The sequence below is a fragment of the Arenimonas sp. genome, assembly GCF_041913985.1.
GTDB lineage: Bacteria > Pseudomonadota > Gammaproteobacteria > Xanthomonadales > Xanthomonadaceae > Arenimonas.
Genome location: NZ_JAYSEG010000005.1, coordinates 13858 through 67377 on the forward strand (window position 1 = coordinate 13858; position 53520 = coordinate 67377).

Annotated in this window: 52 protein-coding genes and 1 pseudogene (1 of these 53 only partly in view); 29 read left to right on the plus strand and 24 right to left on the minus strand. The window is 69.6% G+C overall.

Going from position 1 to position 53520, the window contains the following annotated elements; translation table 11 throughout:
• Positions 1–87: 87 nt before the first annotated feature.
• The 5 genes from ACE3Q2_RS02670 to ACE3Q2_RS02690 form a co-directional block, all read right to left on the minus strand.
• Complete coding sequence (locus ACE3Q2_RS02670) at positions 88–1695, minus strand: carboxyl transferase domain-containing protein (RefSeq protein ID WP_374472562.1); 1608 nt, start codon at positions 1693–1695, stop codon at positions 88–90.
• Between the two features lie 90 nt (positions 1696–1785).
• The gene (locus ACE3Q2_RS02675) at positions 1786–2163 is read right to left on the minus strand and encodes a hypothetical protein (protein WP_231696021.1); all 378 of its coding nucleotides are present in this window, start codon (positions 2161–2163) and stop codon (positions 1786–1788) included.
• Positions 2164–2306: 143 nt separating this feature from the next.
• Positions 2307–3482 carry an acetyl-CoA C-acyltransferase gene (locus ACE3Q2_RS02680; protein WP_374472564.1) on the minus strand — a complete coding sequence of 392 codons (1176 nt, stop codon included), beginning with the start codon at positions 3480–3482 and terminating at the stop codon, positions 2307–2309.
• A gap of 86 nt (positions 3483–3568) precedes the next feature.
• Positions 3569–4726 (minus strand): isovaleryl-CoA dehydrogenase, encoded by a 1158-nt coding sequence (locus ACE3Q2_RS02685; RefSeq protein WP_374472566.1) that lies wholly within the window; start codon positions 4724–4726, stop codon positions 3569–3571.
• 108 nt (positions 4727–4834) lie between these two features.
• On the minus strand, positions 4835–5935 hold the full coding sequence (locus ACE3Q2_RS02690) for a Glu/Leu/Phe/Val dehydrogenase dimerization domain-containing protein (RefSeq protein ID WP_374472568.1): 1101 nt from the start codon (positions 5933–5935) through the stop codon (positions 4835–4837).
• 409 nt (positions 5936–6344) lie between these two features.
• On the opposite strand from ACE3Q2_RS02690, the gene ACE3Q2_RS02695 reads away from it, so the two are divergent.
• The 6 genes from ACE3Q2_RS02695 to ACE3Q2_RS02720 all read left to right on the plus strand — a co-directional run bounded on the left by ACE3Q2_RS02695 (position 6345) and on the right by ACE3Q2_RS02720 (position 15552).
• A complete protein-coding gene (locus ACE3Q2_RS02695; RefSeq protein WP_374472570.1) occupies positions 6345–6995 on the plus strand; it encodes a hypothetical protein in 651 nt (216 codons plus the stop codon).
• A 1-nt stretch (position 6996) separates the two neighbouring features.
• Positions 6997–8553, plus strand: coding sequence for a sulfotransferase (locus tag ACE3Q2_RS02700; RefSeq protein WP_374472572.1), 1557 nt, complete (start codon positions 6997–6999; stop codon positions 8551–8553).
• 17 nt (positions 8554–8570) lie between these two features.
• Positions 8571–9230 carry a tetratricopeptide repeat protein gene (locus ACE3Q2_RS02705; RefSeq protein WP_374472574.1) on the plus strand — a complete coding sequence of 220 codons (660 nt, stop codon included), beginning with the start codon at positions 8571–8573 and terminating at the stop codon, positions 9228–9230.
• A gap of 91 nt (positions 9231–9321) precedes the next feature.
• Positions 9322–13029 carry a methylmalonyl-CoA mutase family protein gene (locus ACE3Q2_RS02710; RefSeq protein WP_374472576.1) on the plus strand — a complete coding sequence of 1236 codons (3708 nt, stop codon included), beginning with the start codon at positions 9322–9324 and terminating at the stop codon, positions 13027–13029.
• A gap of 35 nt (positions 13030–13064) precedes the next feature.
• Positions 13065–14633 carry a DUF262 domain-containing protein gene (locus ACE3Q2_RS02715; protein ID WP_374472578.1) on the plus strand — a complete coding sequence of 523 codons (1569 nt, stop codon included), beginning with the start codon at positions 13065–13067 and terminating at the stop codon, positions 14631–14633.
• Positions 14634–14670: 37 nt separating this feature from the next.
• On the plus strand, positions 14671–15552 hold the full coding sequence (locus tag ACE3Q2_RS02720; RefSeq protein ID WP_374472580.1) for a hypothetical protein: 882 nt from the start codon (positions 14671–14673) through the stop codon (positions 15550–15552).
• Between the two features lie 357 nt (positions 15553–15909).
• Here ACE3Q2_RS02720 and ACE3Q2_RS02725 read toward each other — a convergent pair whose 3' ends face one another.
• The 6 genes from ACE3Q2_RS02725 to ACE3Q2_RS02750 form a co-directional block, all read right to left on the minus strand.
• Positions 15910–17553 carry a tetratricopeptide repeat protein gene (locus ACE3Q2_RS02725; RefSeq protein WP_374472582.1) on the minus strand — a complete coding sequence of 548 codons (1644 nt, stop codon included), beginning with the start codon at positions 17551–17553 and terminating at the stop codon, positions 15910–15912.
• Between the two features lie 46 nt (positions 17554–17599).
• Positions 17600–17848 carry a hypothetical protein gene (locus tag ACE3Q2_RS02730; protein WP_231696032.1) on the minus strand — a complete coding sequence of 83 codons (249 nt, stop codon included), beginning with the start codon at positions 17846–17848 and terminating at the stop codon, positions 17600–17602.
• Positions 17845–19155, minus strand: a complete 1311-nt coding sequence (locus tag ACE3Q2_RS02735; RefSeq protein ID WP_374472585.1) for a TFIIB-type zinc ribbon-containing protein — start codon at positions 19153–19155, stop codon at positions 17845–17847. Before ACE3Q2_RS02735 ends, ACE3Q2_RS02730 begins: the two co-directional genes overlap by 4 nt.
• Before the next feature lie 15 nt (positions 19156–19170).
• Entirely contained in the window at positions 19171–20322 is a 1152-nt protein-coding gene (locus tag ACE3Q2_RS02740) for an SPFH domain-containing protein (RefSeq protein ID WP_374472587.1), read from the minus strand.
• 193 nt (positions 20323–20515) lie between these two features.
• Positions 20516–20833, minus strand: coding sequence for a hypothetical protein (locus ACE3Q2_RS02745; protein ID WP_374472589.1), 318 nt, complete (start codon positions 20831–20833; stop codon positions 20516–20518).
• A 26-nt stretch (positions 20834–20859) separates the two neighbouring features.
• The gene (locus ACE3Q2_RS02750; protein ID WP_374472591.1) at positions 20860–21831 is read right to left on the minus strand and encodes a GlxA family transcriptional regulator; all 972 of its coding nucleotides are present in this window, start codon (positions 21829–21831) and stop codon (positions 20860–20862) included.
• Between the two features lie 179 nt (positions 21832–22010).
• On the opposite strand from ACE3Q2_RS02750, the gene ACE3Q2_RS02755 reads away from it, so the two are divergent.
• From ACE3Q2_RS02755 to ACE3Q2_RS02770, 4 genes are read left to right on the plus strand one after another with little or no spacing between them, the layout of a single operon-like run.
• A complete protein-coding gene (locus ACE3Q2_RS02755) occupies positions 22011–22343 on the plus strand; it encodes a type II toxin-antitoxin system RelE/ParE family toxin (RefSeq protein ID WP_374472593.1) in 333 nt (110 codons plus the stop codon).
• Positions 22344–22348: 5 nt separating this feature from the next.
• The gene (locus tag ACE3Q2_RS02760; RefSeq protein WP_374472693.1) at positions 22349–22627 is read left to right on the plus strand and encodes a helix-turn-helix domain-containing protein; all 279 of its coding nucleotides are present in this window, start codon (positions 22349–22351) and stop codon (positions 22625–22627) included.
• Positions 22628–22684: 57 nt separating this feature from the next.
• Complete coding sequence (gene trmY, locus ACE3Q2_RS02765) at positions 22685–23278, plus strand: tRNA (pseudouridine(54)-N(1))-methyltransferase TrmY (protein ID WP_231696039.1); 594 nt, start codon at positions 22685–22687, stop codon at positions 23276–23278.
• Complete coding sequence (locus tag ACE3Q2_RS02770) at positions 23275–24126, plus strand: alpha/beta fold hydrolase (protein ID WP_374472595.1); 852 nt, start codon at positions 23275–23277, stop codon at positions 24124–24126. The genes trmY and ACE3Q2_RS02770 overlap by 4 nt, the downstream gene beginning before the upstream one ends.
• A 15-nt stretch (positions 24127–24141) precedes the next feature.
• On the opposite strand, the gene ACE3Q2_RS02775 is transcribed toward ACE3Q2_RS02770, so the two are convergent.
• Positions 24142–25059, minus strand: a complete 918-nt coding sequence (locus ACE3Q2_RS02775; RefSeq protein WP_374472598.1) for a LysR family transcriptional regulator — start codon at positions 25057–25059, stop codon at positions 24142–24144.
• 95 nt (positions 25060–25154) lie between these two features.
• Between ACE3Q2_RS02775 and ACE3Q2_RS02780 the strand changes: the two genes are divergently transcribed.
• The 3 genes from ACE3Q2_RS02780 to ACE3Q2_RS02790 all read left to right on the plus strand — a co-directional run bounded on the left by ACE3Q2_RS02780 (position 25155) and on the right by ACE3Q2_RS02790 (position 27911).
• Positions 25155–25754 carry a short chain dehydrogenase gene (locus ACE3Q2_RS02780; RefSeq protein WP_231696042.1) on the plus strand — a complete coding sequence of 200 codons (600 nt, stop codon included), beginning with the start codon at positions 25155–25157 and terminating at the stop codon, positions 25752–25754.
• Positions 25755–25981: 227 nt separating this feature from the next.
• Entirely contained in the window at positions 25982–27028 is a 1047-nt protein-coding gene (locus ACE3Q2_RS02785) for a Fic family protein (protein WP_374472600.1), read from the plus strand.
• A gap of 91 nt (positions 27029–27119) precedes the next feature.
• Positions 27120–27911, plus strand: coding sequence for a cytochrome c (locus tag ACE3Q2_RS02790; RefSeq protein WP_374472602.1), 792 nt, complete (start codon positions 27120–27122; stop codon positions 27909–27911).
• A gap of 9 nt (positions 27912–27920) precedes the next feature.
• Here the strand turns inward: ACE3Q2_RS02790 and ACE3Q2_RS02795 are convergent, their stop codons facing one another.
• The 3 genes from ACE3Q2_RS02795 to ACE3Q2_RS02805 form a co-directional block, all read right to left on the minus strand.
• Entirely contained in the window at positions 27921–28727 is an 807-nt protein-coding gene (locus ACE3Q2_RS02795) for a restriction endonuclease (RefSeq protein WP_231696045.1), read from the minus strand.
• 6 nt (positions 28728–28733) lie between these two features.
• Positions 28734–30755, minus strand: a complete 2022-nt coding sequence (locus tag ACE3Q2_RS02800) for a GGDEF domain-containing protein (RefSeq protein WP_231696046.1) — start codon at positions 30753–30755, stop codon at positions 28734–28736.
• A 74-nt stretch (positions 30756–30829) separates the two neighbouring features.
• Positions 30830–31186: a DUF1428 domain-containing protein gene (locus tag ACE3Q2_RS02805; RefSeq protein ID WP_231696047.1), complete on the minus strand. Its 357-nt coding sequence runs from the start codon at positions 31184–31186 to the stop codon at positions 30830–30832.
• A 201-nt stretch (positions 31187–31387) separates the two neighbouring features.
• Here ACE3Q2_RS02805 and ACE3Q2_RS02810 point away from each other — a divergent pair, with 201 nt between their 5' ends.
• The 7 genes from ACE3Q2_RS02810 to ACE3Q2_RS02840 all read left to right on the plus strand — a co-directional run bounded on the left by ACE3Q2_RS02810 (position 31388) and on the right by ACE3Q2_RS02840 (position 38001).
• Complete coding sequence (locus tag ACE3Q2_RS02810; protein ID WP_374472606.1) at positions 31388–31882, plus strand: CIA30 family protein; 495 nt, start codon at positions 31388–31390, stop codon at positions 31880–31882.
• A gap of 21 nt (positions 31883–31903) precedes the next feature.
• On the plus strand, positions 31904–32833 hold the full coding sequence (locus ACE3Q2_RS02815; protein ID WP_231696049.1) for a M14 family metallocarboxypeptidase: 930 nt from the start codon (positions 31904–31906) through the stop codon (positions 32831–32833).
• A gap of 117 nt (positions 32834–32950) precedes the next feature.
• The gene (locus ACE3Q2_RS02820; protein WP_374472608.1) at positions 32951–34225 is read left to right on the plus strand and encodes a PA2928 family protein; all 1275 of its coding nucleotides are present in this window, start codon (positions 32951–32953) and stop codon (positions 34223–34225) included.
• Positions 34222–34893: a lysoplasmalogenase gene (locus ACE3Q2_RS02825; RefSeq protein ID WP_231696051.1), complete on the plus strand. Its 672-nt coding sequence runs from the start codon at positions 34222–34224 to the stop codon at positions 34891–34893. Before ACE3Q2_RS02820 ends, ACE3Q2_RS02825 begins: the two co-directional genes overlap by 4 nt.
• A complete protein-coding gene (locus ACE3Q2_RS02830; protein WP_374472611.1) occupies positions 34890–35969 on the plus strand; it encodes a DUF1615 domain-containing protein in 1080 nt (359 codons plus the stop codon). Before ACE3Q2_RS02825 ends, ACE3Q2_RS02830 begins: the two co-directional genes overlap by 4 nt.
• A gap of 78 nt (positions 35970–36047) precedes the next feature.
• On the plus strand, positions 36048–37190 hold the full coding sequence (locus ACE3Q2_RS02835) for an NAD-dependent epimerase/dehydratase family protein (RefSeq protein WP_374472613.1): 1143 nt from the start codon (positions 36048–36050) through the stop codon (positions 37188–37190).
• A gap of 73 nt (positions 37191–37263) precedes the next feature.
• Positions 37264–38001 (plus strand): hypothetical protein, encoded by a 738-nt coding sequence (locus ACE3Q2_RS02840; protein WP_374472615.1) that lies wholly within the window; start codon positions 37264–37266, stop codon positions 37999–38001.
• A 40-nt stretch (positions 38002–38041) separates the two neighbouring features.
• On the opposite strand, the gene ACE3Q2_RS02845 is transcribed toward ACE3Q2_RS02840, so the two are convergent.
• Positions 38042–38647 carry a DUF1579 domain-containing protein gene (locus ACE3Q2_RS02845; protein ID WP_231696055.1) on the minus strand — a complete coding sequence of 202 codons (606 nt, stop codon included), beginning with the start codon at positions 38645–38647 and terminating at the stop codon, positions 38042–38044.
• Positions 38648–38766: 119 nt separating this feature from the next.
• Here ACE3Q2_RS02845 and ACE3Q2_RS02850 point away from each other — a divergent pair, with 119 nt between their 5' ends.
• From ACE3Q2_RS02850 to ACE3Q2_RS02860, 3 genes are all read left to right on the plus strand, one after another.
• A complete protein-coding gene (locus tag ACE3Q2_RS02850; protein ID WP_231696056.1) occupies positions 38767–39498 on the plus strand; it encodes a hypothetical protein in 732 nt (243 codons plus the stop codon).
• Between the two features lie 266 nt (positions 39499–39764).
• Positions 39765–40718, plus strand: coding sequence for an alpha/beta fold hydrolase (locus ACE3Q2_RS02855; RefSeq protein WP_374472620.1), 954 nt, complete (start codon positions 39765–39767; stop codon positions 40716–40718).
• Between the two features lie 113 nt (positions 40719–40831).
• On the plus strand, positions 40832–41071 hold the full coding sequence (locus ACE3Q2_RS02860; RefSeq protein ID WP_231696058.1) for a hypothetical protein: 240 nt from the start codon (positions 40832–40834) through the stop codon (positions 41069–41071).
• A gap of 15 nt (positions 41072–41086) precedes the next feature.
• Here ACE3Q2_RS02860 and ACE3Q2_RS02865 read toward each other — a convergent pair whose 3' ends face one another.
• Entirely contained in the window at positions 41087–41938 is an 852-nt protein-coding gene (locus ACE3Q2_RS02865) for an arylamine N-acetyltransferase (RefSeq protein WP_231696059.1), read from the minus strand.
• Positions 41935–42447: a MarR family transcriptional regulator gene (locus ACE3Q2_RS02870; RefSeq protein ID WP_231696060.1), complete on the minus strand. Its 513-nt coding sequence runs from the start codon at positions 42445–42447 to the stop codon at positions 41935–41937. The genes ACE3Q2_RS02865 and ACE3Q2_RS02870 overlap by 4 nt, the downstream gene beginning before the upstream one ends.
• A 184-nt stretch (positions 42448–42631) precedes the next feature.
• Here ACE3Q2_RS02870 and ACE3Q2_RS02875 point away from each other — a divergent pair, with 184 nt between their 5' ends.
• A complete protein-coding gene (locus ACE3Q2_RS02875) occupies positions 42632–42973 on the plus strand; it encodes a zinc ribbon domain-containing protein YjdM (protein ID WP_374472623.1) in 342 nt (113 codons plus the stop codon).
• Here ACE3Q2_RS02875 and ACE3Q2_RS02880 read toward each other — a convergent pair.
• Positions 42960–45170, minus strand: coding sequence for a putative bifunctional diguanylate cyclase/phosphodiesterase (locus ACE3Q2_RS02880; RefSeq protein ID WP_374472625.1), 2211 nt, complete (start codon positions 45168–45170; stop codon positions 42960–42962). The genes ACE3Q2_RS02875 and ACE3Q2_RS02880 overlap by 14 nt on opposite strands.
• Positions 45171–45291: 121 nt before the next feature.
• Between ACE3Q2_RS02880 and ACE3Q2_RS02885 the strand changes: the two genes are divergently transcribed.
• Positions 45292–45558: a DksA/TraR family C4-type zinc finger protein gene (locus ACE3Q2_RS02885; protein ID WP_231696063.1), complete on the plus strand. Its 267-nt coding sequence runs from the start codon at positions 45292–45294 to the stop codon at positions 45556–45558.
• Between the two features lie 7 nt (positions 45559–45565).
• On the opposite strand, the gene ACE3Q2_RS02890 is transcribed toward ACE3Q2_RS02885, so the two are convergent.
• From ACE3Q2_RS02890 to ACE3Q2_RS02905, 4 genes and pseudogenes are all read right to left on the minus strand, one after another.
• On the minus strand, positions 45566–47251 hold the full coding sequence (locus ACE3Q2_RS02890) for a Zn-dependent hydrolase (RefSeq protein WP_374472630.1): 1686 nt from the start codon (positions 47249–47251) through the stop codon (positions 45566–45568).
• 33 nt (positions 47252–47284) lie between these two features.
• Positions 47285–48313, minus strand: coding sequence for a diguanylate cyclase (locus ACE3Q2_RS02895; protein WP_231696065.1), 1029 nt, complete (start codon positions 48311–48313; stop codon positions 47285–47287).
• A 65-nt stretch (positions 48314–48378) separates the two neighbouring features.
• Complete coding sequence (locus ACE3Q2_RS02900; protein WP_374472699.1) at positions 48379–48621, minus strand: hypothetical protein; 243 nt, start codon at positions 48619–48621, stop codon at positions 48379–48381.
• A 60-nt stretch (positions 48622–48681) separates the two neighbouring features.
• Positions 48682–49029 (minus strand): annotated as a pseudogene (locus ACE3Q2_RS02905) (histone H1-like repetitive region-containing protein); the annotation flags it as partial.
• 124 nt (positions 49030–49153) lie between these two features.
• Between ACE3Q2_RS02905 and ACE3Q2_RS02910 the strand changes: the two are divergent.
• Together ACE3Q2_RS02910 and ACE3Q2_RS02915 are read left to right on the plus strand one after the other, a co-directional pair.
• Positions 49154–49708 (plus strand): DUF4124 domain-containing protein, encoded by a 555-nt coding sequence (locus tag ACE3Q2_RS02910; RefSeq protein ID WP_374472632.1) that lies wholly within the window; start codon positions 49154–49156, stop codon positions 49706–49708.
• Positions 49699–50547 carry a transporter substrate-binding domain-containing protein gene (locus tag ACE3Q2_RS02915; protein WP_374472635.1) on the plus strand — a complete coding sequence of 283 codons (849 nt, stop codon included), beginning with the start codon at positions 49699–49701 and terminating at the stop codon, positions 50545–50547. Before ACE3Q2_RS02910 ends, ACE3Q2_RS02915 begins: the two co-directional genes overlap by 10 nt.
• A 1-nt stretch (position 50548) precedes the next feature.
• On the opposite strand, the gene ACE3Q2_RS02920 is transcribed toward ACE3Q2_RS02915, so the two are convergent.
• Entirely contained in the window at positions 50549–51637 is a 1089-nt protein-coding gene (locus tag ACE3Q2_RS02920) for a diguanylate cyclase (RefSeq protein ID WP_374472637.1), read from the minus strand.
• 85 nt (positions 51638–51722) lie between these two features.
• Between ACE3Q2_RS02920 and ACE3Q2_RS02925 the strand changes: the two genes are divergently transcribed.
• Positions 51723–52310 (plus strand): hypothetical protein, encoded by a 588-nt coding sequence (locus tag ACE3Q2_RS02925; RefSeq protein ID WP_374472639.1) that lies wholly within the window; start codon positions 51723–51725, stop codon positions 52308–52310.
• An 87-nt stretch (positions 52311–52397) separates the two neighbouring features.
• A protein-coding gene (locus ACE3Q2_RS02930; RefSeq protein ID WP_374472641.1) for a response regulator crosses the window boundary here: on the plus strand, positions 52398–53520 show its 5' portion. 80 nt of this gene lie beyond the right edge of the window; the window shows 1123 of its 1203 coding nt (coding positions 1–1123); it begins with the start codon at positions 52398–52400; its stop codon lies off the right edge, out of view.

Here is a 53520-nt window from a genome sequence, read left to right on the forward strand (position 1 = left end):
GGTTCACTTATGCGGGCGTGATGGATCGCCCTGCGCGCCACACCCGGGCCGCATAAGTGAACCTGACCCCCTTCTTAGACCCCCTTCTTACATCCGGAAGACGCCGAAGCGGTCTTTTTCGATGGGGGCGTTGAGGCTGGCCGAGAGCGCCAGGCCGAGCACGCGGCGGGTGTCGGCGGGGTCGATGATGCCGTCGTCCCAGAGGCGGGCGGTGGCGTAGTAGGGGTGGCCCTGGCGCTCGTACTGCTCACGGATGGGCGCCTTGAAGGCTTCCTCTTCCTCGGCGCTCCAGGCCTTGCCCGCGGCTTCCAGGCCGTCGCGCTTCACGGTGGCCAGCACGCTGGCGGCCTGCTCGCCGCCCATCACGGAAATGCGCGCGTTCGGCCAGGTCCACAGGAAGCGGGCGCCGTAGGCGCGGCCGCACATGGCGTAGTTGCCGGCGCCGAACGAGCCGCCGATGACCACGGTGAACTTCGGCACGTGGCTGCAGGCCACCGCGGTGACCATCTTGGCGCCGTCCTTGGCGATGCCGGCGTTTTCGTACTTCTTGCCCACCATGAAGCCGGTGATGTTCTGCAGGAACACCAGCGGGATGTCGCGCTGGTTGCACAGCTCGATGAAGTGCGCGCCCTTGAGCGCGCTCTCGGCGAACAGGATGCCGTTGTTGGCGACGATGCCCACCGGGTAGCCGTGGATGTGCGCGAAGCCGCAGACCAGGGTCTTGCCGTAGCGCGCCTTGAATTCCTGGAACTCACTGCCGTCCACCACGCGGGCGATGACCTCGCGGATGTCGAAGGGCCGGCGGGTGTCGCGCGGGATGACGCCGTAGAGCTCCTCGGCCGGGTACAGCGGCTCGCGCGGCGGCTGCACGGCCACCGGCAGCGGCTTGCGGCGGTTGAGGTGTTTGACGATGTCGCGGGCGATCTGCAGCGCGTGGCGGTCGTTTTCGGCGTAGTGGTCGGCCACGCCGCTCACCGAGGTGTGCACGTCGGCGCCGCCCAGGGATTCGGCGTCCACCACCTCGCCGGTGGCGGCCTTCACCAGCGGCGGGCCGCCCAGGAAGATGGTGCCCTGTTCGCGCACGATGATCGATTCGTCGCACATGGCCGGCACGTAGGCGCCGCCGGCGGTGCAGCTGCCCATCACCACGGCGATCTGCGGGATGTTCTTCGCGCTCAGCCGGGCCTGGTTGTAGAAGATGCGGCCGAAGTGCTCCTTGTCGGGGAAGACCTCGTCCTGCAGCGGCAGGAAGGCGCCGCCGGAGTCGACCAGGTACAGGCAGGGCAGGTGGTTTTCCAGCGCCACTTCCTGCGCGCGCAGGTGCTTCTTCACCGTCATGGGGAAGTAGGTGCCGCCCTTGACGGTGGCGTCGTTGGCGACCACCACCACTTCGGTGCCGTGCACGCGGCCGATGCCGGTGATGATGCCGGCGGCGGGCGCGGCGTCGTCGTACATGCCGCCCGCGGCCAGGGCCGAGAGTTCGAGGAAGGGCGAGCCCGGGTCGAGCAGGGCGGCGATGCGCTCGCGCGGCAGCAGCTTGCCGCGTTCGGTGTGCTTGGCGCGGGCCTTTTCGCCGCCGCCGAGCGCGGCGCGCGCCAGCTGCGCCTCGAAGTCGGCCACGGCGGCGCGCAGCTGCGCGGCGTTGCCCTGGAATTCGGGGTCGCGGGGGTCGATGTGGCTGGTGAGCGTGCTCATGCGGGTCCGTCCGAGCGGGAACCCGACGAGTTTAAAAGAAAACGGGCGCGACTCGCGTCGCGCCCGTTCGCTGGGTACCGCAGGCGGGGATTACTCGCCGTCGGTGGTCTCTTCGGCGGCGTCGGTGGCAGCCTCTTCGACGGCCTCGGCGGCGTCGGAAGCAGCCGCGGCGGCGTCGTCGGCCATCTCGGCAGCGCCTTCGGCCATCGCCTCGGCACCCTCGGCGGCGGCTTCGGCACCCTCGGCGGCGGCGTCGGCGGTGGCCTCGGCAGCAGCGTCGGTGGCTTCGACGGCGGCGTCAGCAGCGGCGTCGGTGGCAGCGGCGGCGGCGTCCGCAGCCTCGGTGGCGGCGGTTTCGGCAGCAGCAGCGGCTTCGTCGGCCGCGTCAGCCGCCTGCTCGGCCTGGTTCGAGCAGGCCGCCAGGGCCAGGCCCAGGGCCATGGCGAGCAGGGTCTTGTTCAGGGACATGGGTGAATTCCTCGTCTAGACGTATGAAATTTCAGAACGTACCCAACCGGGTACGTCGTCAAAATCATGTCAGGTACACGCTGAGAGTCAATAGCAAAGCGGGTTTGGGCGAAAATAAATTTCCGCCGGCCACCGTACGGTGCTCAGGCCAGCTCGACCGCGATGGCCGTGGCCTCGCCACCGCCGATGCACAGGGAAGCCACGCCCCGCTTGCCTCCCCGGCGCTTGAGGGCGTTCACCAGGGTCACCACCAGGCGGGCGCCGGAGGCGCCGATGGGGTGGCCCAGGGCGCAGGCGCCGCCATTGACGTTGAGCTTGTCGTGGGGGATGCCCAGCTCCTTCATGGGGGCCATGGCCACCACGGCGAAGGCTTCGTTGACCTCGAACAGGTCCACGTCGCCCACCTGCCAGCCGGCCTTGGCCAGCACGTTGGCGATGGCCGCCACCGGGGCGGTGGTGAACCATTCCGGGGCCTGGGCGTGGCCGGCATGGGCCACGATGGTGGCGATCGGGGCCAGGCCCTGGGCCTTGGCGGCCTCCTCTGAGGCCAGCACCAGGGCGGCGGCGCCGTCGTTGATGGAGCTCGAGGCGGCGGCGGTGATGGTGCCGTCCTTCTTGAAGGCCGGGCGCAGGGTGGGGATCTTGGCGATGTCGCAGCGGCCGGGCTGCTCGTCGGTGTCGATCACCATGTCGCCCTTGCGGCCGGCCACGGTGACCGGGGCGATCTCGTCCTTGAAGGCGCCGTCGGCCTGGGCGGCCAGGGCGCGGCGCACGGATTCGGCGGCGTAGGCGTCCTGATCGGCGCGGCTGAAGGCGTACTTCTCGGCGCACAGCTCGCCGAACACGCCCATGGCCTGCTTGTCGTAGGGGTTGGTCAGGCCGTCCCAGGCCATGTGGTCGAGCATTTCCATGCTGCCGTACTTGGTGCCGGTACGGGAGTTCATGAGCAGGTGCGGGGCGTTGGTCATCGACTCCATGCCGCCGGCGACCACCAGGCTGGCCGAGCCGGCCTTGATCAGGTCGTGGCCCATCATGATGGCCTTCATGCCTGAGCCGCAGACCTTGTTGATGGTGGTGCAGCCGGTGGCGGTGGCCAGGCCGGCGCCCAGCGCGGCCTGGCGGGCCGGGGCCTGGCCCAGGCCGGCGGGCAGCACGCAGCCCATGATCACCTCGTCCACCTTGTCGGCGGCCACGCCGGCCTGCTCCATGGCGGCCTTGATGGCGGTGGCGCCGAGCTGGGTGGCCGGCACGCCGGTGAACTGGCCCAGCAGGGCCCCGAGGGCGGTGCGCTTGGCACCCGCGATGACGACCTTGGACATGGAAACTCCCGGAAGAAGAAGGGCAAACCCGGATTATGCCACCCCGGAAATGGGGCGGCAGGGCGGAAACGGACGCGGTGGCGGGATCAGCTGCGTCCGTCGAACAGTTCGCGGCCGATCAGCATGCGGCGGATCTCGTTGGTGCCGGCGCCGATGGCGTAGAGCTTGGCGTCGCGCAGGATGCGGCCGGTGGCGTATTCGTTGATGTAGCCGTTGCCGCCCAGGGCCTGGATGCCTTCCAGCGCCACCTGCACGGCGGCCTCGGAGGCGTGCAGCAGGCAGGCGGCGGCGTCGATGCGGCTGGAATGGCCGGCGTCGTAGTCGCGCGCCACGGTGTAGGCGAAGGCGCGGCTGGACTGCAGCGCGGTGTACATGTCGGCGATCTTGGCCTGCATGATGCCGAAGGTGCCGATGGCCGCATCGAACTGCTTGCGCTCGCGCACGTAGGGCAGGGCGATGTCCAGCGCCGCCTGCATCAGGCCCAGCGGGCCGCCGGTGAGCACCAGGCGTTCGGTGTTCAGGCCGCCCATCAGCACCTTCACGCCCTGGTTCACCTCGCCCAGGACGTTTTCGGCGGGGATCTCGCAGTTCTCGAACACCAGCTCGCAGGTGTTCGAGCCGCGCATGCCCAGCTTGTCGAGCTTCTGGGCGGTGGAGAAGCCCTTCATGCCCTTCTCGACCAGGAAGGCGGTCATGCAGCGCGAGCCCGCTTCCTTGCCGGCGGTGCGCATGTAGACGATCAGCACGTCGGCCTCGGGGCCGTTGGTGATCCACATCTTGTTGCCGTTGGCCACCCAGGTGCCGTTGCGCAGCTCGGCGCGGCAGCTCATCGAGCCCACCACGTCGGAACCGGCGCCCGGCTCGCTCATGGCCAGCGCGCCCTTCCACTCGCCGCTGCACAGCTTCGGCAGGTACTTCTGGCGCTGGGCCTCGGTGCCGTTGGCGTAGAGGTTGGCCACGCACAGGTTCGAATGCGCGCCGTAGCTCAGGCCGATGGCGCCGGAGGCGCGGGAGATTTCCTCCATCGCCACCAGGTGGGCCAGGTAGCCCATGCCCGAGCCGCCGTATTCGGCGGGCACGGTCATGCCCAGCAGGCCCATTTCGCCCAGCTTGGGCCACAGGTCCTGCGGGAAGGCGTTGTCGTGGTCCACCTGCGCGGCCCGCGGCGCGATCTCGGTCTCGGCGAAGCGCCGGACGGCGTCGCGCAGGGCATCGAGGTCTTCACCGAGGGGGAACGTGCGCATCAATTTCTCCGACAAGACTCAGGGGCAAGAAGGGGGTCAGGTTCACTTCCCGCCCGTGGATTCGCGATGAAGAGGGGGCCAGGAAGTGAACCTGACCCCCTTCTTGCATCAGTTGCCGCGGCGGCCCTGGAAACGGGGGGCGGCGGCGCCCAGGTGCGGCAGGCGCAGCTTGCCGATGGCGGTGATGCGCTCTTCGGCCATGCGGTCGGCGGCCTTGTAGGTCGGGATGCCGTCGCGCTTGGCGATCTCGAAGATGCGGCCCAGGTTGTAGTAGATGGTGCGCATCATGCGCATGGCGCGCTCGCGGTTGTAGCCGTCGATCTCGAGCGAGACGTTCATCAGGCCGCCGGCGTTCACCGCGTAATCCGGCGCGTACAGCATGCCGCGCTTCTCGAGCTCCACGCCGATCTCGTCGTTCGCCAGCTGGTTGTTGGCGGCGCCGCAGATGACCTTGCACTTCAGGCGGGGCAGGGTCTTCTCGTTCACCGTGCCGCCCAGGGCGGTCGGGGAGTAGACGTCGGCGTCCACGTCGTAGATCTCGTCCAGGGCCACGGCCTCGCAGCCGAACTCGTCCACGGCGCGCTGCACCGCGTCCTTGTTGATGTCGGTGACGAACACCTTGGCGCCGCGCTCGCGCAGCAGCTTCACGAACTCCATGCCCACGTGGCCCACGCCCTGCACGGCGTAGGAGTAGTTGCCCACTTCCTCGTTGCCGAACTTGACCTGCAGCGCGGCCATCAGGCCCTGCAGGGTGCCGTAGGCGGTGAACGGCGACGGGTCGCCCGAGCCGCCGTGCACCTGGTGCACGCCGGTGACGTACTCGGTCTCGCGCAGCACGTATTCCATGTCGTTGACGTCGATGCCGACGTCCTCGGCGGTGATGTAGCGGCCGCCGAGCGAGTTGACGAAGCGGCCGAAGGCGCGGAACAGCGCCTCGGACTTGTCCTTGTTCGGGTCGCCCCAGATCACCGCCTTGCCGCCGCCCAGGTTCAGGCCCGACACCGCCGCCTTGTAGGTCATGCCGCGGCTCAGGCGCAGCACGTCCTTCAGGGCCTCTTCCTCGCTGGCGTAAGGCCACATGCGCGTGCCGCCCAGGGCCGGGCCCAGCACGGTGTTGTGGATCGCGATGATGGCCTTCAGGCCCGCGTCCTTGTTGTGGCAGTACACCACTTCCTCGTGGTTCGAGGTCGAGATGGTTTCGAAGATCATGGGAGGCTCCGGTCTGGCGGACTGCGCGGATCCGGGGGCGGATTCGCGTGCGAAAGATGGTGAAAAAAGGTCCGCAAGTGATTGATTTAAATGGCCTGCGTTCATCGAACACAGGACCCCGCCGGTTTACGGCGCGCCGTAGTGTAAAGCAAACGCTCTAGACGGGCAGGCCGGCCCCGGCCCCAGGGGCCAGGGCGCGTCCGTCGGCCGCGCGCCGCCGTCCGGCGGCCCCCGAAAAAGTCTTGGCCGGTCGCGCCGGGGCGCGGCGTTCGCCAATGTGCCTGGCGGTTTTGTCTCTCCCCGGAGAACCGCCGGCCTCCAACCCTTAGAGCAGGGTTCATTGGGCGACTACCCCGTAGTCGCCCCTTTTTTTTTTGTCCCGCCCGCCGGTTGCCACTACGATGCGCGGATGGGCGAAATCACGCGCGTCGACGACCTACCGGGCAGCTTCGGCTACGGCGCCGGCGTGCTGTACGGGCTGCCGCAGCCGCCGCGCTGGATGGGCGAGGTGCAGCCCGACCTGCACAAGGCCATCCTGCTGCTGGCGCCGGGCGAACTGCTGTACGGCCACCTCACCGGCCTGGACTGGGAGGGCGGCAACGTCATCCTGCGCGCCGGCGACGAAACGCTTTCCAACCCCATCGCCGACCTGCGCGGCATCCTGCTTTCGGGCGAGGCCCGGCTGGGCCGGCCGCCGCTGGCGCCCACCGCCACCGTGGTCAGCACCCTGAAGTACCGCGACGGCGGCGACTGGATGCTGCAGGCCCACGCCGCCCACGTGGACCTGTTCGGCGCCGGCTTCTTCACCGTGGCCGACGAGCAGCTGCACGCCATCTTCGTGCCCTGGCGCGTACTGGCCGACAACGAACTGACCCTGCGCTCGGGCCTGAGCGACCACGTGCGCGCCCGCGTGCAGCGCGAGGTGGCCTTCCGCCGCGGCGCCGACATCGACCGCCTGCAGGCCGCCCGCCTGACCCACGTGGCCGGCAGCGCCCGCGACGACGCCGACATCCGCCGCAGCGCCTTCGCCAAGGCCTTCTGCAAGGCGCTGGGGGGCTGAAGTGACGGCAGGCTTCGATCCGCTGGCGACCTGGCAGGCCGCCGAACAGCACCGCGCCCGGGGCGAGGACGCCGCCGCCCGCGCCGCCTTCGAGCGCCTGGCCACGCACCCCGAATGGGTGGCACCGGCGCGCCTGCGCCTGGGCCACCTGGCCCTGGCCCAGGGCCGCCTGCGCGACGCCGTAGCCGAGGCCCTGGCTGCCCGCGCCGCCGACGAGGCCGACCCGGTGGTGCTGGAAGCCATCGTCGAGTTGCTGTGCCAGGTGGGCGAACTGCAGGCCGCGCTGGAGCTGGCGCAGTCGCCGGCCCTGCGCGACGCGCCCGACCCGGCCGTGCAGCAGGGCCTGGGCCAGCGCCTGTCGGAGCAGTCGTTCGCGGCCGAGGCGCGGCCCTTCCTGCAGCGTGCCCGCGCGCTGGGCGCCGACAACCCCACGCTGCACTACCAGCTCGGGCTCACCGCGCTCTACGCCGGCGAACCCGACGCCGCCGAAGCCGCCTTCGAAGCCTGCCTGGCCCGCCAGCCGCTGCACGGCGCCGCGCACCGCCAGCTGGCCAAGCTGCGCACCGCCACGCCAGCGAAGAACCACGTGGACCGCCTGCGCGCCGCCATCGCCCGTGCCGGCGAAAACCACCCCGACGCGCCGCCGCTGTATTACGCGCTGTTCAAGGAACTCGACGACCTGGGCGACACCGCCGCTGCCTGGCCCGCGCTGGAAGCCGGCATGCGCGCCCGCCGCCGCCAGGTCAGCTACGACCCCGCCGCCGAGCAGGCCGTGTTCGACCAGCTGATGCGCGTGGACGGGCAAGGCGCCAACACCCAGGCCGAACCCGGCCCGGCGCCGGTGTTCATCCTGGGCCAGCCGCGTTCGGGCACCACGCTGCTCGAGCGCATCCTGGGCGGCGCGCCCGGCGTGGCCGACGCCGGCGAACTGCGCGACTTCGGCTTCCAGCTGCGCTGGTGCGCCGACTTGGCCGGCCCGCCCGGGCCCGACCTGGCGCTGCTGGCCGCCGCCGAACGCGTGGACCCGGCGGAACTCGGCCGCCGCTACCTCGGTCATACCCAGTGGCGCGCCGGCGGCAAGCCGCTTTACACCGACAAGCTGCCGGCGAACTTCCTGTGGCTGGGCCATATCGCCCGCGCGCTGCCGCAGGCGAAATTCCTGCACCTGGTGCGCGAGCCGATGGACGTGTGTTTCTCCAATCTCAAGGAACTGTTCGCGGGCGCCTACCCGCACAGCTACGACCAGCGCGAGATGGCCGGCCACTTCCGCCGCTACCAGGCGTTGATGGCGCACTGGCACGCCGCCTTCCCGGGCCGGGTGCTGGACGTGCCCTACGACGCGCTCGTGACCCGCACCGAAGACGTGGCGCGCGAGGTGCTGGCCTTCCTGGGCCTGCCACCCGCGCCCGGCGTGGCCGACATCGCCCGCCGCACCGGCGTCGTGGCCACCGCCAGCGCGGTGCAGCTGCGCGAGCCGGTGCACGCGCGTTTCCTCGGCCAGTGGCGCCGCTATGAAACACAGCTGCAGCCGCTGCGGCTGGCCCTGCAAACCCCCTGACTTTTCCGGAAAGACCCATGCGCAAGACCCTGCTTTGCCTCGCTCTGCTGCTCTCCACCGCCAGCTTCGCCGCCACGCCGCCCGCCGGCGACGACCTGCTGCGCCAGGCCAACACCGCCTACGACGCCGGCCGCGAGGAAGAGGGCCTCAAGCTCTACGAGCAGGCCGTGGAAGCCGGCAATGCCAAGGCCATGGCGGCGCTGGGCTGGCTCTACCTCAACACCACCGAAGGCCTGCCCAAGCCAAACTTCGCCCGCGGGCTGGCGCTGTACGAGCAGGCTGCCTACCTGGGCAACGCCGAGGCGGCCAACAACCTGGCCGTGCACTACGCCCACGGCATTGCCGTGGCCGCCGACCTGCCGCGCAGCCTGGAGTGGTTCAAGCGCGCCGCCGGGCTGGGCCACGCCCCGGCCATGGTGTCGGTGGGCCTGTACTACGAAACCGGCACCGTGGTGCCGGTGGACCTGGCCGAAGCCCAGGCCTGGTACCGCAAGGCCGCCGAGGCCGGCAACGCGCAGGGCATGCACAACCTGGGCATGTTCCTGCTGCGCGGCGTGGCCGGCCCGGCCCAGCCCGAGGAAGGCCGCCGCTGGCTGCAGAAATCGGCCGACGCGGGTGACGAAAACGCGAAGGCCGCGCTGAAGGAACTCGAGGCCAGGCCCGCCGCCAAGGGCTGAGCCTCCGGGGCGGCCCGGACGGGGTAGGGCGGACCATACGGTCGGCGCTACAATCGGGAAATTCCCGTCTTTGCCGTATGAGTGCCGCCCCATGAGCACCCCCGCCAACCAGCTCCCCGAGTCCAACGCCGAGCGCAGCCCGCTGCGCTTCGTCACCGCCGCCAGCCTGTTCGACGGCCACGACGCCGCCATCAACATCATGCGCCGCCTGATCCAGGCGCAGGGCGTGGAAGTGGTGCACCTGGGCCACAACCGCAGCGTGGAAGACGTGGTGCGCGCCGCGCTGCAGGAAGACGCCGACGGCATCGCGCTTTCCAGCTACCAGGGCGGCCACACCGAGTACTTCAAGTACATGGTGGACATGCTGCGCGAACGCGGCGCCGGCCACATCCGCGTGTTCGGCGGCGGCGGCGGCACCATCACGCCGGAAGAGATCAAGGAACTGCAGGACTACGGCGTCGAGCGCATCTACCACCCGAACGACGGCATGCAGATGGGCCTGGTGGCCATGATCGAAGACCTCGTCCGCCGCACCGAAAGCGCACGAAAAACGTACCAGGTACATTTTTCCGGCGAAGAAAGCGGCGGAAAGGGCAAGGCTGCGGCCCGGAAAAATGTACCTGGTACGTTGGCTTCAGCTTCCCAGGCGCTGCTCGACATCAACGACGAGATCGCCATCGGCAAGATGCTCAGCGCCATCGAGGAAGGCGCCATCGACGAAGCCACGCTCGCCACCCTGCGCAAAGAATGGCAGCTGGCCGGCGGCAAGACCCCGGTAGTGGGCCTGACCGGCACCGGCGGTGCCGGCAAGTCGTCGGTCACCGACGAGCTGATGAACCGCTTCCTGCAGCACTTCCCGGAAATGCGCATCGCCGTGATTTCCGTGGACCCCACCCGCCGCCGCACCGGCGGCGCGCTGCTGGGCGACCGCATCCGCATGAACAGCCTGCGCAGCCCGCGCGTGTTCATGCGTTCCATGGCCACCCGCCGCCAGCACGTGGCCACCAACGCCGTGCTCAAGGACTGCGTGGCCTTCCTGCGCGCCCAGGGCTACGACCTGGTGATGGTGGAAACCGCCGGCATCGGCCAGAGCGATTCGGAAATCGTGGACCTGGTGGATTTCCCGGTCTACGTGATGACCAGCGACTTCGGCGCCCCCAGCCAGCTCGAGAAGATCGACATGCTCGACTACGCCGAGCTGGTGGTGCTGAACAAGTTCGACAAGCGCGGCGCCGAAGACGCCCTGCGCGACGTGCGCAAGCAGTGGAAGCGCAACCGCACCGCCTTCCAGATGAAGGACGAGGACGTGCCGGTGTACCCCACCATCGCCAGCCAGTTCAACGACCCGGGCGTGACCTGGATGTTCGCGAACCTGTGCCGCCTGGTGCGCCAGAAGACCAGCGCCAACACCCCGCGCTGCAGCTTCGAACCGGTGGTGGACACTTCGCTGAAGGAGCCGCGCGCCACCGTGCTGATTCCCGGCGCGCGCACCCGCTACCTGGCGGAAATCGCCGAGCAGGGTCGCCAGATCAACGCCTCCATCGAGCGCCAGGCCGAAGCCGCCGACCGCGCCCAGCACTACTGGGAAGCGCTGCGCGAACTGGGCTGCCCGAACCTGCCCAAGCAGCTGGGCCTGTACGACCCGCACCACCTGATCGTGCCCACGCCCGCCGCGCCCAGCGCCGGCAAGGACGGCGCGCAGTGGCCAGACTGCGGCGAGCGCCGCCAGGGCCTGCCCGACCGCCGCAAGGTGGTGTTCCAGTGGGAGCGCCGCCAGGGCGCCAGCACCGGCGACAACCCCAACGCCCCGCACGTGGTGGTGGACCGCAGCCTGGTCACCCTGCGCCAGCGCTACAACGACGCGGTGAAGGCGCTCAGCGCCGAGTCGGTGAACCTGCTGCTGGAATGGCCGCAGCGCCTGAAGTCCATCACCGACGAGGTGGGTGAATACCAGGTGCGCGACAAGCTGATCCGCGTGGAGAACTACCGCGAATCGCTGAGCCACCAGAAGATCCCGAAGATCGCCGCGCCCAAGTACACCAGCTGGGGCGAACTGCTCACCTTCCTGGGCAAGGAAAACCTGCCCGGCGCCTACCCCTACACCGGCGGCGTGTACCCCTACCGCCGCACCGGCGAAGACCCCATCCGCATGTTCGCGGGCGAGGGCACGCCCGAGCGCACCAACCGCCGCTTCCACTACCTGAGCGTGGGCCAGCCGGCGGCGCGCCTGTCCACCGCCTTCGACAGCGTGACGCTGTACGGCGAAGACCCGGCCGAGCGCCCCGACATCTACGGCAAGATCGGCAACAGCGGCGTGTCCATCGCCACTCTCGACGACATGAAGAAGCTGTACTCCGGCTTCGACCTGTGCGCGCCCACCACCAGCGTGAGCATGACCATCAACGGCCCGGCGCCGATGATCCTGGCCATGTTCATGAACACGGCGATTGACCAGCAGGTGGAGAAGTACCTGCGGGAAGACCAGGCCCGCTGGGACGCCGCGCACGCCAAGATCGAGGCCTTCTTCGAGGGCAAGAAGCGCCCCGAGTACCACGGCGAACTGCCGCCCACCAACGACGGCCTGGGCCTGGGCCTGCTGGGCATCACCGGCGACCAGCTGGTGGACGCCGAGACCTACGAGAAGATCAAGGCGCACACCCTGCGCACCGTGCGCGGCACCGTGCAGGCCGACATCCTGAAGGAAGACCAGGCGCAGAACACCTGCATCTTCAGCACCGAATTCGCCCTGCGCATGATGGGCGACATCCAGCAGTATTTCGTGGACCAGAAGGTCCGCAACTTCTACTCGGTGTCGATCAGCGGTTACCACATTGCCGAAGCGGGCGCGAACCCGATTTCGCAGCTGGCGTTCACGCTGAGCAACGGCTTCACGATTGTCGAGTACTACCTGGCGCGCGGCATGAAGGTGGACGACTTCGCGCCGAACCTGAGCTTCTTCTTCTCGAACGGCATGGACCCGGAGTACACGGTGATTGGCCGCGTGGCCCGCCGCATCTGGGCCCGCGCCATGCGCGAGCGCTACGGCGCGAACGAGCGCAGCCAGATGCTGAAGTACCACATCCAGACCAGCGGCCGTTCGCTGCACGCGCAGGAAATCCAGTTCAACGACATCCGCACCACGCTGCAGGCGCTGTACGCGCTGTTCGACAACTGCAACAGCCTGCACACCAACGCCTACGACGAGGCCATCACCACGCCGACGGAAGAGAGCGTGCGCCGCGCGGTGGCGATCCAGATGATCATCAACAAGGAGCTGGGGCTGAACTTCAACGAGAACCCCTGGCAGGGCAGCTTCATCGTCGACCAGCTCACCGATCTGGTGGAAGAGGCCGTGTACAAGGAGTTCGAGGCCATCAGCGAGCGCGGCGGCGTGCTGGGCGCCATGGACACCATGTACCAGCGCGGCAAGATCCAGGAAGAAAGCCTTTACTACGAACACAAGAAACACGACGGCAGCCTGCCCCTGGTGGGCGTGAACACCTTCCTGCCCAAGGACCACGCCGGCGAGGTGGCCACCACCATCGAACTGATCCGCAGCACCGAAGCCGAAAAGGCCGCCCAGATCGCCAACGTGCGCACCTTCCAGGCCGCGAGAAATTCTCTCATTGTTGTAGGAGCGGCTTCAGCCGCGAATAGGCCCCTGGCCTACCTCCAAAACACCGCCCGTGACCGCAAGAACATCTTCGCGGCGTTGATGGAAGCAGTGAAGACCCACAGCCTCGGGCAGATCAGCCATGCGCTGTATGAGGTGGGTGGGGAGTATCGGCGGAATATGTGAGATTGTCGAAACGATTGGCGGGGGTGGAGGACTAGATGGAATTTCAATCGGCGACTTACACGATCGACAGGCTGGTGTCGCTTGTAAGGTCCGGCAGATTGGCCCTGCCCGAGTTTCAGCGTGATTTTGTCTGGAATCCGTCTAAGGTCGTTGAATTGCTGGACAGTGTTGCTCGGGCTTGGCCAGTCGGGTCCTTGTTGATGTTGAAGGGCCCCCAACCGTTCGGTGCCAAAGAAATTGATGCTGGACCACAGTTGCGTGGCAAGCCAGAGCTCTTTGCGCTAGATGGCCAGCAGCGGATTACTGCCCTTTACCATGCGGTTGCCGATATTTCGGATGTGGTTTATTTCATTGACTTCATTGCGCTATCGGATGGGGTCAATGAGGCGATTCAATGGCGTCGTCGCGACGCTTTTGTTCGAGAGTTCGGCGATGCTCGTGAGCGCGCGAGTCGCGGTATCGCTACAGTCAGCGAAGTATTCGATAATGAGCGGTTCTTCAAGTGGCAGTCTTGGCTTCCGACGGATCGTGCGCGAGAGGTTCTAGTCTTGCGCGAGTCGGAGCTGTCTGGGCTTAAATCGCAGGTCTATCGCGTTCCAGCAATTGAACTTGAGCATGAGATTGGCCTGGAAGCGCTCGCTCGAATTTTTGAAACGATTAATCGCACCGGGGTCCGCCTCAATGCATTTGATCTAATGGTGGCGGTGCTTTACCCGCACGGATTTAGGCTTAGAGATGAATGGGACTCTGCCCTTATCGATAATCCTTTTCTAAGCCTCTTCGAGATCGACGGAGTTGAAATACTAAAGTTGATCGCGATATGGGTTCGCCGAAAGCAGCAGAGGAGTGGGAAGAAAATCACTGTTCGCGGCGTCCGTCAGGGCGACGTCTTGGCGGTCCCGCCCGGTGAGGTGAAATCAAACTGGTCTCGGGCGATTTCCTCCTATGAAAAGGCGCTTGGTCACCTGGTCGGCCGACTTGGTGTGGTGAGCCCCTCAATCGCGCCGCCCCCCGCGATGATCTTGGCTGTGGCTGCCTTTTGTGATTCGGAGGGCGAAACCTCAATCGACAAGACAGTCCTGTCGAGGTGGTACTGGGCGAGCATCCGTGGTCAAAGCTATTCGCAGGGTGCTAATACGCGTGCGGTCTCTGATGTTGATCGCCTCACACGAGGCGATGATGGGCGGGTGTCACTCGGCGACAACGATGTTCCGGATTTGGCGTCCGAGCCAGTTAGGCGAAATAGAATTCTTGCGAACGGAATTGGCGCGCTTCTTGCTCAGTACGGTGCGCGAGACTTGCTTTCGGGAGAGCTGCTGGCTGCTGGTGGTGAGGGGGAGGTCGAGTACCGATCCATCTCTAGGCTAATGGACGGCAGCGCAAGGGCGGATGAGCGTGCGCCTGTGGCGAGTTTGGTGTTCGGGCGCGCAGGTTCGTTCGCGAAGATCGCCGCTTTGGTTCGGAGCGGCCAAGATTTTGGCAGGGTGTGTAACTCAGCAGCGCTGATCTCTCAGTTGGTTGATGATTCGAGTCTGATCGGAGATTTTAGGCGCAGGTCCGAGCGGCTCACGAGGCTCTTAATGGAGGGCGGCAATGCTGAGTAGGCCTCTTGGTAAGAAGTGGATTATTGCTGCGGGTCTAATGGTTGTAGTCCTGTGGGCATTGTCGCATCTGGGTGTGCGCGTTGCGGCGACGCATTTGTATGGTGGCGGGGCATGCGCCATTGGCGAGTCAAAAAAAACAGACGACGTTGAGCGGTACCAGCAATGCCTGCTCGCCAAGAATGAGGCTCAAGGAGCGTTCGGCGATTCGTTCGGCGCAGTCAATGCGCTGTTTACGGGTCTGGCGCTGGCAGGGCTTGTTCTCACGCTTGTGATGCACTCTGAAGGCGCGAGACGCGTTGCAAAGCCGTTTGTGATTCCAGCTCTTGATCGCGCGGAGCCTGAAGCTAGGGTGTCGGTTGGTCTTCCGAATAGGGCGGCTGGCCAAGTGACTCTCCCGATTGAGGTTGTGCTGCCGATCCGCAACGAAAGCGATCATCCGGCACTCAACCTCACGATTATCCTGTCTGCTCCTGGTGCTCGCCTTGAGGTTGACCGAGTGGTTGACTTGCCGATTGCAGGGCGATCGGGGAGAGTGACTGCAATTCAATCTTCTGTTTCGGGGGATGCGGCCAGCGACTTTGTTGCTCGTGTCTCGGCGGAGGGCTTGGAGCTCTCAGTGGAGTTGGTGTGCGAGAGTGTCGAGGGTGTTAAGTGGCGTTCAAGTGTTAGATATCTCGTTCGCGTTGACCCTGCTCGGGCAGTGGATTTGGATCTCCTTAGGCAGGCGATTGACGGGCCGGTGGCAGAGCCGGCGCTATGGGCTGGTAATGCCCAAGTTGATCTGCTGTTTGCGGCAGTCCCCGGCTCTTGGAGTTATCAGGAAGTTGCTGGCGTACGTGCCCGATCTCATCGGGACGGGCGAGACAAACGAGGCTTTTGGCAGCGATTGCTTTCAGTCATAAGTTGGTTTTCCAAGTGAGGAATTTGCGACGCTGCGCTTCCGGCCGGCCTGGCGAGTGCTATGGCCGACAGCAGATTTTGGTTGGTACGTGCAAATTCCTGCTGACAAAGTGTCAAGGTGGGCATGCGATCTAATTGTCTATGCCTTGGCCGCAGCAGGGCGCTTAGTCAGGCTAGATAGTCGCCGGTCTCAGGTCCCGACGATGCTGTTGCGCTTTTCCGTGGTGAGGCCCGCCAGTCGATGGAACAGCGGATTGTCCACGTGCTGCCCGAGCAGCACACTGCGAAGAAGTAGGCCTCGCTAAGTCTGACTGGCCCGCGCATCACTAGCAGGTGGGGCCGCCGAACCAAGTGCGGGTGGTGAATCGCGAGCGTCTCAGAGACTCGGTGCTTCCACCTCGCGTAGCGCATTGAAATCCTCAGGGCTGGCGATCGGCACCTTGATCGTGCCGTAGTACTTCTCCGGCGCCGTGTAGAAGGTGAAGCAGGTGTAGGGGCGGCCCGGCGTGGAGCACTGACTGCCGGCCATCAACACCATGCCGGCTTCGATCTGCTTGTCGTTCGGATGCTCCTTTGCGCCGATGGTGCGTTCGGCGCGGTACCAGCGGCCGGGCGTTGGCAGGTCCACCGGGGTGTCGGTCCAGCCGGGCGGGCGGCCCATGCGGGCCAGCAGCAGGCGCCGGATTTCCGCGCGGTCGGGCTGGGTGCCGATGCGCGCGGCGTCCAGCAGGGTGGCGCCGTCTTCGCGCCGAACCGTGGTGTTGGCGCCCAGCGCAAGCAGTTCCCGCACGGCCTCCACGTTGTCGTAGGCAATGGCTCCGAACAGCAGCTGCGACGTCGCCTGGTCACCGCCATCGAACCGCAGGCCGCGTGAGGCCAGGGCCCGCAGGTCGCTGGCGCCGATGAAAGCGGCGGCGCCTGGCAGGGTGTCGGGCACCACGCGGTCCCAGTGGCCTCGGCGCATCGGTTCGGCGAAAAGGGCATAGACGGCCGGGAACGTGTTCTTGCCATCGGCAAGGTGGTGCGCGTGTTCGGTCGGCTCGGCTGCGATGGAGAGGAACTCCTCGAGGTAGGGCGCCGCAAGCGCTTCCTTCCCGTTCCTGACGGCCAGGCCGGCCTTGACCATCAGGCCGTCGGCCAGCGTGTGGATCGCGACCTCGAACACCATGACATCGAGAGCCGCGCGGCTGTCCGCGATGGCCGCATCCACGCGGCCGGCATCGAGATTCACGCGTGCGCGGGCGTCCAGGGTGAAGGCCAGGTCGCTCCCTTCGAACCCGGCGATGGCGCTGGTGAGGGCGCCGATGGCCTCGTCATGGTTGCCCAGGTTCGCCTGTATCTCGCCCACCTGGCGCAAGGCGATGAATTCCAGGCGGCTGTCCGGTGGCGGTTGGATGGCGCGCCCGTATTCCACCACGGCTTTGCTCAGGTACACGTTGTCGCCGGTATAGGCGGCCATGGCCTGCAGGGTGTCGCCCTTGTGCAGGCGCATCAGTGCGCTGTCCGGCTGCAGCGCTTCGGCCCGCTCCAGGTACGCCAGGCTCTGGCGTGGGTCTCCCAGCGCCAGCGTGGTGCGGCCCCGCATGCGCCAGGCCTCGGCCAGCTCGGGATTCGTTTCGGTGGCGCGAACCGCCCACTGGTCGGCCGAGCGCATCAGCGGCCAGTCGAAGTTCAGGCGCGACTTGTCGGTCGGCTGCGCGCGCCCGGCCACGGCCTGGCTGTATTCAAGCCGCGCCATCAGGGCCTGCAGGTCGGCGCTTTCGGGGAACTTCGCCTGCAGCGCGCGCAGCTTCGCCTCGATTTGGTTTTCCTGCCCCTGCTCGAAGGCGTCGGAGATCTCCCTGAGCTCCGCCTCGGGCGGCGGCATCGCCGCGGCCGCTGGCGCGGAGGCCGGGGCAGGCGGCGGGGACGCTAGCACCGGGGCAGGTCCCGTGTACTGCGGCGGCTTCGTGGCTTGTTGGTACGCGAATACGCCCGCCAACAGCACCAAGGACAGCAGCAGGAACGGGAGCGTGCGCATGCGGTATTCCCTTTGGAATTGAAATGCGGCCGGGGCTGGCCGGCGGCTATCGAACCCGCTTCACCCGATTCCGATACGCCTTTACGTTGTCCCCGGGAATGCGGCTGTTCCGCACCCCCTCCACATCACCAATCTTCACGTCGGTGCCAGTAACCGGCTTCGCATCCACCTTCGTCTCCCGCTCGAAGGCGTGCGATTTGTCGGTGTTGCGGTAGTAGCGGTAGATCGCCCAGTACAGCGCGGCGGCGCCGGCAGGGCCGAGGGCCAGCAGCCATACGCCATTGTCGTCGCTCATGCCTGCGCTCCGAGGATGGCGAGCACGATCGCCTCGATGAAGGTGCCCGCGGTGATGGCCGCCATCAGCAGCTTCCACTGCTGGATGGGAATGCTGCCCATGGTTTCGCCGGTGCGGCCGTTCACGGCAATGTAGTGCAGCATGCCGGTGCCGGGCTGCTGGTAGGAGTACAGCCACACCGGCAGGTACATGGCCACCCAGCGGGTGCCGTACACGTCCAGGCTTTCTTCTTCCCAGCGCACGCCGCGGTCGTAGCGCTGCGTGCTGGCCTCCACCTGGTGCCGGGCGATGGACAGCAGCTGGTCCTCCAGCCGCGGCCGCAGCTGCTCCACGTCGCTGTCGCGCTTTTCCGAGGTGAAGCCCGCCAGGTACGAGGCGTTCCACTTCACCGCGTTCTTGGTGTCGAAGGGCAGGATGGTGTTGATGATGTTGTTGGTGTTCACGCTGGTGTCGAGCTGGCCGCGCGCGCGGTTCGATTCCAGGTGCAGGTCGTCCACCGTGAAGTCCACCTGGCGCCGCACCTGGTACACGTCGGCGTCGTAGTAGGTCTTCTTGTTGTTGCCGGTGCCGCGGGTGTATTCGCGGGTCTTGATCTCGCCTTCGCCGGCCACGGCGGCGCTGCAGCGGCCGTCCACGATCATGTAGGGCAGGTACACGCCCACCACGTTTTCGGGCGTGAACTGTTCCTTGAATTCCTTCAGCGCGAACAGGCGCCGCTTGTCCACGAACTGGCGGATGCGCTGCACCGCATCGTCCTTCTTGATGCGGAAGGGCAGCACGGCATCGGGCACGGCGCCGTTGGCCACCTGTTCGTTCACGCCGAACTGGTGCCGGCACCAGTGGCAGCGCGCCGTCATGGCGTTTTCCGTGTTCACGGTCACTTCGGCGCCGCAGCCGGTGCACTTGAAGGTCATCAGGTGCGTGGCGTCGTCGGCGATGTCCTTCGCGCCCGAGGCCACCACCGTGCCCTGCAGGTCGTCCAGGCCTTCGCCCAGGCCGAAGGCTTCTTCCACGCCCTGGCCGTGCCATTCGTGCCGGCAGTACAGGCACACCAGCTTGTCGGTGCCGGGGCGCTGGCGGATGTCGGTGGCGCCGCACTTGGGGCAGTGGTTCTGGCCGTCCTTCAGCTCTTCCGAAGAGGTGTCGATGGCGGCCGGGTCGGGCGCCAGCACTTCGTCGCGGATGGGCTTGGGCAGGGTGGCCGGGTCCACCGGGAAGGTGCCCGGCAGCGGCGGCACCTCCTGCGGCGAACCCGGGCCGATGCCGGGCGGCAGCGGCGGCGGGGTGGGGCCCGTGGGGTTGGACATGGACGCGGGCCCGGCTTACAGGCCCAGGGCCTTGGCCTTGAGCGCGTCGTAGTCGGCCTGGGTGATCAGGCCCAGGTCGAGCATTTCCTTGGCCTTCTTGAGCTTGGCCACCGGGTCGTCGGCCGCCGGCGCCGCCGGGGTGGCCGGCTGCTGCAGGCTGCCGATGCCGCCCATCATGCCGCCCGCCATGCCCAGGCCCACCAGGCCGGCCGCGCCGCCGTTCTCGCCGGCGGCCTGCATGCCCGCGGCCACGCTGGCCTGCAGGTTGGAATTGCCGCGGCTGCCCGAGAGCGCGTCGGCGCGCTGCACGGTCTTGAGCAGTTCCTTGGTGTTGGCGTCGTACTCGATGGAAACGATGGCGGTCTTGACGATGGCCAGGCCGCGGTCGGTGGTCCACTGGTAGGCGTTTTCCACCGCGGCCGAGAGGCTCCTGGCGAAGCCGATCGAGTCCTGCTGCAGCTTGGTGATGCGGTTGCCCTTGGCCGGGTCGTTCGAGTACAGGCTGAAGGCGGGCGCCAGCGAGCCCACCACCTCGTTGAAGAGCTGGCCGGCGGCGGCGTTGTCGAGGTCGGTGAAGTCGAACACCTGGCCCGGCTGCAGGTAGGTGGCCGGCACGAAGTTCTTCACGAACAGGATGGGGTCGACGATGCGCAGCGTGTACGAGCCGCGCGTCACCGCGCCCACCTGGGTGTTGAGGAAGCCGTCGTCCCAGTAGATCTCCGACTGGGTGCCGAAGCGGTTGTCCGGCAGCTCCTTGAGCGAGACGAAGAAGGCCAGCTGCTGGCCACCCGGCTGGCCGCCGAACTTGAAGCGCTCCCAGCTCTGCTTGATCAGCGGGGAAACGATGCCGTCGCCGGCGAAGATGGACTGGGAATTGACGTCGTCCGAGCGCCACTCGTAGCCGCCGGCCTCGGCGGCGAAGCCGGTGATCTTGCCGTCCTGCATCAGGAGCAGGCCGTAGCCTTCGGGCACTACGATCTTCGAGCCGTTGCTGATGATGTTGCTCGAGCCCTTGGTGTTGGCGCCGCGCCCGGCGTTGGTGCCCTGCGGCACCGCGGCGAACAGCGCCGCCGTGGCCGGCAGGCCGGCCGGCACCGTGTAGAAGTCCTTCCACTGGTCGGCCAGCATGCCGCCCACCGCGCCCTTCACCGCCTGAACAAGACCCATGGCAACGTCTCCGTTTCGCGGCCGGCAGGGCGCCGGCCAAGCCTGTCGAACTATAACGCCCGTGCGCCGGCTGGCGAGGGTGTCGGAAGTACCCTCCGGATACTCCGCCGCGGGCGGGGACAATCTGGAATCACGTCCTGCGGCTGCGCCGGCGGCCATGGCCGCCGCGGACCCTGGCGGTGCGGTTTTCCGCTCAGGCGGAGTCGTGCCGTTCCACCACCAGGATGCGCGCGGCGCCGCGCGGGTGCGCCACGTGGCGGTCGCCCTCGCGGAACACGGCCACCTGGCCGGGGCGCAGTTCCACCACGCGCGGCGTTTCGTGTTCGGCGCTGGCGTAGTGCATGTCCACCACGCCGTCGAGCACCACGAACAGCTCCTCGCCGTCGTTCTCGTGCCATTCGAAGGGCGCGTCGGTCCAGTGCAGCTTGGCGCGGAACTCGCCCATGTCCATCAGCAGCTGGCTGCCCCAGGCGCGGCTGGCGGTGAAACGGGTGGCGTCGATGAGGTCCATGGGGTTTTCCTTGGGGGTCGGGTGGGTCAGGTGGCGTGTGCCCGGAAGCGGGCGCGGTATTCGGTGGGGCTTACGCCCAGGCGCGCCTGGAAGCGGCGGATGAAGGACGAGGCGCTGAGGTAGCCGCAGCGGCGGGCGATGTCGGCCACGGTGGCGTCGCCGTCGGCCAGCAAACGCTGCGCGCGCTCAAGCACGGTGCCCTGGATGAAGTCGCGCGGGCTCATGCCCAGCTCCTGCTTGAACAGGCGGCGCAGGTGGCGTTCCGAAACGAGGGCGCGTTCGGCCAGCTGCGCCACGGACCAGGCCAGGTTGGGGCGGTCGAGGATGGCCTGCCGGGCGCGGTCCAGCGTGGCGTGTTCCGACGACTGCGCCTGCAGCGGCAGGCTGAACTGGCTCTGCCCGCCGGGGCGCTTGAGGTACACCACCAGTGCCCGCGCGGTGTCGAGCGCCAGGGCCTGGCCGTGGTCGGCTTCCACCAGCGCCAGCGCCAGGTCCATGCCGGCGCTCACGCCGGCCGAAGTCCAGACGTTTTCGTCCTGGAGGTAGATGGCGTCGGGCTCCACCCTCACCGTGGGGAAGCGCCGGGCCAGGTCGGCGGCATGGCGCCAGTGCGTGGTGGCGCGGCGGCCGTCGAGCAGGCCGGCGGCCGCCAGCAGGAAGGCGCCGGTGCAGATCGACACCACGCGCTCGGAGCGCCTGGCGAGCCGGCGGATGGCGTCGAGCAGGGCTTCGTCGGCCATCGCGGCGGCCAGGTTCGTGCAGCCGGGCACCACCAGGGTGTGGATGCGCGCCGGGCCGGGCGCGAGGCCGCGTTCGGCCAGCAGGGCCAGGCCGCTGCTGCTGCGCACCGGGCCCGGCTGCGCCGCGCACAGCGTGAGCCGGTAGTCGGCGTGCGGGTCGCGGTCGCGGGCGGCGTCGAACACGGCCGCGGGGCCGGTGGCGTCGAGCAGGTCGAAGCCCGGGTAGAGCAGGGTGACGATGTTTCGCGGCTGGCTCATGTTGGCCATCATGCGCTGCGAACGAATGGCCGTTCGGACGCAGTATTGTCCGTTTCGGACAGATTGGGGGCGTCGATCCATTCCCCGGTGTCTTTGTGGGCGTTTTCCGATGGGACGCGGTCGAGCCATGTCCGACCTTGGAAGCGGGCGGTTGTCGCCTATACCAAAACGGATATAGCATGGCGTCGAAGCCGGTTGTGCTCCTCGGAGATGCCTTGGAACGCCTCCGCGAATTCCCCGATGACGCCAGGCGCGAGGCGGGCTACCAGTTGGACCGATTGCAGCATGGCCTGCAGCCTGACGACTTCAAGCCCATGCCTAGCATTGGCATGGGTGCCGAGGAGATTCGCGTGCGGGACGGGGCCGGTGCCTTTCGTGTGATCTACACGTCGAGGCAGCGCGAGGCGATCTATGTGCTGCATGCGTTCCAGAAGAAGACCGGGCGCACAGCTCCGCAGGACGTCGAACTGGCGCGGCGACGATACGCGCTCCTGAAGGGAGTAACACCATGAGCAGGGTGACCGAATCGCACTTCAAGAGCGTCTGGGACGCCATCGAGTCGGACGCCTCCCAGGCCGAAAACCTCAAGCTCCGCTCGGCCCTGATGATGGCCATCGCCGAACGGGTGAAGGCCAGGGGCTGGACCCAGTCCGTCGCGGCCAGCCACTGCGGGCTCACCCAGCCCCGGGTGAACGACCTGCTGCGTGGGCGCATTTCGCGCTTCTCCTTGGACGCCTTGGTGAACATCGCGGCAGCTTTGGGAATGCAGGTGCGCCTGGAGGTCGATGCCGCCTGAGGCTCGAGCCGCCGCGGCGTTGGTGACCGCCCGCCTCAACTGCCACAATCCAAACCCATGCGAACCTTCGTCCTCCGCGCCCGCGCCGCCCCCACCGACAGCCAGCGGCTGCTGGCGTCCATCGGCCAGGAAGCGCACCCCGAGATCCTGGCGCACACGCTGATGAACGCCATTTTCGTGGCGCAGTCGCACCGGCCCGACGTGGTGGTGTACCTGGTGCTGGAAAGCACGCAGGATTATTCGCGCACCGTGCGCTTCGAGGTGAACGCCATGCATTCGCTCGGCGGCTTCGACGAGCGGGCGCTGCTGGGCAAGGTGGCCGCCGCGCTGGATGCCTCGCGCGGGCTGGGCAAGGAAGAGAGCCGGCCGGTGGAGTCGGGCGTCACGGTGCGCACCATCAGCTTCGAGCGGCTGGTGCAGGAGCTGGCGGTGGACCACCAGCTGTTCATCATGGACCCCAAGGGCACGCCCATCCGCGAGCAGGTGTTCGAGGGCAAGCCCTGCTTCCTGCTCACCGACCACATTCCCATGCCGAAAAAAACCTTCGGCAGCCTCGAGCGCCTGGGCGCGAAGAAGCTCACGCTGGGCCGGAAGATGCTGTTCGCCTCGCAGTGCGTGGTGCTGATCCACCACGCGCTCGACGAGCGGTGAGCGCGCACCTGCACACGCTGCCGTACGAAGGCCACGCGCTGCGCTACCGGCGCGGCGGGCAGGGGCCGGCGCTGTGGCTGATCCACGGGTTTCCCACGTCGGGCCGCGACTGGCTGCCGCTGTGGCCGGCGCTGGCGGCGCGGCACGAGCTGTTCGCACTCGACATGCTCGGTTTCGGCGCGTCCGACAAGCCGGCCAGCTTCGATTACCGCATCGCCGCCTCGGCCGACCAGTGGGAAGCGCTGGCACAGGCCACCGGCGTGCGCGAGGTGGCGCTGCTCGCGCACGACTACGGCGACACGGTGGCGCAGGAACTGCTGGCCCGCCAGCGCGAGGGGCGGCTGGGGTTTCGCATCACCTCGGCGGTGTTCCTCAACGGCGGCCTGTTCCCTGAAGCCACGCGGCCGCTGCGCCTGCAGCGCCTGCTGGCCGGACCGCTGGGGCCGCTGCTGGCGCGCTTCACCGGCGAGGCGCGCTTCCGGCGGAGCATGGCCCGCATCTGCGCACGGCCCTGGCCCGAGGGCGAACTGGCCGCGGCCTGGCAGGGGCTGGCGGCCAACGGCGGCCGCCGGGTGATGCCCAGGCTGCTCGGCTACATCGCCGAGCGCCAGCGCCACCGAGAGCGCTGGGTGGGCGCGCTGCAGCACGCGGGCGTTCCCATCGCCCACATCAACGGGCTGGAAGATCCCATCTCCGGCCGCGGCATTGCCGCACGCTGGCGTGAGCTGTTGCCAGATGCGCCGGTGTTCGAACTGCCTGGCGTGGGCCACTACCCGCAGCTGGAGGCGCCGGCGGAAGTGCTGGCGGCCTACGAGGGATTCACGGCGGGCATTTCGCAGAGCCAGTGAGGCAGGGCGCGGGCGTCAGTCCAGCACGCCCTTGCGCCCCACCCACGCAATCACGAAATCCCGGAACACCTGCGAACGGTGCGGCAGGTGTTCGCGGCTGGGGTAGACCAGCGCCACCGGCGTGTGCGGCAGCTGCCAGCCTGGCAGCAGTTCCACCAGGCCGCCACGTTCCAACTCTTCGTGCACCAGGTAGCGCGGCAGGCGCGCCACGCCCTGGCCCAGCAGGGCCGCGCGGCGCAGGCCGATGAAGTGGTTGATGGCCAGGTTGCCCTGCACGGGCACCGCCACGCTCTGCTCGCCGCGTTGCAGCAGCCACTGGCCTTCGTCGCGGAAGCTGCGGTTGCGCAGCGCTTCCAGGCCCGACAGCTGCGCGGGTTCGTGCACGCCACCCGGCGCATGCGCGGCCAGGAAGGCGGGGCTGGCCACGATGGCCTCGCGCACCACGCCCAGCGGGCGCGCCACCAGGTTCGGGTCGAGCGTGCGCGCCATGCGGATGGCGAAGTCGAAGCCTTCGGCCACCAGGTCGCGGGTGCCGATGCTCAGGTCCACGTCGAAGCGCACGGCGGGGTAGTGCGCGCGGAAATCCGCCAGCAGGTCCACCAGGAAGCCGTCGCCGAACGAGGTGGGCGCGGTGAGCCTGATCAGCCCGTCCACCTCGGTGCGCACCGCGGATACCGCGCGTTCGCCGTCGCCCAGCGCCTGCCGGGCCTGGCGGGCGAAATCGAGGTAGAGCCGGCCGGCGTCGGTGAGCGCCACCCGGCGGGTGGTGCGGTGCAGCAGCTTCACGCCCAGCGAGGTTTCCAGCGCGGTGACCAGCTTGCTCACCTGCGCCTTCGACAGGCCCAGCCGCTCGGCCGCACGGGTGAACCCACCCGTTTCCGCCACCGTGAGCAGGGCCAGGGCTTCGTTGAACCGGCTGCCGTTTGTTTCCATGGGGAAACAGAATAGGCACTTCCAGCCCGATTAAGCCAGTTCCGGAAGTCATTAGATTGCCCTCCAAGGTCAATCCGGCCGACAAGGAGCGAACAATGAAGATTCTTCTGGTGGGTGCCCTGGGCACCGTGGGCGCCGCGGTGGCGGCGGAACTGGGCGGCCGGCACGAGCTGGTCACGGCGGGTCGGAAGGGCGGCGACCTGCGCCTGGACCTGGCCGACCGGCACAGCATTGAAGCTGCGCTGGCCAAGCTGGGCACGGTGGACGCCATCGTCTCGGCGGCGGGCCAGGTGGGCTGGGCGCCGCTGCTGGAACTTACTCCCGAGCAGTGGGCCTTCAGCCTGGCCAACAAGCTGATGGGCCAGGTGAACCTGGCGCTCATCGGCCAGCGCCACCTGCGCGACGGCGGTTCGATCACGCTCACCAGCGGCGTGCTCAACCACGATCCGGTGGCCTACGGCGCCGCCGCCAGCCTGGCCAACGGCGGCATCGAAGGCTTCGTGTGCGCCGCCGCCGTGGAGCTGCCGCGCGGCCTGCGCATCAACGCCGTCAGCCCGGGCGTGCTGGTGGAATCCATGGGCGACCTGGCACCGTTCTTCCGCGGCTTCCAGCCGGTGCCCGGCGCCCGCGTGGCGCTGGGTTACGCCCGTTCGGTGGAAGGGGGTGAAACGGGCAAGGTGTACGCGGTGCACTAAGGGCTTGGGGTCGGAGCAAGGGTAAACAGCGTTCCTCGTTATTTACCTATATTGCATTAAAGGTAAATTAGTGGCAGCCTTGTTTGACCTTACCTGGCTCCGCACCGATGCGACGACAGGACCTCAGTCCAGCCCTGCAGCCCTTGCTGGTGAAGTGCGACCAGTACCCGCACTGCTGGGCGTTGGTCGCACCCCCCACGCCCCGTTGGCTTCCGGAAGCGGCCGACGTGACCCGCGAGGTGTCCGGGGCGATGCAGGCACTCAGTCGCCTCTGCACCGCAACCGAACTGCTGCCCAGCGTGGATCTCGTGACGCGAACCCTGGCGCGCCGCGAGGCCGTGCAGAGTTCCCAGATCGAGGGCACCCGGACCCAGTTGCATGAGCTCCTGGAGTACGAAGCCACGCAGGGCAGCGACGGTGCTCCCGCGGACGCCGTGGTGACCGGGCGCTATGTGCAAGCCCTGGAGCAGGGCTTGGCGACGATTCGTCGTGCGGGTACCCGGCAAGCGCTGGATACCCGCCTGCTCAGGGCGTTGCATGCCACGCTGATGCAGGACGCGCCGGCATCGCTGCGTGCCGGCGACTACCGGGACACCCAGGCATGGATCGGCAGCGGACGCATCGAGGACGCCACGTTCGTGCCCGCGCCGCCGTCCCGCATAGAGGCGTGCATGGAAGAGCTGGAGGCGTCGATGCTCCGGTATGCCCGCCGCGAGGACGAGGTTTGGGAACTGCCGGTGGTGGGCCAGCTGGCGATTGCACATGCACAGTTTGAAACCATCCACCCCTTTGCCGACGGTAATGGCCGCTGCGGCCGCTTGCTGATGCCGTTGATCCTGGCCGCCGAGGGCTATCCGCCGATCTACCTGTCGGGCACCCTCCTGCGCCAGCGCCGTGCCTACTACGACGCATTGGCCGACGTGCAGTTACGCGCCGACTGGGTGCCCTGGATCAGGCTGCTGTGCCGCGCGGTCGTTGAGGCCTGTGATGGCGCCGTGGCCATCGCCCGCGATCTGGAAGCGATCCGTGCGGAATGGACGCATGGGCTGGCCGATCTTCGCTCCGACGCTGCAGCGCGCCGGCTGCCGGCGTTCCTGCTCGGCCACCCGGTGGTTGCCGTGAAGCAGGTTGCCGAAGGGTTGGGTATTTCATTCAAGTCGGCCAACAAGGCGATCGAAGCGTTGGTCTCCCGGGGCATGCTCTCGGAGCCTACGCGTCGCAGGAACCGGGTATTCCACGCCACCGAAATATTGCGGCGCCTCGAGCAGCCCTGAAGTTTCCGCCGGGGCCACGGCCGGCGCCGCGCCGGGGGTGCGTTCCAAGCTTGGAAGCAGCCATACCCGGTTGCCCGTTGGGAGGACGGAGATGACGATTCTGGGTCGCTCATGGTTGCTGGCGGGCACGATGGCCCTGGTGGCGCTGCCAACGCTCGCAGTGGAGCCGGCCGCTTCCGCCGCGGACGCCGAAGAAGGCGCCCGCGTGGCCCGCCGCGTGGGCTGCGACGGCTGCCACGGCGAAGGCGGCGCCGGCCGGGTGTTCATGGAAGATCCGGCGCAGGGCCGCATCGTGGCGCCCAACCTCACGCAGCGGCGCACGCTTTACCCGGACGAGGCGGCGCTGGCAGGCCTGCTGCACGAAGGCCGCACCCACGACGGCCACGCGCCTTGGGGCATGCCCATCCAGAGCTTCCAGCACCTGAGCCGGCGCGAAGTGCGCGATATCGACGCCTGGCTGCGCGCGCTGCCGGCGGTGGAGAACGCGGCGCTGCCGGCGGGCCAGTGGTCGGCGGAGCTGACCAGGCAAATCAACGACGGCACGCATCCGTGGTTGGCCGACCTCAAACCCACGCCGGGCAACATGCCGCCGCCGGCGCCGCCTACCGAACCGCTGGCGCTGGGCCGGCACATTGCGCTCACCACCTGCGGCGAATGCCACGGCTGGGATTTGAATGGCTTCGGCGACCCGGGCGGCGCGCCGCCGCTGGCCATCGCCAAGGCCTACACCGACGAGCAGTTCGCCAGGCTCATGCGCACCGGCGAGGTGCTTTCCGGCGGCAAGTCCGCCAGCGGCCTGATGAGCGGCGTGGCCGTGTACCGCTTCAACGCCATGACCGACGCCGAGATCCAGGCGCTGAAGGATTACCTCGACAGCCGGTGATGCGGTGCGTCAGCTGGAATAGGGTGCCGTTTCACGACAGCGGGGGAAGCTGGTACAGCCCAGGAAGGCATCACCCGTCTTGCGGTTATGCCGGACTGCCATCGGGCTGCCGCACTTGGGGCATGCCGGACCGGCTTCTGGCGATGCATTCGGGGGCGTCGTGGCGCCTGCCGTCGTTCCCGGTGCGGAGCGGATCATGTCTTCCAGTTGCCGCCCGGAAATGAGCCTTATCGGCTTTCCTTGGGCGAAGCGCGCGGCATCCGGGGTGAAGTTCCCGATGCACACGATCCAGACCTCGTCGGCGCCGTGGTGCTGCAGGAGCCCCCACATTTCGCGGACGGTGGCGACATCCACTCGTTGGCGTCGCCACTGCTTGCACTGAACCAACTCCTTGCGGCCGTCCTTCCGGACAAGCAGATCGATGCCGCCGTCCTTGCCGCCACCGCCGGTTTCTTCCACGTAATAGCCCTTGCGCCGGAACCACTCGCCCACGAGCTGCTCGAACTCGCGCCAGCTCAGTGCAGTGAGGCGCGGGTTCAGGGCCTGGCTGTCGAGCAGGCGCGCGCGGTGTCGCCGCGTGGCAAATGAGACAGCGCTGGCGAGCCAGCAGATGAGCAGCAGGCTCCATGCGAGCACGCCCAAGCCGTGCGCGGCCTGGCCCGACGCAAACGCCTGGCCGAGCGTGCCACCCGACCGCCCCAGGTACCACGGCACGCCATACCGAACCGCCAGGAACGCCAGTACGCCGGCAATGAGGCCCACTGGCCACGGCATGCTGGCCAGAACATCGAAACCACTTTCTCGTCGTCGTGCCATGCTTGCTCAGCCGCCAATTCGCTTGAGTTTCCCCTGCTGCTCCAGTTCCGCCGGCGAGGCCCCGGCTTCGCCCGGCGCGGCGTCCACGCCGGTGAAACCCGTCCAGCGGTCGCGGCCGGCGTTCTTGCTGCAGTACACGCCGTAGTCGGCGATGCGCAGCGCGGCGTCCCAGTCGGGCGCGGCGCCGGGCCAGGTGGGCAGGGGCACGAAACCCAGCGAGGCGGTGACGGGCAGCGGCTGGCCGCCCACGTCGAGCGGGTTCTCGCGCAGCTGGCGCAGCAGGCGGTCGCACAGGGCCGGGCCCCGGCTGGCGTCGGCGCCGCGGCAGATCCATATGAATTCCTCGCCGCCCCAGCGCACCATCAGGTCGCCGCCGCGGGCCACGGCGCGCAGCGCGTCGGCGAACAGGCGCAGGGCGCGGTCGCCGGTTTCGTGGCCGTGCTGGTCGTTGATGGCCTTGAAGTGGTCCAGGTCGGCCATCACCACCAGGCTGCCGGTGGCCTGCGCCTCGGCCATCACTTCGAGCAGGCGGCGGCGGTTGCCCAGGCCGGTGAGCGCGTCTTCGCGGCTCAGCTGCTCGATCACCTCGTTGCGGGCGCTGAGCTCGCGCGTGGTGCGGGCGCGGATGCGCACGGTGCGCCAGAGCAGCGCCAGCAGCGCCGCCAGCGCCACCAGGCTGGCCGCCAGGGCGATGTTGATGGCGCGCGCGCGCTCCTGGCCGGCCTGCAGGGCTTCGTTGGCGGCGCGCTGCAGCTCGTTCGCGGCCTCGGCTTCGGCCAGGGCCTTTTCCTTGCGCTCCAGGTCGATGGCGTTCTCGAGCTGGCCGATGCGCGTCTGCGATTCGGCGTTGATGGTTTCGTCGCTCAGCGCCTTGAACTCGCGCATGGCGGCCAGGGCTTCGGCGTGGCGGCCCAGGGCCTCGAGGTTGTCGATCAGCACCGGGTAGAGCTCGAGCCGCTTGGGGCGCACGTCGGCGGTTTCATAGAGCTCGCGGGCGGACTGCAGGTGGCCGGCGGCTTCGGCGCGGCGGCCCAGGGCCACCAGGGTTTCGCCGATGTTCTTCTGCAGCACGCCGCGGATCTCGGGCGCATCGGTGGGCGCCACCTGCGAGGTGAGTTCCTGGTAGATCGCCAGCGCTTCGGCGTGGCGGCCGGTGTCGCGCAGCAGGGTGGCGTAGTTGTTGAGCTCGGCCGTCACCGGCAGCCCGTGCTCGCGGCCGAAGGCGATGGCGGTTTCCGACCAGCGCTGGCCCTGTTCGAAGTCCTTGGCGCTGATGTAGGCCGTGGCCAGCACCGACAGCATGCCCTTGCGCACATTCGGCGCGGGCGGCGGGTCCTGCTTGCGCTGGGCCTCCTCGCCGCGCCGTGCGTAATCGATGGCGCGGTCGAACTCGCCCAGGCCGATGAACAGGCCGGCGAGGTTGCGCAGCAGGTTGGGGTTCTCGGGCAGGCCCAGGGCCTGGCCCATCTTTTCGGCGCGGTGCAGGGCCTCGATGGCCTCGGCGTTCTGGCCCTGCATGGCGTGCACGGCGCCCTTGGCGCTGAGGGCGTCGAGCAGCTGCCGGTCCGGGGCGTCGCCCAGGAGGGTCTCTATCTGGGAAAACACGGCCAGCGCGTCGGCGAAGCGCGGCACCCGGCTGTAGAGCGACGCCAGTTGGTGCAGCAGGTGCGCGCGGTCGGCGGCTGGCAGCCCGCTGTCCGCGGCCAGGGCCTGCACCCGGGGTTCGAGCTGCGGAATCTTCGCCAGGTCGCCGGCGAGGAACAGGCCCTTCATCCAGATAGTGAGGATCTCGGCTTCCCGCGCCGGCGGCAGGCCGGGGGCGGCCAGCAGGGTGTCGGCCAGGGCGTTGGCCTCGTCGAAACGGCGCTCGGCCAGCAGGGTGCGCAGCTGCTCCGGGCTGGCTTCGGCCACCGCGGCGCGTTCGGCGGCAGGCGCCGCGGCGGGCGTGGCCGCGGCGGCCAGTGGCAGGAGCAATGCGCCCAGCAGCGCACGGCAGGCGGCGGCGCGAAGCCGCGTCGAAAGGTTCATTCCCGGTCCCCTGGCTGAAGCGTGATTCCCCGGTGCCAGCATTGCCTACCCGGGGCGGGGACCGCAACCGGGGTTCAGCCGATGTCGAGCACCGGCTGGAAGCCGCCGAAGATCATGCGCTTGCCGTCGAAGGGCATGGGGTTGTCCTTCGGGTCCATGCGCGGGTCTTCCATCATCTTCTTCATGCCGGCGTCGCGGGTGGCCTTGTCGGGCCATTCGATCCACGCGAAGCAGGTGACCTCGTTCTCCTTGGCCTCCACGGCGCGGTAGAAGTCGGTCTGCTTGCCGTGCGGCACGTCGTCGCCCCAGCACTCCACCACGCGGGTGGCGCCGAACTCGAGCATCAGCGGGTCGAACTTGTGCACGAAATCGATGAACACCTGCTTGTCCGCGGCGGGCACCGCGAAGACGAAACCGTCGATATAGGCCATGGCTGGCTCCGGGTGGCGGGGCAAGCGCCCCGCGGCAAGCCTACCGCAGCGCGCGCCCCGGGGCCTTGACCGTCACGCACCGGCGACGGGCGCGGCGCTGCAATGCGCCTCCACCACCGGGCGTTCGCCATGCGGGCCTTTCTTCCAGTCACGTTTGCCTTGTTGCTGGCCGCCACGGCCCACGCCGCCCCGGAGCCGCGCATGAAGACCCTGATGAGTTTCGAGGACGGCGCCGACGAGCCACGCTGGGTGGCCGTGAACGACGGCGTGATGGGCGGCCGCTCGCAGGGCGGCACGGAAGTGGCCGGCGGCCTGCTGCGCTTCAGCGGCGTGCTGTCGCTGGAGAACAACGGCGGCTTTTCCTCGGCGCGCACGGTGGGGCGGGAGTTTGATTTCAGCGGCGCCAGCGCCGTCGTGCTGCGCGTGCGCGGCGACGGCCGCCGCTACCAGCTGCGCCTGGCCACCGACGCCAGCTTCCGCGGCATCACCGTCTCCTGGGGCAGCGAATTCCCCACCCTGGCCGGGCAGTGGACCGAAGTGCGCGTGCCCCTGGCCGAGCTTCGCCCCAGCGTGCGCGGCGTGGCGCTGAAGGGCCCGCCCATGGAGCCGTCCCGGGTGCGCGAGCTGGGCCTGCTGCTGGGCGACAAGCGCGAGGGTCCGTTCCAGCTGGAAGTGGACTGGATCGGCCTGGAATAAGGCGGTGCTAAAGTGCGGGGCATGAACACGACCACCGCCTTTTATCCCATCGGCACCCCGGGCCAGCCCTGGGGCGCCGCCGAACGCGCCGCCTGGCGCGCCCGCCAGATGAAGCAGCGCAGCTACGCCGACGACGTGCTCACGGTCGTCGACCGCCTGGGCGCCCGGTTCGACGTGCAGCAGTACGGCGAACTCGACGCCGGCCCCGACGGCCGCTTCCCGGTGTTCGCGCTGCGCAGCAAGGACTGGCGCGACGGCCTGCCCAGCGCCCTGGTCACCGGCGGCGTGCACGGCTATGAAACCAGCGGCGTGCACGGCGCCCTGCAGTTCGCGGAAAAGCACGCGGCGGAGTACGCGGGCCGGATGAACCTGCTCATCGTGCCCTGCGTCAGCCCCTGGGCCTACGAGCGCATCCAGCGCTGGAACGCCGAGGCCATCGACCCGAACCGTTCGTTCGGCGACGACGGCAGGGCGGCCGAGTCGGCCATGCTCAAGGCCCTGGTGGCGCCGCTGAAGGACGCCTTCCTGGTGCACATCGACCTGCACGAAACCACCGACAGCGACGAAGGCGAATTCCGCCCGGCCAAGGCCGCGCGCGACGGCCAGCCCTTCGAGCCCGGCGAAATCCCCGACGGCTTCTACACCGTGGGCGACAGCGAAGACCCGCAGCCGGACTTCCAGCAGGCCATCATCGCCGGCGTGGCGAAGGTGACCCACATCGCCCCGGCCGACGCCAAGGGCGAGATCATCGGTTCGCCGGTGGTGGCGCACGGCGTCATCAACTACCCCTGCCGCGAACTGGGCCTGTGCGCCAGCGTCACCCGCGCGCGTTTCCGCAGCACCACCGAGGTCTATCCCGACAGCCCGCGCGCTTCGCCCGGGCAGTGCAACGCCGCGCAGGTGGCCGCGGTGCGCGCCGCGCTGGACTACGCGCTGGCGCACGCGGGCTGAGTCACCCAGGCCACGCTTGCGTGGCAGGCGCGGCGCCCGGATAGACTGGGCCCGTGCCGGAACGGGGAGCGGGGCATGGGGCGTCACGGCGGGTGGGTCTTTGCGGTCTGGCTGGGTGTGCTGCTCCTGGCGGGCTGCAACAGCGCGTATTTCGGTACGCCCGAGCTGCAGGGCCGGCCCGGCATGGTGCAGGCCGGCGAAGACACGGCACTGTGGGTGCTGCAGAAGCAGGAAGAAATCCGGCGCGTCGGCGTGGGCGGCGGCAGCACGCGCCGCGGTGGCGGCACCTACTGGCGCGAAGACACCTACTACCACTTCGACGTGCAGGCTTTCGACCCGGTGGCGGCGCGGCCGCGGTGGTCGCGCCGGCTGGTGACCTATTCCGACCCCGACCTGAAACCGACCCAGCGCAAGCCTTCCCGCGTGATCGGCTCGGCGGTGTCGGGCCGCCTGCTGGGCCAGGCCGACGGCCGCGTGTGGGTGCTGGTGGCCGACAACCCCTACGTGCTCGAAGCGGCGGACGGCACGCTGGCCTTCGACCGCGCCGGGCTGCTGGCGCAGCGCCCTGAACTTGAAGGCCTGCTGCCCAGCGACCCGCAGCTCTGGCGCTTCGACCAGGGCCCCGTGCTGACCCTGGCCGACGGCCGCACCGTGCGCCTGCGCGGCCCCGGGCTCGAGCCCGAGGACTACGTGCCGCGCGTGGCGCCGGCCGCCGCCGTGCCCACCTGGGCCAACGGCCGCGCGCGCGTGGTGCCGACGCCGCCGATGCACCCGCTGGTGCGCCACGTGCCGCGCGGCCCGGACCGCTGGCTGGCGCTGTTCAACGAAGTGGAGGCCGCCGACGCCGTGCAGGACACCTTCGGCGACCACGCGCTGTTCCCGTATTCGATCCAGGACGCCGGCCCGCTGGCGCGCCGGCGTTTCCACGACGTGCGGCTGGAGCAAACCACGCGCTTCGACGACACCTACCTGCGCGTGGCCTCGGCCGAACCCATCGAAGGCTCCCCCGTGCTGCTCAAGGGCCGCTACGTGCGCGACCCGGTGACGGGCGAGGCGCTGTCGCCGGGCGAGGGCGACCTGCTGGTGTGGCACCTGGACCGCATCGACAGCGCCGGCCGCCTGCAGCTGAGCCGCTTCGACGCGCAGCTGCGCCCGCGCTGGCAGACGCCGCTACCGCTGAGTGAATCGGGCACCGCCAACCCGGTGTCGTTCTGGCGAATCGGCGAACACCTGGTGGTGTCGGGCGACTGGGAAACCCGCAAGGACGACATCGTCACGCGCGCGCCGCACGTGGCCAGCGTGTCGCTGGCCGACGGTTCCGTGCAGGCCTGGAACCTGGGCACCGCGGCGCCGGCGGGCGACAGCGCCGCGCCGGCGAAGCCCGCGCAATGAGTGCCGGGCTGAAGCTGGCGCTGCTGGCGGCGGGCGCCATCGTCGGCGGCCTGCTGGGCGGGCCCTGGCAGTGGCTGCACTACCTCTGCAAGCCCGCGGCCACGCTGCTGGTGCTGGCCTGGGTGCTGCGCGCGGCGCCGGTGGTGTCGTCGCGCTACCGCCGCGCGGTGGCCTGGGGCCTGGTGTTTTCCCTGGCGGGCGACGTGCTGCTGATGCTGCCTCAGGGGCTGTTCCTGGGCGGGCTGGTGGCCTTCCTGCTGGCGCACCTGTGTTTCATCGCGGCGCTGTGGCCGGGCGGCGGCGTGCGCGCCAATGCACTGGCGCTGCTGGCTTATGCCGCGCTGGCCGCGGTGGACCTGGGCCTGCTGTGGCCGCACGTGCCGGGCGAGATGCGCCTGCCCGTGCTGGCCTATGTTTCCGTGCTGGTGCTGATGGCGGCGCTGGCCGCGGCGCGGGCCTGGGCGCTGCGCGCCGACGCCATGCTGGCCGCGCCGGCGCGCCTGGCCGCCGTGGGCGGCGCGCTGTTCGTGCTCAGCGATTCGCTGCTGGCCTGGAACCGCTTCCACGGCGCGCTGCCGCTGGCGCTGCTGTGGGTGCTGGCCACGTATTACGCCTCGCTGTGGTGCATTGCCCGTTCGGTGGCGCGGCGCGCGGGGCAGGGCGCATGAGGCGGCTCCTGCGCGCCAGTGCCTGTGCCTTGGTGCTGCTGCTCGCGGCCTGTGCCACCACGCGGCCCGGTCCCACGCCGGCGCAGGTGCGCAAAGACATCGAGCGGCGCATCCAGGCGAACGTGGCCGACCGCGCCGGCTGGGCCACCGACATCCAGGTGGCCTTCGAGGCGCAGTCCATCACGCCCAACCCCGAGAACATCTGCGCGGTGCTGGCCGTGCTCGAGCAGGAATCGGGCTACGTGGCCGACCCGGTGGTGCCGAACCTGGCGAGGATTTCCCGCGCCGAGCTCGAGCGCCGCGCGAAGGCGAAACACATCCCGGCCTTCGCGCTCAACGCCGCGCTGAAGCTGCCTTCCACCGACGGCCGCAGCTACGACGAGCGCCTGGCCACCGTGCGCACCGAGCGCGAGCTGAGTGAAATCTTCGAGGACCTGGTGGGCCGCGTGCCGCTGGGCAAGCGACTGTTCGAAGGCTGGAACCCGGTGCAGACCGGCGGCCCCATGCAGGTGTCGATCGCCTTCGCCGAGGCGCAGGCGGAAGGCTACCCGTACCCGATGCCGGGCAGCGTGCGCCGCGAGGTGTTCACGCGCCGCGGCGGCATGTACTTCGGCATCAAACACCTGCTGGGCTACGACACGCCCTACACCCGCAAGGTGCACCGCTTCGCCGACTTCAACGCGGGCTGGTACGCCAGCCGCAACGCCGCCTTCCAGAACGCGGTGGCCATCGCCAGTGGCCGCCGGCTGGCGCTCGACGGCGACCTGCTGGTGCCCGGCGCGCCGCTCTCGCAGCCCGGCGAAACCGAGCGTGCCGTGCGGTCGCTGGCTCCGCAGCTGGGGATGGACGAGCGCGAGATCCGCGAGGCGCTGTCCTTCGGCCGCCGGCTCGACTTCAACGACAGCGACCTGTTCCGGCAGGTTTTCGAGCTGGCCGAGGCGAAGGCGGGCAAGGCCCTGCCGCGCGCCATGCTCCCGGGCATTACGCTCGAAAGCCCCAAGATCACCCGCGAACTGAGCACCGCCTGGTTCGCCACCCGCGTCGACGGCCGCTACCGGCAGTGCCTGGCGCGCTGAGCCCGACCCCCGACTTTCGACAGGGGCGCCCGCCGCCGGGGAGTGCCAAGGTGCGCCATCCAACCCAGGGACCCTGCCATGACCACCCGTCGCGACCTGCTCAAGTTCGGCGCCCTCGCCACCGCCGCCGCCGCGCTGCCGGCCTTCGCCAGCTCCGCCAGCGTTGGCAATGCCATTCCCAAGGCGGCCAAGCCGCTGCGTATCCTCATCCTCGGCGGCACCGGTTTCACCGGCCCGTTCCAGGTGGAGTACGCGCTGGCGCGCGGCCACAAGGTGACCACCTTCAACCGCGGCCGCCGGCCGATTGCCGAATGGGGCGACAGGGTTGAGCAGCTCATCGGCGACCGCACCACCGGCGACCTCAAGGCGCTGGAAGGCCGCGAGTGGGACGTGTGCATCGACAACCCCACCAGCCTGCCGTACTGGGTGCGCGACGCCGGCCAGGTGCTGGCGGGCAAGGTGGGCCACTACCTCTTCATCTCCACCATTTCCGTTTATGCCGACGGCACGAAGCACGGCATGGACGAGGACGCGCCGCTGGCCGTGTACAAGGGCAAGGACGCGATGGCGGAAACCCGCGAGACGCTGGTGGCCGACATCGAGAACCTGTACGGCCCGCTGAAGGCGCTGAGCGAGGCCGAGGCGCACAAGCAGTTCGGCAAGAACGTCACCATCGTGCGCCCGGGCTACATCGTGGGCCCGCGCGACGAGACCGACCGCTTCACCTACTGGCCCAAGCGCATCGCCCAGGGCGGCGAGGTGATGCTGCCGGGCGACGGCCTGGACCCGATCCAGGTAATCGACGGCCGCGACCTGGGCGAGTGGATGATCCGCCTGGCCGAGAACGGCACCACCGGCGTGTTCAACGCCTGCGGCCCGGACTACACGCTCACCACCGACGCCATGGCGCACGGCTGCCACGCCGTCACCGGCGGCCCCATCAAGTTCACCCACGTGCCGGCGGAATTCATTGCCAAGCACGAGGCCGACATGACCGTGTGGCAGCCGCGCGAAGGCTCGCCGTACTCCGGCTACGGCGACGTGAGCAACGCCCGCGCCATCGCCGCCGGCCTCACCTTCCGCCCGCTGGCCACGACGGTCACCGACCTGCTGGGCTGGTACCGCAGCCTGCCGGCCGAGCGCCAGGCCGAAACCCGCGCCGGCATCACCCGCGAGAAGGAAGCGGAAGTGCTGAAGGCCTGGCACGCCCAGAAGGGCTGAGGCGCGGGCAGGTAGATCACTGTCCGTAAATTCTCGGCCAGAACGCTTGCGACGCGATGGGGGAGTGGTTCCAATGCGGAACCACTCCCTCACTTTGCTGGCGATGATCCGTACCAAGCGCACCGAACTGGTTGTTTCCCGACTGGCGATTTGTTCCGTCGCGGTCGCGTGGATTCTCTCCGGTTGCGGGCAGTCCGCAGCGCCCGCCGAGGACGAGCGTCGCCCCGAGCAGGCAGGGCAGCCCATTGACCCTGCGAAGTTCGTGGGCCGCGTCGCGGCAGCACGGGCCGCGGCGGCGACGGGGAACCAGGAGGCGGTCGTCGCGCAGGTCGATGCCATGCAGGATGACCTCCGTCGCGCCATGAAGCTCGCGGACCCCGCGCGCGCCGTGGACCGTGAGGCTGCCCGTCAGGCGGCCAGGCAGGTGGAAGGCGTGCGGTCGGTGGCGTGGCTCGACCGCGAGAACCTGTTCGTCATCGTGGAGCGGAACGAGCACCGGACCTACGACACCATCGATGCCGTGTGCCTTGAACTGGAACCACTGGGCGATACGCTTGGCGTGGTCGTGAATCTGCAAAGCGGCGCCGCGGGCAATGGTGATGAGCTCGAGATCCTGAGCAGGAATTGCCAGCTTGCGCCGGGTGACCGTGCATTGTTGTCCCGGCATCGCCAGGTGGACGTCATCAGCCCCGAGCTTCGCGACCAGCATCGCCGAAGCCAGGCGCAGGCGCTGAAAGACGCCGAGTGGGAGCGAAAGAACGCCGAGGCGATGGAAATCCTCGAGAAGACCACGCCCTCCGTGCACGATTGAGCGGCCGGCGCAGTGGGCGCCGGCCGACACGGGCAAGACGCTACGGCGCCCGCCGCGTGTAGGTGATCTGCATCATCTTCATTTCCTTGCCGTCCGGGCCGGGGCCGAACATCTCGAAGATTTCGGTGTTGGCGTCGGGCCAGCGGCTGGTCATGCGCGCCGTGATCCTGCCCTTGGTGACCGGGTCGTTCCAGCTGCCGGTGAAGGTGCAGCTGCCCTGGTCGTCGCAGTCGCCCTCGGCCACCATCAGGCCGGTGCCGACGCTGTCGTTCCAGGTGGCCCAGTACTTGCCGCTGACGTTGTCGAAGCCGTGCAGGCCCAGGCCGTCGAAGGGCTGGCCCATCATGGTGGCCTTGGCTTCCTCCACCATCACGCGGCCGCCGAGCACCATGCGGCGCGTGCTGGTGCCGGTGTCGGAGGTGGGCGGCGCGTCGGGCGACTGCCAGCTGAGCACCGCCATGTCGAAGCTGCCCACCGACTCGGCCATCTTCGCGTGCTGCGGTCCGGGCGTGGCCGCCTTCTGGTAGGCCTCCATCACCGCCTGCTCCTCGGGCGAGGGCGCCGCGGGCGCGGCCTCCTGCGCGGCGGCGGGCAGGGCAAGCGAACAGGCAAGGGCAATCAGGGAGAGACGGAACGAACGGCGCATGGCGACCTCCATCAGGGGTAGGCATTCCGGGGAACCGCCGGGCGAGTCTGCTCCCGGACCCCGCGCGCTTCCAGTGCCGCCGGGGCATACTCCGGCCGACGCGTTCCCGAGCCCGCCCGATGGCCTCTCCCCGACCCGCGAACCCTTACGCCGCACCGCGCAGCCGCTTTTTCCTGGGCATCGCGCTCTATGCGCTGGCCGTCTCGCTGGTGGGCTTCGCCAAGACTTTCTTCCTGCCGCTGGCGACGGGGCAGGGAAGCTTCCACTGGATCGTGATGGTCCATGGAGCGGCCTTCTTCGCGTGGATGCTGCTGTTCACCGCGCAGGCGGCGCTGATTCCCGCAGGCCGGCGGCAGTGGCACCGGCGGCTCGGCCTGGCCTCGGTGCCGCTGGCGCTGGTGATGGTGGCCAGCTGCATCGCCGTGGGCGCCCTGCTGGCCCGGACGGAACTGGCGGGGAGGGTCGAGAACGGCGGCGTGGACGGCTTCGCCGGCGTGGTGGGGGCCATGGTGGTCTTCTCGCTGCTCTACACGGCGGCGCTGCTGCAGCGGCAGCGGCCCGAGGTGCACAAGCGGCTCATGTTCCTGGCCACGGTGGCCATCCTGTGGCCGGCCTGGTTCCGCTTCCGCCACTATTTCCCCGAGGTGCCGCGCCCCGAGCTCAGCTTCGGCCTGCTGGCCTCGGACGCCGTGATCGCGGTGGCGATGCTGCGCGACCGGCTGCGCTTTGGCCGCGTGCATCCGGTGCTGCTGTGGGTGGGCACGGCCCTGTTCCTTGAGCACGTGCTGGAGCTGGCGCTGTTCGGCACGCCGGCCTGGCGGGCGCTGTCGCTGTGGCTGCTGGGGGCCTGAAAGCAGAAAGGCCAGCCCGGGGGCTGGCCTTTCCTTCGTGCGGCGGCGCGGCTGGCTCAGCGGATGCTGCGCAGGCGGGCGGCGCGGCGACGGGCGCGGGCTTTCTTCTTCATGGCTGGGGCCTGAGGGTGGGGAAATGGGCCGGCAGTGTCCCACATCCGGGCGCCGGCGTCCCGTTTCCATGACCATCCGCCCGTGGCAAGGCCCGCGCGGGGCGGGTAGCGTGGTATTTGCGCCCGGACTGGGCGCGTAGCCGGAACGGGCCGATGAGGCGCAAGCGCAAAGGCGGGTGGGGCTGGAAGGCCGCGGGCGTGGCGGGCGTGCTGCTGGCCGGCGCGCTGGCCCTGTCCTGGGCGCCGGACGTGCCGGTGGCCGCGCTGGAAGCCCGCTGGGCGCCGCCGCCCTCGCGCTTCGTCGAAGTGGACGGCCTGCGCGTGCACCTGCGCGACCAGGGCCCGCGCGACGATGCCAGTCCGATCATCCTGCTGCACGGCACCTCGGCCAGCCTGCACACCTGGGAAGGCTGGGTGTCGCACCTGCCCGGCGAACGCGTGGTGAGCATGGACCTGCCGGGTTTCGGCCTCACCGGCCCCGACCCGCGCGGGCAATATGAAACGCTGCGCTACGTGCGCTTCCTGGAAGCGCTGATGGACGAACTGGGCATCGAGTCGGCCGTCGTCGCCGGCAATTCCTTCGGCGGCCAGGTGGCCATCGAATTCGCGCTGGCGCACCCGGCGCGCGTGCAGAAGCTGGTGCTGGTGGACGCGCTGGCCTATCCGCGCAACGCCGAATCGGTGCCGCTGGGCTTCCGGCTGGCAGCGATGCCGGCGGTGAACGGGGTGATGCAGCACTTCCTGCCGCGCTTCGTGATCGCCAACAGCGTGCGCGACGTTTACGGCAACCCGGACCGGGTGTCGCCGGCGCTGGTGGAGCGCTACTACGACCTGGCCGTGCGCGAGGGCAACCGCGCCGCGCTGGGCCAGCGCTTCCGGCACCTGCCCACGGAAGCCGACGCCGCCCGCGTGGCCACGCTGCGCGTGCCCACCCTGGTGCTCTGGGGCGGGCGCGACCGGCTGATCCCGCCCGACAACGGCCAGCGCCTGCATCGCGACATCGCCGGCAGCCAGCTGGTGGTGTTCCCCGAACTCGGCCACGTGCCGCAGGAAGAAGACCCGGCGGCCACCGTGCAGCCGGTCATCGCCTTCCTGCGCCAGCCCTGAGCCCGCCCGGCGGAAACACGCCGGCTTGACCCGGGTCAGGGCGCGGCGGGCGCCACGGCCCGACCCTGTGCGCCACAGGCGCCGCCCCGGCGCCCCGACGCGAGGGTGGAAGCATGGAATACGAAGTCAACATCGCCGGCGTGGCCGCCGACCTGGGTGCCATCAACGAAGTGCTCTGCGCCGCCGACCCGGCCGCGGTGGTCGACCTGGACCCGTTCACCCCCGTGCTGCGCGTGTCGGCCGCGGTGACCACCGGCGAACTGCTCGGCCTGCTGCACGAAACCGGCTGCGAGGTGCCGCCGAACGCCGTGCGCCCGCGTCCCTCGGTGTGCTGCGGCGGCTGCGGCGGCTGAGCGCGCCGCGCCCGTTCAGGGCGTGACGAACTTGATGGCCGCCACGGCGGTTTCCCAGGCGCGCTGCACCAGGGCCGGGTCGGCCTTGATGCGAAGCGGCCCGCGCAGCGTGTCGTAGAAGCCCAGGGCATCGTTCAAGGGCCGGCGCTCCACTTCGGAAAGTTGCCGGTCAAGCCGCACCAGGTCGGTGCCCTGCACGGTGAGCAGGCCGCCGGGCACGGGCAGGGTGCACATGAGCCGGTGCCTGAGCGGCGAACGCTTCCACGAGGAGATGAAGTGGTTGGCGGCCTGGATGTCGGTGCTGCGCGTCTGCGCCAGTGACAGCAGGAAAAGTCCGTTCCATTCGTTGCCGACCTTTCGCTGCAGGTGCAGGTCGCCGCCGAAGCTGGGCACCAGCCGGAACTGCGTGCCTTCGACCGTGTGGACCTTGGACGCCACGATCGGCAGCGGGCGCTCGGGGCCGGGGCCGCCGAATCCCACGTCCACCAGCCACTCCTGGCCGTCGCATTTCACCACCAGCGCCTGGTGCGTGGCCGGTCCAGGCACGGTGCGCCCGTAGGTGACGCGTGCCATCACCGGCCGCACGTCGAACCCGGCGGCCTCGAGCGCGCCGGACATCAGCGCGTTTAGCTCGAAGCAATAGCCGCCGCGGCCGGCGCCCAGGATCTTCTCGTACACGATCGCGCGGTCGAGCCGCACCGGCACGCCGGCGAGCACGTCGAGGTTCTCGAAGGCGATCGATCGCACCTGCGCCAGCACCAGTTCCGACAGGCCGTCGGCGGTCGGCGGCGGCAGCGCAGGCAGCCCGACGCGCGCAAGGTAGGCCCGGGTCGGGAACTGCGTCGAGGTGTGCAGGGCCCTCATCATGCAGCGAGCGCCTCGCCGGTACCTTCCAGCGAGGCCAGCAGTTTGCGCATCAGGCGGTCTGCCTGCTTCTGGTCGCTGCCTTCGAGCAGCCGCGAAAGGAGTTCGTTGTCGGTAAGCCGGTCGAAGATCGCCGCCTTGACCACCCGCGTGCCTTCGGCCGTTATCCTGACCTCGATCCGGCGGCGGTCCTTCGGGCACTGGGTCCGTTCCACCAGGCCCGACGACACCAGCTGGCTGATCATCGCCGTGACCGAGCCTGACGTGAGCATGCTTGCCGCCATCAGGTCCTGTGCACTGAGCGGCGTCGGCGAATGCCGGAGCAGGGCGGACAGCGCTTCATATTGCGATGGCGTCAGGCCATGCCGCGTGCAGCAGGCCTCCACGCGCTGGCTAAGGAGCTTGCAGATGCGGACCATGCGGTACAGGTAGTGCACGTCCTCCCGGATATCGATGCCGGGTATCGCCTGGGCGCGCCAGCGGGCGAAAAAGTGATCAATGCTGTCAGCCATGGCATTCCCCGCATATCTTGATATGAAGATGATAGGCAGGGGCGTGCCGGTGGCTGACCATGCAGGTTGTCACCCTGGCGTGCAGGCTTTCCGGTATTCGTATGCCGGGATTGCGCGCACGATGTGCCAGGCGCACCCATCAGGACGGGCGGTATAATCCGTTACCCGGACCAGGATCTTGCCAATGCCCACGCTTCCCCCTTGCCCCGCCTGCGGCATGGAAAACACCTACCCCGACGGCAGCCAGCTGGTCTGCGCCGACTGCGGCCATGAGTGGGACCCGAAGGCGGCCGCGGCCGAGGCCGGCGAGGAGCGCCTGGAAGTGCGCGACGCCAACGGCAACCTGCTGCAGGACGGCGACGACGTGGTGCTGGTGAAGGACCTGAAGGTGAAGGGCTCCTCGCTCACCCTCAAGCAGGGCACCAAGGTGCGCAACCTGCGCGTGGTCGGCGGCGACCACGACGTCGAAGGCCGCGTGGACGGCAGCCCGATGCAGCTCAAGGCCATCTACCTCAAGAAGGTCTGAGCGCCGCCTCGACGCGCTGGCGCCCGGCCAGCAGCACGGCCAGCTCGGCCGGCGGCATCGGCCGCGCGAAGTGGTAGCCCTGGCCCTGCTGGCAGCCCAGGGCCACCAGCCGTTCGGCGGTGGCGGCGTCCTCGACGCCTTCGGCGATGGTGCCCAGGCCCAGCGAGCGCGCCAGTTGCACGATGGTCGACACGATCACCTGCGCGTCGCCTTCCTCGCCCAGGCGGCGCACGAAGGACTGGTCGATCTTGAGCTTGTCCACCGGGAAGTGCTGCAGGTAGGCCAGGCTGGAATAGCCGGTGCCGAAGTCGTCTATCGACAGGTGCACGCCCAGGCCGCGCAGCTTGTGCACGGTGGCCAGCACCGTGTCGGCGCCCTTGAGCAGGATCGATTCGGTGAGCTCGAGTTCCAGCGCCGTCGGCGGCAGGCCGGCGGCCGACAGCGCCTCGAGTACGTCGGTGGCCACGTCGCCGCGCTGGAACTGCTTGGCCGAAAGGTTCACCGCCACGCGCGGCACGTCCAGCCCGGCCTGGCGCCACGCGGCCGCCTGCCGGCAGGCCTCGCGCAGGATCCACAGCCCGATCGGCACGATCAGGCCACTGTCCTCGGCCTCGGGGATGAAGCGCATCGGCGCCACCATGCCGTGTTCGGGGTGGCGCCAGCGCACCAGCGCCTCCACGCCCACCAGCGCGCCGTCGTCGAGCGAGAACTGCGGCTGGTAGTGCAGCACGAACTCGCCGCGCTCCAGCGCCTGGCGCAGGCCGTTGCGCAGCGCCAGGCGTTCGCTCACTTCCTCGTTCATGGTGGCGTCGTAGAAACGCCAGCCGTTGCCACCCGCTTCCTTGACGCGGTGCTGGGCGGTGCCGGCGTTCTGCAGCAGGGTGTCGAAATCCTGGCCGTCGCCCGGCGACAGCGCGGCACCCATGGACACCGTGATGCGCAGTTCGCGCCCGGCCACCGGCACCGGTTCGGCCAGCGCGGCCAGGATGCGCTCCTGCGCGGCGGCCACGCTGCCGGCGTCGCACACTTCGCGCAGCAGCACCGCGAATTCGTCGCCGCCCAGGCACGACACCGTGTCCGGTTCGCCGACCTGCGCCGGCAGCCGGTGCGCCAGCTCGCGCAGCAGGGCGTCGCCGGCGGCGTGGCCCAGTGAATCGTTGATGTGCTTGAAGCCGTCGATGTTGAGAAGAAGCAGCGCGGCGTGTCCGTTGTCCTGGCTGCGCGCGGCCAGCACCTGGGTGCAGCGGTCGCGCAGCAGGGCGCGGTTGGGCAGGCCGGTGGTGCGGTCGTAGAAGGCCAGCGCCTCGACCTGCTGCTCGGCGGCCCGGCTGCGCGCGGTTTCCACCGCCAGCCGTTCGTAGGGTTCGCGCACGCTGGCCACGAACACCACGCGGTACACCAGCAGGTAGGCCAGCACCTTGTACACGTGCCCGACCAGGCTGAAGAGGTCGTTGACGTTCTCGTACATCGTCAGGCACAGCTCGGACAGGATCCACAGCGCCGACGCCGCGACCAGCCCGCGGGTATCGAAGGTGGGGTAGAGCTCGCCCACGTGCAGCAGGCGCAGCATGGCCACGGCCATCATGGCCACCACCGTCGCTTCCAGCAGCACCTTCAGCAGCGTCAGGCCCTGGCCGGGCACGAAGAAGGTGGGCCACCATTCCGGGTGCGCCAGTTGCAGCCACGCCACCGCAGCCACGTAGGCCAGCGCGCCGGCCAGCCAGGCGTAGCGCGTGCCGGGGCGGCGGAACGGCACCCAGGGCCGGAACACCACGTAGAGCACGGCCAGCGCGCCGACGATGCGGGCGCCGAGCCAGAAGGAAATGGCCTTCTGCGGCGCCGCGGGCGTGACCAGGTCGGGCATGCCGCGGTAGGACATCATGTGCGCGAAGTCGAGCAGGGCCACGGCCAGGAAGGCGCAGGCCAGCACGATCAGGTTGCCCGGACGCTCGGGCCGGTGCGCGTGCCAGGACACCGAGAACACCATCGCCGCCACCACGATGGCGAAGACCTCGGTGGCGGCGTGCAGCGACACCGGGAACCAGGAAGTGTCCTGGCGCACGCCCTGCTCGGGCACCACCAGCCAGACCAGCAGGAAGCCAAGTGTGCAGGCGCCCACCAGCAGCGCGCGGAAGACGCCCGAATCCAGCCAGCCGCCCTGGCTGGCGAAGCGCTGGGGTGTGTCGTCGATGGCCATGCCGCCCCCTGGTTGCGGCCCTGACATTGCCAGCCCCGCCGCGGGAAATCCATGCCCGCCTTGGAACCCGGCCGCCCCGCCCACAGAATAGGGGTCAGACCCCTGTTTCATGGAGAAGGGCATGGCTACCGGGTGGGCGGGCGACGGCGCGGTGCAGGACCAGATCGACGCGACCGTGAAGGACGCCATCAAGCGCGCGCGCCAGCAACTGCCCAAGGGCCCGTCGCTGGAGCGCTGTGAAGAGTGCGAGGCCCCGATCCCCGAGGCCCGGCGCCAGGCGCTGCCCGGCGTGCGCCTGTGCGTGCCCTGCCAGGAAGCGCACGACCGCGAGCAGCGCGCCGCCAGCGGCTACAACCGCCGCGGCAGCAAGGACAGCCAGCTGCGCTGAACCCCCGTCAGAGGCCCAGCACCGCCGGGCCCTGCCTGAACACGATGTCCACCGGGATGCCGGCGGCCTGCACGCGGTCCAGGTCGGCCTGCAGGTCGGGGCCGATGTTGCCCATTTCCTCGAACAGCGCCTTCGCGCCGGCGTAGTCGCCGTCGCCCTGCAGCGTGAGGATCTTGGCCGACAGCGAATCGACCGCCGCCTGCATCTTGTCGAAGTCCACGCGGTAGCGGCCGGTGGCGGGGTCGCGGGCGAAGGCGCCTTCGCGCTGCAGCCAGTTGAAGGCCACCATGTTGGCCTTGCCGTGCGCGCTGGAGGCGCCGAAGCGCACCGAGCGGAAGATGCCGGCCAGGAAGGTCACGTAGTTGTCGTTGCGCCTGGCGGCGTCGAGTTCGCCCATCTCGCCGAGCTTGCCGATCATGTACAGGCCCAGGATGTCGGCCTTGCCCTCCTCGTAGCCGCTGGCCAGGTCGGTGAGCGCCTCGCGCACCGTGCCCTTGCCGTCGAGCGTGTTCTTGATGCCCAGGCCGTGCGCCACTTCGTGGAACATCACGTTCTCGAAGAAGGCGTCGAAGGTGATGTGCGCCCGCTGGTCCTCGGCCACCAGCGCGTCGGCGATGGGCACCAGGATGGTGTCGAACTTCGCGCGCATGCTGTTTTCCAGCTGCAGGCGGCGCGAGCCCTTGGCCAGCTGCACCTGTTCGTCGTTGGGCAGGTTGATGGCGATGGTCTTGGCGCCGGAATTGGCGTCGCCGCCGTAGTAGATGGCGAAGTAGGCGTTTAGGTCGGCGTCGGTGCCGGGCATCTCGGCCTTGTAGGCCCCGGGCACCGGCAGGCCGCGCTGCAGCGCCGGCAGGTGCGCGGCGAAGCGCGCCAGGCGCTGGCTCCATTCGATGTCCTTGACCAGCACGAAGGCCTCGAACGCGGCCTTGGTGCCGAACAGCGCGTCCTGGTAGCTCTCGATGGGACCGATGACCACGTCGATGGGGCTGGTCTTCATGTCCATCCAGGCCATGTCGCTGGCCTGGTACTCGCCGCTGAGCAGCGCGTCGGCGCGCAGGCGCAGGTAGTTGCGGAAGCTCTCGTCGGTGGCCACTTCGGCGGCCTGGCGCAGCAGGTCGGCGGCCTGGCCGAGTTCGGCCGCGTATTCCACGTGGTAGGGCACCACGGTGAGCTTGCCGGCCTCGTCGCGGCGGATCAGCGTGTACAGGCCGTCCTTGCCGGGCAGGTCGGCGGCGGCGAATTCTTCCTTCGTCATGTCTTCCGGGTAGAAGCGCGCGCCGGGCGGGCGCGGGCCGATGCCTTCGACGAAGGGCGCGTCGTTGTCCAGGCGGTCCCAGGGGCCGTAGTTGATCTCGGCGAAGCGGCGCGTGGCCGGGTCGCTGATGCCCGAGAGCAGGGCGTCCTTGTCGCCCCAGGTCTGCTTCCAGAACAGCGCGTCCATGATCTCGCCGGCCTGCAGCAGCAGGCGGATGGCCTGGCGGTCGCCCTCGGCAAGCTGCGACAGGTCGGCCGTGAGCGGCACCTCGGCGTAGGCGGCCACCTTCGCGGCGATGTCGTTGGCGGGCTGGGCGGCGTCGGCGGCGGCGTCGGCGCTGGCCTCGGTGGGCGCGGGCGCCTGTTCGGCGCGCTGGCAGGCGGCCAGGCCGGTGGCGAAGGTGAGCGCGATGGCGAGGCTGAGCGGGCGAAGCGACATGCGGGACTCCGGAGCGGCGTGAAGGCCTCCATCCTAGTCCATCACCCGGCCCTCGGTGCGGTTGCGGCCGCCATGTTTGGCGCGATAGAGCGCCTGGTCAGCGGCTTCCATCCAGTCGCGCAGTTCGCCGCCGGCGGGCGCTTCCGCCAGCCCCAGGCTGATTGAAAACTTCAGGCCCGGCTGCCCTTCCAACACCGCCGCTTGCACCGCCTCGCGCAGGCGCTCTGCCTCGCATTTGGCGCCGGCCTGGCCGAGCGGCAGCAGCACGGCGAACTCGTCGCCGCCCAGGCGGCCGGCCACCTGGCCCGGGGGCAGGGTGTCGCGCACCAGGGCGGCCAGCGTGCGCAGCACGTCGTCGCCGGCGGCGTGGCCGAAGTGGTCGTTGATGTCCTTGAAATGGTCGATGTCGATCAACACCAGCGTCAGCGGCGGTGCATCGGACCCTCGGCGTTCCAGCTGGCGGCGGGCCTGCGACTGCCAGTGGCCGCGGCTGTCGAGCCCGGTGAGTGAATCACGCCGCGCCAGTTCCTCCAGCTGCTGGTTCTGCTGCTGCACGCGCCGCATCAGGCGGTAGAGGTTGGCGCTGACGGCCAGCGTGTGGATCACCAGGATGGGCAGGCAGGCCAGCACCACCGCGGTGCGGCTGGGGTAGTCCACCGCGAAGCCGGTGGCCAGGCCCACGGCCAGCATCGCCAGCAGCGTGCCGGGCAGCGCCTTGAGCCACAGGCGCGGCACGCCCGAGTTCACCTTGTCGGCCGTGACCACGGTGAGCAGCACCGCGCTGGGCAGCAGGTTGAAGTGCATCAGCGGCAGCCAGCTGCCGGCGAACACCGAGTCGATGACGAAGTTGCGGGCCTCGGCCGCGTAAGGGTCGCGGCTGCGCACCGCCAGCCAGTAGGCCAGGTGCGGCCAGGCGAAGCAGGTGGCCGCCACCCAGGCCCAGGCCGGCCAGCCGGCGTCGAGGTCGTGCAGCACCACGGCCAGCGGCAGCGCGGCCAGGCCCATGCCGAGCACGCGGAAGCGGTAGGTCAGTCGGGGCAGGACGCGCGGGCGGGCGGACATCGCCCCATCAAACCACAACTACCGGGCGGCCTGCCGCCCGGTTGGATGCGTCCGCCCGGCGCGGTTCAGCGCGGCAGCTTGCGGTGGATGTAGCGCTGCTGGTGGTCGTTGAGCCGCACCTGCGAGTCGTGCGGCCCCGGCAGTTCGCGCTGCAGCGGCACGTGCGCCTTGCTCGAACGCACCTGCTGCGGGCCCTTGGCGCCGTCGAGCGGCGAGGCGTGGGGGGGCTCGGCCGGCGCGGGCGGCGTGCCCAGGAACGGCGGCGCGCCGACCACCGGCGCCGGCCTGGCCTGTGGCGGCGGCGCCATGGCCGCGGTGGGCTTCGGCGGGGCGGCCTTCCTGATGACGGATTTCTTCGCGGCGGTCTTGCTGGCCGCGGCCTTCTTCACGGCCGGCTTGCTCGCGGCGGACTTCCTTGCCACCGATTTCTTCGCGACGGACTTCCTGGCGACCGATTTCTTCGCCACGGATTTCTTGGACACGGACTTCCTTGCGGCAGACTTCTTCGCCACAGACTTCTTCGCGACGGATTTTTTCGCGACGGATTTCTTCGCAACCGACTTCCGTGCGACCGACTTCTTCGCGACGGGTTTCTTCTTCGCCGCGACTTTCCTGCTGGCGGTCTTCTTCGCGGCCGTCTTGCGCGCCACGGCCTTTTTCGGCGTGGACTTCTTCGCGGCGGCCTTGCGGCGGGGCTTGCTGGCGGCGGTGGCCATGACATCCTCCTGGGCGGGCGGGAACCGGATGGCCCGAGTCTAGACCTTGCTGCAATGCAATATCCCCCTTGCCGGGGCGCCGTCCTGGCCTATGATCAAAAGCCCCCCGATCCGGAACGACCCGATGCGCCGAACGCCCCTGGTTCCCGCCCTCGCCATGGCGCTGCTGCTGTCGCCCGCGGCGCACGCCGCCGTCTACAAGTGCGACATCAACGGCGAAACCCGCTACCAGGACAATCCCTGCCCGGGCCAGAAGGACCAGAAACCGCACATCGAGGACGCCCCGGCGCCCGCCGCGGGCACCAGGCAGGCCCCGGCCCCGGTCGGCGCCGAAGAAGCGCCGCGCCCGCGCGGCCGCACCGCGCCCAAGCCGCCGCTCCCCGAGGACGACGGCAGCCCGCTCGACCGCGTCGGCCAGCTCTACCACGAGATCAATTCGGCCCAGGCCGCGCAGCGCGGCGTGATGCGGGACTACCGCGAGGCGGTGCGGGCGCTCAACGCCGCCCAGAAGGGCCGCGAACAGGCCCCGGAAGCCGAGGCCGAACGAAAGATGCTCGAGCACGAGTGGCAGGAGCGGCGCCTGGCCGCCGGCGACCGGGTGCGCTCCCTGCAGGCCGAGCTGCGCCGCCTGTGCCCGAACGGCACCATGATGGAAGGCGCGCGCCAGGTATGCCGCTGAGGCTCTGGTTCGCCGTCCTGCTGCTGGCACTGGCCTGCCTGCCGGCGCAGGCCGCCGCGCCGCAGTCGCTGCGCGTGGGCGGCGACCCGAACTACCGCCCCTTCCACTACCTGGCCGAGGACGGCACGCCGCAGGGCCTCGACGTGGCCGTCATGCAGGCTATCGCCCGCGAGCGCGGGCTGTCGCCCCGCTTCGAGTTCGGCGAGTGGGGCCGCATGCTCGACCGCCTCGAGCACGGCGAAGTGGATGCCGTGCCCATGTTCATTTCCGAAGACCGCGCCCAGCGCTTCCGCTTCAGCCGGCCCTTCCTGCGCCGCCACCACGTGCTCTACGGGCGGCGCGGCCAGCAGGTGGGCACGCCCGACCAGCTGGCCGGGCGCCGCGTGGCCGTGCAGTTCGGCGGCATGGCCTGGGAATGGCTGATCAGCCGGGAAGCCAACGCCGTGCTGCGGCCGATGAACGACGAAGCCGCGGCGCTGGCCGCCGTGGCCGCCGGCAATGCCGACTACGCGCTGCTGCCCTCCGACATCGCCGAGCGCGCCATCGCCCGGGGCGGACTGGACGAGGTGCAGCCGGTCGGCCCGCCGTGGCTGGAGCGCAACTACGCCTTCGGGGTGAACCCGGCGCGCCCGGAACTGGTGGCGGAACTGGACGCGGGGCTCGCGGCCCTCGAGGCCAGCGGCGAGCTGGCGCGGCTGCAGCAGCGCTGGCTGCAGCCGGCGGCGGCCCGGGAAAAGAGCGAGCCGCTGCCCGTGTGGCTGCCCATGGTGCCGGTGGCGCTGGTGCTGCTGGGCGCGCTGGGCTTCGTGCTGCGACGTGGCGGCGCCGGGCGCGACTGAATCAGACCGGCTGGGCCGAGGTCCCGGCGGCCTGGCTGGCGGTGCGGTTGCGGCCGCCGTGCTTGGCGCGGTAGAGCGCCTTGTCGGCCGACTCGATCCACTCGCGCAGGCCCAGGTCGTGGTCGCGCGCCTGCGCCAGGCCGATGCTCACCGAACAGCGCAGGCCCGGCGCCTGCGGCAGCGAGAAGGCTTCCACCGAGGCGCGCAGCCGCTCGGCCATGGCCTCGGCCTCGGCCTGCGTGGCCGGCAGCGCGATGGCGAACTCGTCGCCGCCCAGGCGGCCGGCGTGGGCCTCGGGCCCGGCCGCACGGCGCACCAGCGCGGCGATGCCACGCAGCACGTCGTCGCCCACGGCGTGGCCGTGCTGGTCGTTGATGTCCTTGAACCAGTCCAGGTCCACCAGCGCCAGCGTGGCCGGCAGGCCGGTGGCGTGCCGGCACTGCAGCAGGCGCCCGGCCTGGTCCTGCCAGTGGCGCCGGCTGTCGAGGCCGGTGAGCACGTCGACGCGGCTCAGTTCGTCGAGCTGCCGGTTCTGCAGCTGCACGCGCCGCACCAGCATGAAGCTGTTGAGGCTCACCGCCAGCGTGTGGATCACCATGATCGGCAGGCAGGCCAGCAGCACCGGCATGGAGGTGGCCGGCGCGAACGCGAAGCCGGTGAGCAGGCCGCCCGCCAGCACCGCCAGCAGCATGCCCGGCAGCGAACGCAGCCACAGCCCGCGGATGCCGGTGTTGATCTTGTCGGCCGTGGCCACCGACATCAGCAGCACCGAGGGCAGGGCGTTGAAGTGCAGCAGCGGCGCCCACAGCCCTGCGACCATCGAGTCGACCATCAGGTTGCGCAGTTCGGCCTGGAAGGGGTCGGCGCTGCGCCGCGCCAGCCACCAGGCCAGGTGCGGCCAGGCGAAACACGAGGCCAGCAGCCAGGCCCAGCTCGCCAGCGGCGCGTCGAGCTCGCGCAGCACCAGCGCCACCGGGAGCGCGGCCAGCCCCATGCCCAGCACGCGGAAGCGGTACACGCGCCGCGGCAGCAGGTGCAGGTCGCTCAGGCGGGCGGAGTGCTCCGCCTGCGGGTGGGATGGCGCGGCCATCGGCATATCCGGTGGGGTATGGCCCGATGATAGCCCGGCCGGGCCCGCCCGCCAGCCTTCGCAGGTGGCCGCCCGGCAGAAGGGCATGCGTATCCAAGGACAGATGAGCCCGCGCCTGCCCCTGCTGTTCGCCCTGCTGCTGTCGCCCCTGGCGGGCTGCGGCGACGCCTGGGTCGCGCAGGCGGCGGGCACGCCGGCGCCGGTCGTGGCGCCGCTGGCCGACGAAGCGCCGGCGGCCGGCAACCAGGCCCGCTTCGTGGTGGACGGGCACGAGTTCCGCTTCAGCACGCCCGGCATCCGCCGCAGCCGCGCCCGCGCCGGCGAGGGCGTGGTGGCGCACAGCATCGAACTGGCCAACGACGACAATTCGCTCTACGCCCGCGTGGTGCTGCAGGTGCCGGCGGGCCAGGGCTCGCTCGACGGCGACTACCGCGCCATGCCGCTCGGCGCACCGGGTGCCGTGGGCCAGGCGGGGGTAGGCGAGGTGGTGCTGGCCGAGGAAACCGACGCCCGGCGCGGCCGCCGCATGCTGCCCAGCGGCAGCGGCAGCATCCGCGTGCGGCGCGAGGACGGCGATTACGTGGTGGCCTTCGAAGTGCGCGGCGACGACCTGTTCCGGCCGGCCGACGCGCCGGCCATCACCGGCGAACTGCGTTTCTCCGCCGGATCCTGAGCCGGGCCCGGAACTGTGACCGCGCTCTTGGGCGACCGCCGCGGCTTGGGGTAACGTGGGCCGGGTACGTTGCGGGCAGGGGGTCCGATGACCGGTGAAAGCGGCGCCAGGGCGCGCGTCCTGGTGGTGGATGATTCCAAGCTGATGCGCAAGGCCGCCCACAAGATGCTTGGCGAGGAATTCGACGTCGTCACCGGCGACGACGGCGTCGATGCCTGGGCGCAGATCCAGCAGGACCCGGGCATCCAGGTGGTCTTCACCGACCTCAACATGCCGCGCATGGACGGCTACGAGCTGCTGCGCACCATCCGCGGCGCCGACGACCCGGGCGTGCAGGGCCTGCCTGTGATCGTGGTCACCGGCGCCGAGAACGACGAGGCCGCGCGCATGAAGGCGCTCGACCAGGGCGCCACCGACTTCATCACCAAGCCCTTCACCACCTCCGACCTGGTGGCGCGCGCCCGCGCCCACGCCAACTACCAGCGCGTCACGCGCCAGCTGCAGTCGCAGGTGGCGGTGGACGCGCTCACCGGCCTGGCAAACAAGGCCGGCTTCCTGGAACGCCTGCAGCAGGACATCGCCTACGCCCGCCGGCACCAGCAGCCGCTGTGCCTGGTGCGGCTGGAGGTGGAGGATTTCCGCCGCTTCTTCCTGTACTACGGCCGCGACCTGGCCGAGGCCCTGGTGCTGCAGTTGGCGCGCCAGCTGCGCGGCCGCATCCGCAAGGAAGACACCGCGGCGCGTTTCGGCCTGGGCGGTTTCGCGCTGTCGCTGCCGGGCGGGCAGGAGGCCGGCATCGTCGCCATGGTCGAACGCCTGCAGGCCGAGGTGCTGGCGAACCCGCCGGTGTTCGAGGGCGAACCGGTGGCGGTGAAGCTGCATGCCGCCGTGCTCAGCCCGCTGATGGATTCGGCGATGGGGCCGCAGGAGGCGCTCGACGCCTGCCAGGCGCGGCTGGACGTGGCGCGCGAAGCCGGCGTACCGGTGCTGCCGGTGCAGGAGGCGGCGATGCCCGCCGCGGCACCTGCACCGGTGCCCGAACCGGCCCCGGCACCAACACTTGCACCTGCACCCGCGCCGGAACCGCCGGCCGCCGTGGCCGCGCCTGCGCCGTCACCTGCGCCCGCGGCGGCGCCCGTGTCGGTGGACGCGGTGCTCGAGCTGCTGCGCGAGGGCCGCGCCCAGGAAGCGCTGCCCAAGCTGCCCGCCG

What these genes read in the sequence shown, in the direction of transcription:
- ACE3Q2_RS02670 (WP_374472562.1), bottom strand. Translation starts at nt 1,695, where the DNA reads ATGAGCACGCTCACCAGCCACATCGACCCCCGCGACCCCGAATTCCAG.
- ACE3Q2_RS02675 (WP_231696021.1), bottom strand. Translation starts at nt 2,163, where the DNA reads ATGTCCCTGAACAAGACCCTGCTCGCCATGGCCCTGGGCCTGGCCCTG.
- ACE3Q2_RS02680 (WP_374472564.1), bottom strand. Translation starts at nt 3,482, where the DNA reads ATGTCCAAGGTCGTCATCGCGGGTGCCAAGCGCACCGCCCTCGGGGCC.
- ACE3Q2_RS02685 (WP_374472566.1), bottom strand. Translation starts at nt 4,726, where the DNA reads ATGCGCACGTTCCCCCTCGGTGAAGACCTCGATGCCCTGCGCGACGCC.
- ACE3Q2_RS02690 (WP_374472568.1), bottom strand. Translation starts at nt 5,935, where the DNA reads ATGATCTTCGAAACCATCTCGACCTCGAACCACGAGGAAGTGGTGTAC.
- ACE3Q2_RS02695 (WP_374472570.1), top strand. Translation starts at nt 6,345, where the DNA reads ATGGGCGAAATCACGCGCGTCGACGACCTACCGGGCAGCTTCGGCTAC.
- ACE3Q2_RS02705 (WP_374472574.1), top strand. Translation starts at nt 8,571, where the DNA reads ATGCGCAAGACCCTGCTTTGCCTCGCTCTGCTGCTCTCCACCGCCAGC.
- ACE3Q2_RS02710 (WP_374472576.1), top strand. Translation starts at nt 9,322, where the DNA reads ATGAGCACCCCCGCCAACCAGCTCCCCGAGTCCAACGCCGAGCGCAGC.
- ACE3Q2_RS02715 (WP_374472578.1), top strand. Translation starts at nt 13,065, where the DNA reads ATGGAATTTCAATCGGCGACTTACACGATCGACAGGCTGGTGTCGCTT.
- ACE3Q2_RS02720 (WP_374472580.1), top strand. Translation starts at nt 14,671, where the DNA reads ATGGTTGTAGTCCTGTGGGCATTGTCGCATCTGGGTGTGCGCGTTGCG.
- ACE3Q2_RS02725 (WP_374472582.1), bottom strand. Translation starts at nt 17,553, where the DNA reads ATGCGCACGCTCCCGTTCCTGCTGCTGTCCTTGGTGCTGTTGGCGGGC.
- ACE3Q2_RS02730 (WP_231696032.1), bottom strand. Translation starts at nt 17,848, where the DNA reads ATGAGCGACGACAATGGCGTATGGCTGCTGGCCCTCGGCCCTGCCGGC.
- ACE3Q2_RS02735 (WP_374472585.1), bottom strand. Translation starts at nt 19,155, where the DNA reads ATGTCCAACCCCACGGGCCCCACCCCGCCGCCGCTGCCGCCCGGCATC.
- ACE3Q2_RS02740 (WP_374472587.1), bottom strand. Translation starts at nt 20,322, where the DNA reads ATGGGTCTTGTTCAGGCGGTGAAGGGCGCGGTGGGCGGCATGCTGGCC.
- ACE3Q2_RS02745 (WP_374472589.1), bottom strand. Translation starts at nt 20,833, where the DNA reads ATGGACCTCATCGACGCCACCCGTTTCACCGCCAGCCGCGCCTGGGGC.
- ACE3Q2_RS02750 (WP_374472591.1), bottom strand. Translation starts at nt 21,831, where the DNA reads ATGAGCCAGCCGCGAAACATCGTCACCCTGCTCTACCCGGGCTTCGAC.
- ACE3Q2_RS02755 (WP_374472593.1), top strand. Translation starts at nt 22,011, where the DNA reads ATGGCGTCGAAGCCGGTTGTGCTCCTCGGAGATGCCTTGGAACGCCTC.
- trmY (WP_231696039.1), top strand. Translation starts at nt 22,685, where the DNA reads ATGCGAACCTTCGTCCTCCGCGCCCGCGCCGCCCCCACCGACAGCCAG.
- ACE3Q2_RS02775 (WP_374472598.1), bottom strand. Translation starts at nt 25,059, where the DNA reads ATGGAAACAAACGGCAGCCGGTTCAACGAAGCCCTGGCCCTGCTCACG.
- ACE3Q2_RS02780 (WP_231696042.1), top strand. Translation starts at nt 25,155, where the DNA reads ATGAAGATTCTTCTGGTGGGTGCCCTGGGCACCGTGGGCGCCGCGGTG.
- ACE3Q2_RS02790 (WP_374472602.1), top strand. Translation starts at nt 27,120, where the DNA reads ATGACGATTCTGGGTCGCTCATGGTTGCTGGCGGGCACGATGGCCCTG.
- ACE3Q2_RS02795 (WP_231696045.1), bottom strand. Translation starts at nt 28,727, where the DNA reads ATGGCACGACGACGAGAAAGTGGTTTCGATGTTCTGGCCAGCATGCCG.
- ACE3Q2_RS02800 (WP_231696046.1), bottom strand. Translation starts at nt 30,755, where the DNA reads ATGAACCTTTCGACGCGGCTTCGCGCCGCCGCCTGCCGTGCGCTGCTG.
- ACE3Q2_RS02805 (WP_231696047.1), bottom strand. Translation starts at nt 31,186, where the DNA reads ATGGCCTATATCGACGGTTTCGTCTTCGCGGTGCCCGCCGCGGACAAG.
- ACE3Q2_RS02810 (WP_374472606.1), top strand. Translation starts at nt 31,388, where the DNA reads ATGAAGACCCTGATGAGTTTCGAGGACGGCGCCGACGAGCCACGCTGG.
- ACE3Q2_RS02815 (WP_231696049.1), top strand. Translation starts at nt 31,904, where the DNA reads ATGAACACGACCACCGCCTTTTATCCCATCGGCACCCCGGGCCAGCCC.
- ACE3Q2_RS02825 (WP_231696051.1), top strand. Translation starts at nt 34,222, where the DNA reads ATGAGTGCCGGGCTGAAGCTGGCGCTGCTGGCGGCGGGCGCCATCGTC.
- ACE3Q2_RS02830 (WP_374472611.1), top strand. Translation starts at nt 34,890, where the DNA reads ATGAGGCGGCTCCTGCGCGCCAGTGCCTGTGCCTTGGTGCTGCTGCTC.
- ACE3Q2_RS02835 (WP_374472613.1), top strand. Translation starts at nt 36,048, where the DNA reads ATGACCACCCGTCGCGACCTGCTCAAGTTCGGCGCCCTCGCCACCGCC.
- ACE3Q2_RS02840 (WP_374472615.1), top strand. Translation starts at nt 37,264, where the DNA reads ATGCGGAACCACTCCCTCACTTTGCTGGCGATGATCCGTACCAAGCGC.
- ACE3Q2_RS02845 (WP_231696055.1), bottom strand. Translation starts at nt 38,647, where the DNA reads ATGCGCCGTTCGTTCCGTCTCTCCCTGATTGCCCTTGCCTGTTCGCTT.
- ACE3Q2_RS02850 (WP_231696056.1), top strand. Translation starts at nt 38,767, where the DNA reads ATGGCCTCTCCCCGACCCGCGAACCCTTACGCCGCACCGCGCAGCCGC.
- ACE3Q2_RS02855 (WP_374472620.1), top strand. Translation starts at nt 39,765, where the DNA reads ATGAGGCGCAAGCGCAAAGGCGGGTGGGGCTGGAAGGCCGCGGGCGTG.
- ACE3Q2_RS02860 (WP_231696058.1), top strand. Translation starts at nt 40,832, where the DNA reads ATGGAATACGAAGTCAACATCGCCGGCGTGGCCGCCGACCTGGGTGCC.
- ACE3Q2_RS02865 (WP_231696059.1), bottom strand. Translation starts at nt 41,938, where the DNA reads ATGATGAGGGCCCTGCACACCTCGACGCAGTTCCCGACCCGGGCCTAC.
- ACE3Q2_RS02870 (WP_231696060.1), bottom strand. Translation starts at nt 42,447, where the DNA reads ATGGCTGACAGCATTGATCACTTTTTCGCCCGCTGGCGCGCCCAGGCG.
- ACE3Q2_RS02875 (WP_374472623.1), top strand. Translation starts at nt 42,632, where the DNA reads ATGCCCACGCTTCCCCCTTGCCCCGCCTGCGGCATGGAAAACACCTAC.
- ACE3Q2_RS02880 (WP_374472625.1), bottom strand. Translation starts at nt 45,170, where the DNA reads ATGGCCATCGACGACACACCCCAGCGCTTCGCCAGCCAGGGCGGCTGG.
- ACE3Q2_RS02885 (WP_231696063.1), top strand. Translation starts at nt 45,292, where the DNA reads ATGGCTACCGGGTGGGCGGGCGACGGCGCGGTGCAGGACCAGATCGAC.
- ACE3Q2_RS02890 (WP_374472630.1), bottom strand. Translation starts at nt 47,251, where the DNA reads ATGTCGCTTCGCCCGCTCAGCCTCGCCATCGCGCTCACCTTCGCCACC.
- ACE3Q2_RS02895 (WP_231696065.1), bottom strand. Translation starts at nt 48,313, where the DNA reads ATGTCCGCCCGCCCGCGCGTCCTGCCCCGACTGACCTACCGCTTCCGC.
- ACE3Q2_RS02900 (WP_374472699.1), bottom strand. Translation starts at nt 48,621, where the DNA reads ATGGCGCCGCCGCCACAGGCCAGGCCGGCGCCGGTGGTCGGCGCGCCG.
- ACE3Q2_RS02910 (WP_374472632.1), top strand. Translation starts at nt 49,154, where the DNA reads ATGCGCCGAACGCCCCTGGTTCCCGCCCTCGCCATGGCGCTGCTGCTG.
- ACE3Q2_RS02915 (WP_374472635.1), top strand. Translation starts at nt 49,699, where the DNA reads ATGCCGCTGAGGCTCTGGTTCGCCGTCCTGCTGCTGGCACTGGCCTGC.
- ACE3Q2_RS02920 (WP_374472637.1), bottom strand. Translation starts at nt 51,637, where the DNA reads ATGGCCGCGCCATCCCACCCGCAGGCGGAGCACTCCGCCCGCCTGAGC.
- ACE3Q2_RS02925 (WP_374472639.1), top strand. Translation starts at nt 51,723, where the DNA reads ATGCGTATCCAAGGACAGATGAGCCCGCGCCTGCCCCTGCTGTTCGCC.